The following is a 57671-nucleotide window of genomic DNA, read 5'->3' as shown; positions in this document are numbered from 1 at the left end:
AATCCATGATGAGTCAGGGAATTAATTATGTTACTGAAGAATTTTATTGATCTGTTTTTAGACTCGGCGCCTTGGTTGTTATTGGGCCTGATCCTGGCTGGGCTATTAAAAGTATTCGTACCAATGGTGTGGATGCAAAAGCAGCTCGGCGGTCACGGTGTTAAAACGGTAGTGAAGGCGGCGCTGCTCGGTGCACCATTACCTTTGTGTTCGTGTGGCGTGATTCCTGCGGCGGTAGGGTTACGCCGTTCTGGTGCCTCTAAAGCAGCAACGACCTCCTTTTTAGTGTCGACTCCAGAAACGGGCGTCGATTCAATCGCCGTTTCCTACGTGTTACTCGGCCCCTTTATGGCGATCGTCAGACCGATTGCAGCGATTACCAGTGCGATTGTGGCTGGCTTACTTGTTGGGCGTGATGACGATGATGGCAAGCCTGCGGTTAAATCCGCGTCCAAGCCAGCAAGCGAAGTGCCAGTGGCGGCCTGCTGTGCGTCGAAATCGGCGACTCAGCCCCAAGCTGTTAAAGCTGAACCGGTTAAAAGCTGTTGCTCATCAACTAAAGAGTCCACTTTAGCGCCTATTAACGCGGCTTCATCCTGCTGCAGCACTGAAAATCCAGCTGATAGTGAACAGAAGACTGAGCCTAAGAGTGCGATCAAAATGACGCCTATGGCTGCTGCGCCTAGCTTAATGACGGCTCATGGCGGTAGTGTTGCGAATGACGGCGTGATAAAAGCTGAGAAAACAGCTTCATGCTGCGCCAGTAAAACAGCGGAATCTGTACTCGCTACCCCTGAAAAAATCCTTGTGGTAAAAAAGGGCGCCTGTTGCGGCACTTCCAACAAGGCCGAGTCTGGAACACATGATCACAGTGCTCATGCTCCTCAAGCACAAGGTGAAGCGGATAGCTGCTGCGCCTCGACTCAAGATATGGCGACTGAGTTAAAGTCGCAATCTGTATTAAGCCGCGTCGGTATTGGTCTTAAATATGCGGCAACGGATTTAGTGCGTGACACTACCTTGTGGCTGCTGGTGGGTTTATTCTTCGCAGCACTGGTGCAAACCTATGTCCCTGCAGACTTTTTAGCACAATGGGGCAACGGTATCTTAGCCATGTTAGTCATGGTGTTGGTCTCTGTGCCTATGTATATCTGCGCGACGGCATCGACACCGATTGCTGCCGGACTATTGCTGGCGGGTGTGTCACCGGGCGCCGTTTTAGTGTTTATGATGGCGGGCCCTGCGACTAATATCGCAACCTTAGGTGTGGTGGCTAAAGAGTTAGGCAAACGTGCGTTGTGGGGATACCTAGGCGGCGTGATTGGCGTGGCCTTAGTTGCGGGCATATTGGTCAATTATCTGGTGGATAGTTTTGGCTTTGTGGTGATGCCGCAGATTGGTGAGCAGCACCAAATGTTACCTCAGTGGTTAGTGGCAACCTCTGGCATAGTGCTGGCGTTGCTGATGGCGAAAGTGGTGTTTGAGAAGATCCCAAGAAGCTGGTTACGTCGCAGCGATTGCTGTTCTTAATCGGCTCATATTCCGCTCAGTAATTATCGCGCGAATAACGAAAAATCCCAGTGTTAGGGCTAACACTGGGATTTTTTATTGTCGATTTATGCTTTTGCTCGAGCTAAACCTAAGCTTAGTTGCCTTTTTTCACATCAATAAAGGGCAGAGTGCCTGTCGGCAGCATAGTTGTCGGTAGTTTACCGTCCCACTTTTCCGCTTTAGTTAATTCAACTAAGTTTTGATTTTGCGCTAGTGCTTCGGCGCGGCTTTTAATTGCAGAGGCTTCTGCATCACCTTTAATGCGAATACTTTCGGCTTCAGCCTTAGCGCGGGCTAATTGCGAGTCGGCCTGTGCTTGCGCTTGGGTGACGGCGATTTGCGCGCTGACGCGTTCTTTTTCTAGATTCTGCAGTTGAGTTTGCACTTCTACTTCGGCGCGCATTCTGTCTTCGACGGATTTTTCATAGGCGTTGGAAAAGTCGATATTCTCAATCTGCACTGAGTTGATTTCTACCGGACCTTTGATCGAGTTAGTGATCGCGCTGGTCACATCGATACCGAACTTGATCCGCTCTTGTACCACAGAAATCGCCGTGTATTTACCGAAGATATTTTCGACCTGAGTCGGCACTTGTCTGTCGAGCAAACGCGTGACCATGGCATCGATACTCTTGAAGTTGGCATAGACTTCTTCGACGCGGTCTGGCGGTACGCTAAATGTCACCGATGCGTTAAGTGTCGCAGGTTGTTGATCGCGGCTATAGGCTTGCAGTGAGGTATAACTGGTGGTGTGTGTTTGGGTCGAAATCTTCACCACAGTGTCTATCAGTGGGATTTTAAAACCCAGCCCAGGTTCTGCGGTACCGATAACTTTACCGTTGCGCAGCAGTACGCCACGTTCACCTTGGTCAACTGTATACCAACTGCCAAATAAGGAAATAAAGAGGATTAACAGAATAACAATGGGGATAATTTTGCTGAGGCCAATTGAGCTCGGCAGATTGAATTCATTTTTAATCATTTAGCTTCCTTTGCTGATGTCATAGTAATGAGCTTGAGGGTGAATCGGATTGTTTATCTTGGGACAAGACTATTAACGCGAAATGTATCTTAATGGTTAACAACTGACAATGACAAGGCAGAAGTGTTGCTTATTTGTGATTTGAATATCATAAACCATCCTTACAGTGTAAATCTTATTGCGAATTATTATCACCAAGGCTAGAGTCCCAAAATTAAAATTCTTCCATTGCTTTCATGTGCTTATCTTTTTACATGATGTACAGCAAGCATAGGCAAATGGACTCGAATGCTAACGCTTTGTAGTGAGAGGATAACATCCCGTGTTGCAACTTATATTCCTGTTGTCGACGCTTCTGGCCTGCTTGTTATTTTATTTAACGAATAAGCAGCAAAAACTATTTGCAAGCTCCCTTCCTAAGCGGCCTTGGCGGTTACTCGCTTACGGTGTTGCCTTTGTCAGTCTTATCGGTTGGCTTAGCCTCTTTACCCTTAGCGCCGCAATTTTTATTTGGTTAGCCCTGTTGATGTTATTGATGGGGTTAGTGCCTTTTATCTCACTTTTCGGTCGGAAATAACTCATGGCACGTTTAGCTGAACAGGATAAATTGCAACCCGACTGGTGGACTAAGTCACTGGCTGGATTGATTTTAGGATTTACTTTAGCACTTGGATTGGTGGGGTTATTTGCCTGGTTTGGCCCAGGCGGCATCGATGCCGACACTAAAGTGCAGTTCAACATGTGGCTGATTACGCCTATCTGGTTATTGATTTTAAGTTTTAGCTTTCTGTTTAAAACCGGACTCAGGGCAATCGGCTACTTGGGCTTGTTTAACGTTTTGACTTATATAGTGTTATATACCTTTAGGTGACAAGGATGAAAGTTCGCAGTGATGTGTTACGTGTGTATCAGTCTATCCATATTTGGACTGGTATCATCGCCGGAATCGTATTGTTTATCGGCTTTTATGCCGGCTCGCTCACTATGTTTAAGGGGGCGATTGACGCTTGGTCAATGCCGCCAGCCCTGACCTTGCCTCAAGTGCCCGCTGAGAAACTGGATGAATTAGTCGCGCAAGTGTTAGCGCAGGATGATAAGGCCAAAACCGGTTTTAGTTTGCACTTAAATGATGAGCATCAATCGCCGATGACTTGGTATCAGCAGGGCTCGGAACGTGAACTCAGCATGAGTCACCAGCTTTGGCATGCCAGCCTTGACGAGCAGGGGCAATTAGTCACCCAACTAAGTACACCAAGCGAGTTGGCTGAGTTGATTGACCAATTACATCGTACCGCGGGGATTGCCGGCGAAGTCGGTCACGATCAAGCGGGTGCCTATGTGTTGGGGATAGCCGCCGTTTTATACTTCTTGGCATTGGTTTCTGGGGTGATTTTTTTACTGCCAACGTTAACCAAAAGCTTTTTCGCCCTGCGTAAAGATAAAGGTGAGAGTCGTTTCTGGCTCGATGCCCATAATTTAGTGGGCATTACCAGCCTGCCATTTCATCTAGTGATATGTGTAACTGTGATTGTGTTTGCTTTCCATGATCAGCTTTACGATGGGCTTAAGCATATGGTTTATGGTGAAAAACCATTATTTGCTCAATCGGCACCGGACAAAACGCCCTATACACTAGCCGATTTGCCAAAGGTCACCACTGTGTTAGCCAAGGTGCAGCAAATCGCCCCCGATTATCAAGTGAATGAAATGACCTTTATGAACTTGAATAATCCCCGTGCTACTCTGCGCTTGGGGTTATATAACCCCAATGGTTTTATGCGTGGACCCGTTACCGATTTCTTATACCTGCATCCTTATAGTCTTAAGGTGACCAATAGCACGATTGATCAAAGCGACAAGGGGATTTGGGCCAGAACCGTTGCGGTATTCTTTGGATTACACTTTGGCAGTTATGGGGGCGATCTCGGGCGCTGGGTGTATTTCTTTTTAGGCTTGAGCGGTGCTTTTTTATTTTACAGTGGCAACTTGCTGTGGCTGGAAAAACGCCGTAAAAAGCAGGCGAGCGAGCAAACCCGTGCTTGCCGATTAATGGCCAGCGCCACAGTGGGGATTTGCTTAGGCTCGGTTGCCGCCTTAACGATAAGTATGTTGTTGGGTAAATGGTTATATGTGCATGTGAGCAATATTAACCACGTCTATTTGTGGCTGTATTATCTGGTGTTTGGCTTGCTGGTGGTTTACGCCTTTTGGCGTGGTGCTGCTAAGGCGGCGCTGCTGATTTTGCCTTTGTGCGCCTTGGCTACATTGGCGATGCCAATCACGTCTTTAGTTGCGTTAATCGTGCCAAGTTTAGGCTTATGGGCGCCTTATTCTGTGGCAACGTTAGGCGTCGATCTGGTGGCGTTAGCCTTTAGTGGAGTGTTCTTTTATGCTTACAGGCTGACTCGCCATCGGGTGTTTAATGGGCCGCAGGACAGTGTCTGGGCCATTCCCGCCACAGTGCCTGTGGCAGAATTAACCCAGCAAACATCATAATAACAATGGGCGCCGTTATCGGCGCCCATTGTTATTCACAGGGTGTAGAGACTTAGCATTAACGGCTCAGGACTAAGCCTTCGCTGTGGGTAGGCGGGCTTTGCTTCGGGCGAGTAAGTGCGCACTTAGATAGCAAACCGTGACTAAAAAGCTTGCTGCTAAGTAGAGCGGTAAGCCATGTTCTACATCATCAAAACGACTGGCGGCAACCGGACCAATAACCGAACCCACAGAATAACTGAGCAACATAATCTGAGTGGCGGAGACGATTTGGCTGCTGGGTAAATGATCGCACGCCAGACTGATGGCGATGGGATAAAGAGCAAAGGCGCAGGCCCCGAGTAACACAAAACCTAACCATAATCCTACAAGCGATGTTTGTATCAGTAATAACAACGCCGCCGCACCCACTAAGCAAAAAGCGGTCATCAACACACTCTTTTCAACACGCGGGGATAAATAGCTCACTAAGGGCTGAACTATCATGCCGCCCATAATGATCAGCGCCATAAATTGCCCCGTCTGCTGGGCAAAACCCATGTCTTGCGACACATACACAGGCAATAAACCGTAGATGGGACCGAGTAATAATCCTGAGACTAAACAGCCAGCAATGGCAGGTTTACTTAAGGTTTTAAGGTCGGAAAGAGCAATAGCGTGTTGTTCACTGGACCGCGGTTGGCCACGTTTAACTAACAGTGCGGGTAAGCTGGCCGCTGCCAACAAACCTATTACTACCAAGTAGGGTAAATTACCCGTGGTGCCTAAATAATCTACGGCAAGTTGCCCAATGGCAGTGCCACCGTAGAGGGCGGTCATATATAAACCTAAACGTTTTGCCCGTTGTTTTTGGGTATCGGCCATAAGTAACCAAGACTCGACCACCACAAAAATCCCTGCAACAGCCAAGCCTGCAATCAGGCGTGATACTAACCAAACACTGCTCTGTGGCAGCAAAACCATTACCACAACGCTGCACAGTAAGATATTTAAGAACAGAATAAAGGCCTTACTGTGACCTATGCGGCTGACAATCGGTGCAATACAAGGTGCGCCCAGTAATAAGCCGAGGTAGAAAATACTCGCCAGCCAAGGTGCAAGATCAAGGCTCAAATCAAAGTAAGTGAGCGAGAGTGGGATCAAACTCATCAAGTAGCCTGACGCTAAAGCAAATAGACTGAGTCCTGCCACAGGCACAAACAGCCCTGGCTTTTGATTAGATTGAGCTGACAGCATATTTTCCACAAGCGGTACCAAAATAGGTAAAAAATAAACAGGAGGCGAGAATACGGGCGCGACTCTAGGTTGGATTGCTCGCGGGGTAAAGTGAGTTAGATTGACTGAGATGGTGAATAATATTTGTGTTTATTATTCATAGGGATATTGAGTTGTAAATGTTATTTATTTGAGTAGGATTCTAGGGTTGTTTTCGGCTTTGATGGTTTGAAACATTTTTAATTTCTACACAGTTTCGCATCAAACAAATGATGGAACTACTAGGAGACGTTATCGATCACTTGCTGGAGTGAAGTGGCAAGCGCCTGCACAAATTCTACAGGGAAGCTAATCAGATGTCCTTTCGCATTATCAGATAAATTTACAAGGTTAAATCTTCTTTCCATCACCATGCCATTTAAGTTTTTAGGTATGTAAACCAGCATGTTAAATGCGAAAAATGAAAGTTATTCGTGAAATATAAAACTGAGTTGATGCCAGCTGCAATTTTGTCATTGGGATGTTCGTTTACGTTATCGCTTTAAGTTGCAGTCACCTTGAGGGGGGCAAAGAGTGGTAAATACATTCATGGGTGTTTTATAGGCAAAAACTGTGGTTACAGGATTGAATTAGCGTTAACCACTTTATTTAAGGTTAAATTCAGTGTTTGTCACTTAGTATTAAAGTGAAACCTGATCCACGTCACAGTTTTAAACACTTATTCAATTACAGCTTTATCAAGCTTTTGCGTGATTTTTGCTCGTTTGAAAGTTTTGCACATGGCTTTAGATCAGAAATGGGTGATTTTTATCTCACTTAAGGTTTTTCTGGGCTTTTAGTCGGCAGAATGTGTGGTTGCTAAGTGGCAAAATTACAAAATAAACCGCTTTGCCAAGTGTGATCTATGCCCTAAATTTGCGTCAAAATAAAATGGTATTAAGGTTGTAACCATGTCATCAACAGATTCAAGCACTGTTCCACCTCAAAAAGCGCCCGTCAGCGAGGGGCTCGATAAAAAGAAAATGCTGATCCTAGCGGCGGATATTGTGCTGTTATTCGCACTCTATTACGGCTTACCCTTCGAACAAGGGGTGAACACGGGTCTGGCGATTCTGGTTTTCGCTGGCATTCTTTGGTTGACCGAAGCGATCCACATTAGTATCACCGCGATCCTCGTGCCTATACTCGCGGTATTCTTTGGGGTGTTTGAAACCAAAGAAGCGATGAGTAGCTTTGCCAATCCTATCATCTATTTATTCTTCGGTGGCTTCGTACTCGCAGCGGCTTTGCACCATCAAAAGATTGATACCTTAATAGCGCAAAAGCTACTTTTGGCCTCTAAGGGCAAACTCAGTATCGCTTGCTTTATGCTGTTTGGGGTGACGGCATTGCTCTCTATGTGGATCAGTAATACCGCCACAACGGCGATGATGTTGCCATTGGCTCTCGGGATTTTGCAGCAACTAGACCGCGAAAAATACCACAGTACTTATGTGTTTTTACTGCTCGGGATTGCCTATTCGGCCAACATAGGCGGTATCGGTACTTTAGTGGGTAGCCCACCTAATGCGATTGCTGCGGCGCAAGTTGGCTTGAGTTTTAGTGATTGGCTCAAGTTTGGTATTCCGACCGTCATCCTCATGTTGCCGTTAATGTTGATCGCCTTGTATTGGTATTTTAAGCCGGATCTTTCAGCCAAGTTCGATGTGCAAGTTGAAGCGCAGCAGTTGACGTTCCAAGGTAAGTTCACCCTGCTTATCTTCCTCGCGACAGTATGTTGTTGGATTTTCAGTGTGCCATTAGCCAAAGCATTAGGTGGCATCACTCAGTTTGATACCATAGTGGCGTTAGGCGCAGTTGTTTTGCTCGCAGGCTTAGGCTTAGTCGGCTGGAAAAAGATTGAATCAACCACAGATTGGGGTGTGCTGATATTGTTTGGTGGTGGTTTAACGCTAAGCGCAGTGTTGAAAAGCACAGGCACCAGTGTGTTTTTAGCCCACTGGATGACAGATATTTTCGGCAGCACGCACATGTCATTGTTTGTGTTTGCTGTGATTGCCTTTGTGGTGATGCTAACAGAATTTGCCAGTAACACCGCCAGTGCCGCACTGTTAGTGCCTGTATTTGCGGCAATTGCCGAGGCATTAGGCGTATCGCCTGTGATGTTATCTGTGCTGATTGGTATTGCCGCGTCCTGCGCCTTTATGCTGCCAGTGGCGACGCCGCCCAATGCGATCGTTTATGGTTCAGGCCATATCAAACAATCGGAAATGGTGCGGGTCGGTATGATCATCAACTTTATCAGCATGATAGTGCTAGGCATTATCGCCCATGTTTTTTGGGATGTCTGATATCGGTAGATTGAGATTTTAGTAAACAAAATACCCAGCGAGTCTGGGTATTTTTATGGGCGCGAAATAGTTACCTGCGGTTAACTATGGTTTTTTAACCATTGATTTAGGGCTGACTGAGGTAAAGCCCCCGCTTGCTGCGCGAGTATTTTCCCTTGCTTGAAAATCATAAGAGTGGGAATCGAGCGAATATTAAACTGCGCCGCGAGGGCTTGCTGTTCTTCAGTGTTGATTTTACCGAAGCGAAATTGCGGCTCCCACGTCTTAGCCGCCGCGGAAAACACCGGAGCAAAGCTTTTGCATGGACCACACCAGCTAGCCCAAAAATCAACGACTAGGGGGAGATCAGATTTATTGGCATGGTTGGCAAAGTTCGCGCTTGTGAGTTCAATCGGCGCAGCCGTAAAGACATTGAGCTTACATTTACCGCAAGTAGGTTGCTGGGTTAAACGCTCATCGGGAACACGGTTTAACGTATCGCAATGGGGGCAGGCAATAATCATGGCTAAGCTCCAAAATAAAACGTCGATATTATTACTATATTGGGCTAAAGGACGGTTATTTAAAGGGGGAGTGATAATGTTATCGCCCATGATGACCTTATTCTCAAGGATTAAGCAGTGCACCGAGCGGCAGAAATATTGCAATAGCGCCGACAAGCGTGGTCGTCGGTGATAAAATCTGGCATAAGTTACATATCACGCCCTAAGTGCGAAAAGAAAAGAGAGTGAAGAAATGACCGAATTAGAAGTAATCGATCTGCAAGTGGGCGAAGGAAAAGAAGCGGTAAAAGGCGCGCTGATCACTACCCAATACCGCGGCTTTTTGCAGGATGGTACCCAATTTGATTCATCCTATGACCGTGGTCAGGCATTTCAATGTGTGATTGGCACTGGCCGAGTGATTAAAGGTTGGGATCAAGGCATTATGGGCATGAAAGTCGGCGGTAAGCGTAAGTTGTTAGTGCCAGCTCATTTGGCCTATGGCGAGCGCCAAGTGGGTGCGCATATTAAACCCAATTCTGATCTCACCTTTGAAATCGAATTGCTTGAAGTGTTGACCCGAGACTAATTAAGGAAAAATATTTTTCGTGGCATCGGATACGGCAGCAGAACACATCAAACAACTTCAGGCTGAAATCGCTCAGCTAAAACGCGAAAACGCGAATTTAACGGCGTTGAATCGTCGTGCCGAAGAAAAACTGTTTGCCGCCCTCGACGGTAATGGTTTGTGCCTGTGGGAACAGCATATCCCAAGCGGGAATTTAACCATTTTCAATATGCGCTGGGGTGAACTATTAGGTTTCAGTCGTGAAGAACTGGCGGCTCATATCGATAGTTGGAAAAGTAAATTACACCCAGAAGATAAAGAGTGGGTGATCAAAGCCTTTGAAGATCATGTCAGTGGTAAGGCCGATTATTATCAAGTGGTACACCGAATGCTACACAAAGATGGCAGCATCACTTGGGTGTCGGATCGTGGCCGTATCGTCGAGCGTCTACCCGATGGCACGCCACTGCGGATGATGGGCAGTCATATCGATATCACCCAAGAAAAACGCTACGAACTTGATTTGTCACTCCTAGCTCACAGCGATCCCCTCACCAATTTGATGAATCGCCAAGCCATAGCCAAGGCATTCGATGAATCTTTGCAACTGGGTATCCATGGGGCATTACTCTTTATCGATCTGGATGGTTTTAAATCCTTAAATGATCATTACGGCCATAAGTTTGGCGACAGTTTGCTGATGCATGTGGCGCATACTTTAGTGTCTCACTCGGGTGAGCAAGCGAAGATCGCTCGGCTAGGTGGTGATGAATTTGTGATTTTACTGCCATCCTCCGAGACAGAATCTTTAGCTATGCTCGCCCAGTCCTTACTCGATGTGTATAGACAAAAATTTCTACTAGAAGGCTGTGAAGTGGAAATTGGTTTGAGCATTGGTATTGATATTTTTGGCGATGGCGATAGTTTCGCCGAAAGTTGCGATCGCGCCGATGCCGCCATGTACCGAGTGAAACACCAAGGAAAAAATGGCTATTGTTTTTACCTGCAAGTTAATGATTTATAGGAATCAACCCGCCTGTTGCTTACTCGCTTAGCGAATATCAATAGGCGCGACATTTGCCTGTTCACAACCCCAAAGCTCAACTGCTGCATCTTGCCTGTTTGGCGCGCCAATCCAATGGCTCATCCTTTGGCATTGAACCTCGCCAGAATGTTGCGCAAAACAAATATCAAAATCTCCCGCTTCGGGTGTCCGGCCTAAACGTAATTTAGGCAGAATTGGGAGCTTGGGCCGATAATGCCAACTGCCATTTTTAAGATAGGCATCATCTGGGATGTCCATGCCCGCGCCCGTGCCTTTCACTCTCGCCTCGGTTAACACTAAGCCCTGGGGCGTAATGTTATAGTCCTCCTCCCAGCGGATTTTCTCTATGCTGTGGTTCCATGACAGGGTGAAGTGGTCTGTGGGCACGTGCGCCCACAGGGTACCTGCTAGGCCTAAACACAGGCCTAACATAGCTTTACCTTAGACTTATTAACGACGTTGAATTTCAAGGGGTTATCCTTGCTCTGCCAGACGTTTGAGTTTGCGCGCGCGCCAACTGTGCTGCAGGATAAACAACAGCGCGAGTCCAAAGCCGATTTCATCACTCAATGGCGTCGCAAGGATCAAACTTGCCCCCGCGAGGAAGCCGATAACGCGTTCCCACCAGTAGAGTTTTTGTAATAGATATCCGGTAAAGATCACCCCCCAAATACCAATACCGACCGTTGCCTTCAGCACCACAAAGCCCGTCGCTAATAAGCTGTCACCTTGGAGCATCAAGGCTGGATCGTAAACCGCCATAAAGGGGATGACAAAGCCAGCTATGGCGATCCGAATCGCCCACAGACTGATCTTAAGCCCAGATTCCTTCGCAATCGGGGCTGCGGCAAAGCAGGCCAAGGCAACGGGCGGCGTGAGATCGGCCATGATGCCGAAATAGAACACAAACATGTGCGACACAATTAGCGGCACACCTAGGTCGAGTAATGCGGGTGCGGCTATTGAGCTGGTAATAATGTAGTTAGGAATCGTCGGGATCCCCATACCGAGCACTAGGCAAGTGATCATAGTCAACACGAGTGACAAGAACAGATTGTCTTGGCCAACGGCGAGAATGTAGCTCGCGAAGGTCGAGGCAATTCCTGTGAGCGACACTATGCCGATAATCACGCCCACTAAGGCGCAGGCAATACCCACAGGCACAGCATGACGCGCGCCTTCAACCAGTGCGTGTAAGCAAATTGTGAGGGTCTCTTTGCCGCCCTTAATAAACCAACAAATGGCGACTAGCAGGGCGATAACCCCAAACACGACTCCAATTCCGAGTTGGAAGAAGCCAGCGCACAACACCCCAAGGGCAATCCAAAAGGCAATCCGCATCGCCATTGAAGACAACCGCAGGACGATGGCCGAGCCTAAGATCACTATCGAGGTGAGGGCTAAACCAACCATGCCAGAGAACAGCGGCGTTCTGCCTGAAAACAGCAAGTAGACCAAAATAAACAAGGGGATAAGCAGATACCAGCGTTCTTTAATCGCCGCCCAAGGATCGGGACATTGATCTTTGGGTAGGCCACAAAGATTGGCGCGTTTGGCTTCTAAGTGCACCATCCAAAATACTGAGCAAAAATAAAGTAGTGCGGGGATCAATGCCGCTTTAGCGATTTCGATAAAGGGCACGTTAATGGTTTCGGCCATGATAAAGGCCACCGCGCCCATGATCGGCGGCATGATCTGGCTGCCCATACTCGATGTCGCTTCCACGCCACCGGCGAAGGCTGAGCGATAGCCAAATCGTTTCATCAATGGAATCGTAAATTGGCCTGTGGTGACAACGTTTGCCACTCCTGAGCCGGTAATCGTACCCATTAACGCCGATGACACCACAGCGACTTTCGCTGGTCCGCCGAGCTTGTGGCCGAACAATCCCATGGCAAAGTCGGTAAATAAACGGATCATCCCAGCTTGTTCTAGAAAAGAGCCGAAAAGAATAAACAGGAAGATATACGTCGCCGACACATAGGTTGGTGTGCCGTATAAGCCTTCGGTGCCGAAGGCGAGTTGGTTGATGATTTGATCGAAGCCATAGCCGCGGTGCATCAGATCGCCGGGTAGGTATTGACCCAATAAGCCATAGGCCAAAAAGATGCCGCAGATGATAGGCAGTGCCCAGCCCATAACTCGGCGCGCCGCTTCAAATACTAGTACGATCAAAGTGATACCTATCACCATGTCCGCATCGGTCAGCTCGCCAGAACGTTGAATTAAGTCGGCTTCAAAATACCACTGATAAGCCGCGGTAACCATGCCAGCTAGACCGAGTAGCCAAGCGAGTGGCTGCCAAGGTTGTGATTTACCTCTGGCGGGATAACTCAAAAACACCACGAGCAGCAAAAAGCCAATATGGGTTGCACGCAGTACTTGCGTCGACACGGGATGAAAAGCGGCAGTGATGATTTGAAAAATAGAAAAAATTAAGGCGGTATAGAACAGTGCCTTGGGCCAATCGCCAGTATTGGCGCTGAGACCTTGTTGGGGATCACTCATATTATGCCTCACAGCATTAGACTACAGAGGGCGATATATATCCAAACTACCTCAACGAGTTTTAGATCCGCTTCAATTCAAGGCGCATCAATGACTGAATTTTACCGTTTGAGGCTGTTTGGATATAAAAAGATGCCGTTATTCAACGGCATCGCGATCGCTTAGTTTGGAATAGGGTGCACAGATATCAGCAAAACTTAGAGTGCGCCAACTTCTTTGTAATAACGTTCTGCACCTGGGTGAAGCGGTATCGGCAGATTTTTCGTCGCTTTCTCTAAACTGATAGCTTTAGCGGCCGAATGCGCGTTACCGAGACGGTCTAAGTGCTCGAACATGAGCTTAGTCATTTGATAGGCTAAATCGTCCGACACGCCGCTTTGCGTCACCAGCAGATTTTGAATGGCAACGGTAGAAACGTCAGTAGTTTGGCCTTCATAGGTCGATGCTGGGATCACACCGTGTTGATAGGCAGGATTGTTAATCTTAGCGATCACATCTTCTGGAATTTCAACAAAGTTAATCGCCATAGTTGCCGCTAAGTCGCGGATCGCGGCCATGCCCAGACCAGACGATTGCAAGGTCGCGTCTAACTGACGATTTTTGATGAGTTCTACGGATTCCGCATAAGGTAAAAACTCGACTTTACCCATGTCTTCGTAGCTTAAGCCCGCGGCTTTGAAAATCGCTCTAGCATTGAGTTCGGTACCCGATTTAGGTGCACCGACAGAGATACGTTTCCCTTTTAAATCGGCCAAGGTTTTAATACCAGATTCTTTATTGGCAACTATTTGAATGTAGTTAGGGTAAGCAGAGGCGAGCACACGGATTTTATCCAATGGTGTTTTAAAGCCCGCATCAATATCGCCTTGGTAAGCGGCTGCGACTGAGTCACCTAGCGCGAGCGCTAATTCGCCACGACCCGCTTGCAGTAGATTGAGGTTTTCTACCGAGGCTTTGGTCGCTTGAACTGAAGTTTTAGAGCCTTCGATTCCAGTGCCATAGAGTTGCGATAGGGCAACACCAATAGGGTAATACACGCCACTGGTACCGCCAGTGAGAATATTGATAAAAGCGGGAGCTGCAGCCATAGCGGCAGCGCTGAGAGTTAATGTTACTGCAGCGCCGACGGCAACAAAACGTTTTTTGATTTTCATGATGAAATATCCTTATTTTTTATATTGTTATGTAGGGTCTTTTGAGCTGGATATGCTTGAGTTAGCCTAATATAACTACATAAAATCTGAAAAAGGTCAATTAGGCTATAGTCGATAGCTGCTACTTTTGCATCACAAAACGAAGATTTTAGGCGGTTTTGAACAAGGTTATGGTGTGAGAAAAATATGATGGTTTAAGGAAAACGGACAATAAAAAGGGCTAACTTGAGGTTAACCCTATTTGTGCGATCTGGGAGGAGTCCCAAACGACAGGACACTATTTAGTGTTATCTAAGAAACCTTTTGCTGCATTTTTTGCATGTTTTGCTGCTCTTTTTTCTTTAGCAGACATCAGCGGTTGTTTCTTCGATTCTTTACGGTTTTTTTGCTCTTTACTCATATAAAACTCCATGTACTCTTTGGTTATTCATCAGGCTAATCATGCAAGCCGTACTTAATTGAACCTGTTCCATGATGTCCTGATTGAAGCGAAATTTTTATCTCGAATTACAACATTTTAAAATTACAAATATTTAAAATCATTGATAATTATCTGTGAATTGATTTGCCTCAATGAGCGATTACAGCAAAATAATCTTATCACCGAATTCCGTACCATGATCCATCGTTCACTTAGAATAATTAACGCTAATGCTAGTGTTAACCTGTATAAGAAATATGCGATCTATCACACAGCTTTCGAATATGTGATCTAATTATGGATTGCCTAGCGTCGAGTCGATTTACCTAACATCCCGCCTAATATGCCGCGCAAAATTTGTTTGCCTAATTGGCTGCCGACAGTGCGTGCCGCTTGCTTGGACAAGGTCTCAGCTAAACCTTGGCGGCGTTTATTACCAAAAATAAGTTCACTGAACCAACCTTGTTCTTCGGCTTTTTGACCCGTTTGGCCATCATTTGCTGCATCACTTGCTGTGGATGTGGGGTTGCTGGTGGCAGCGCCACTACGCCTTTGGTTAAGGCGTTCGTAGGCCGATTCACGGTTGATGGAATGATCGTATTTGCCACCAATCGGGCTTTGGGCACGGACTTGTTGTAACTCCTCATTCGCGGCGGGTCCCATGCGGCAACGCGGCGGTGCGATGAGTGCGCGCTCGACCATAGTCGGCACGCCTTTGTCGGCTAGCATAGACACTAAAGCCTCGCCTACGCCGAGCTGGGAAATAACCTCACTGACAACCAGTTTGGGGTTAGGCACAAAGGTTTCGGCGGCGGTTTTGACCGCCTTTTGATCCCTTGGCGTGTAAGCTCGCAGGGCATGTTGAATGCGATTACCCAATTGTCCGAGAATTTCGCTCGGCACATCATCAGGAAATTGCGAGCAAAAATAAACGCCTACGCCTTTTGAGCGAATAAGGCGCATGATCTGTTCGACACGTTTTAATAAACTCGGTGGACAACCTTCAAAGAGTAAATGGGCTTCATCGATAAAAAACACTAGCTTAGGTTTTTCGGGATCGCCGACTTCGGGCAAATTCTCGAATAATTCTGACAGTAGCCAGAGTAAAAAACTTGAATATAAACGGGGAGTTAAAATCAGTTTGTTCGCTGCTAATAAATTGATAATGCCGCGCCCTTGTAAATTAGTGCGCATTAAATCTTCAAGCTGTAACGCGGGTTCACCAAAAAAGTCTTTGCCGCCATCGCGTTCTAGTCCTAGCACAGCTCGCTGAATCGCTGCGAGGGATTGGGCGCTGATCAAACCGTATTTGGCGGAGATTTCTTTGCGCTCCTCAGCAACTAAAGCCAGCATGGCCCGCAGATCATCTAAGTCGAGCAACAATAACCCTTGGTCGTCCGCCAGTTGAAACACTATGTCTAAGATGCCACTTTGGGTGTCATTTAATTCTAAAATTCGACTGAGTAAGGTTGGGCCCATTTCGCTGATGGTGGTACGCAGCGGGTGGCCTTGAACGCCCGCTAAATCCCATAACACTACAGGGTTGGCTTCGTTGTGATAATCCTCAATGCCAATTTGCGCCGCCCTTTGTAACAGCTTTTCACTTGGCGTCCCCGCCATCGCAAGACCTGAGATATCGCCTTTAACATCTGTGATGAACACTGGTACGCCTTGGCGTGAGAAACCTTCGGCTAGGCTCATTAGCGACACGGTTTTACCTGTTCCTGTGGCGCCGGCAATTAATCCATGGCGATTGGCATACTTAAGATTTAAGTGAACCTGCTGATCACCTTTCCCAATCAATAGAGTATTCAAGGGCATTCCTTATATTAACTTTAGCGCCTGTAAATGGATTGCAGCTCCATATTTAAGTCGCTGTAGCGCGTCGTTTAAGAGTATGAAAATTCACCATTGAGTGTTGGCCTTGGTATTATTTCTGTCAATGTTAGTGTTATACAGCAAAGAGCAAAATTGTTAATGTCATTGTGGTTAAACGTGTCATTATTGTTGTACTAATTAGAGCGCTTTAAAGATGAAAATATTATTGATTATGTTAGCCTTATTATCTTCACTGTTGATGTCTGGCTGTGCCGAATTAGCATGTTCTGCCAGAACCGATGTCGATCCCTATGAGCCCATGCTAGATAAACAGCGCTGCGTTTCCGAGGCGGATAGAAATCTCGACGAGTACCAAAAGGCAAAAGCAGCGGAAGAAAAACAACGGCTGAAAACGGCCATAGAGCAAGCCACTCAAAAATAGTTAATTTAGAAAGGATATCTATGAAAGGTGCGGGCGGAACACAGGGCGGGATGGGACAATTTTTTATGGGTCTTGCCATGATGTGTGGCGGATTCTATTTATTGTTCAATGCAATACAAGTGAGCTCTAGTTTTGGACTCGGCTATGGCTTATATCGAGTTAACGCCTTTGGGCAAGGCATGTCGATCACCACAGGCATGGTGATGCTACCGTTTATTATCGGCATTGTGATGGTGTTTTTTGACGCTAAGAGTAAGTTAGCTTGGCTGCTGAGTTTAGGTTCGCTAACGGCCTTGATTGTGGGGGTTATCAGCTCGATTCAATTCCACTTTAAATCCATGTCGGCCTTTGAACTGATCGTAATCCTCGTTTTGGCCTTTGGTGGTTTAGGATTGTTTTTACGCTCACTGAAAGACGCGCCCACAAGCGATACTCAAGTGAAATAACCACTAGACTCTTAATCTCTAGACTCTTAATCACTAGACGCTAGAGTGCAAATACGAAATAGAGCTGTGCATCTAAGCGGCTCAAATAGCGATGTAACGAACGGTTTAACGAGAGTTTTAACTACTGAGTGAAGGAATGCGATGCGCTGGCGTGACACTGACAGAAGCTCCAATATCGAAGATAGACGCGGCCAGCAAATGGCATCGGCGGGTGTGCCGAGTGCCTTGTTACTCAGGTTCTTGCCCTTTTTGCTGAGAACTAAACTTGGCCGCGTGGTGTTGTTCATCGGCGGCATTTATATTGCTTTTCAGTATTTTACCGGTGGTCTGTTACTCGGCCCCAGCACTCAAGCTAATCTTAGCCAATCCCAATCTAGCGCAACAACAGCGGTACAGGATGAGAATGTCCAGTTTGTGGCGGCCATTTTAGGTACCACAGAAACCGTTTGGGGCCAGTTACTAAAAGGGCAATATCGAGAGCCTAAGTTAGTGCTTTATCGCAATATGACCTCCACTGGCTGCGGTATGGGACAGGCGCAGTCTGGGCCTTTCTATTGCCCCGCCGATAGCAAGGTATATATCGATCTTAGCTTTCTCGATGAGCTTAAAACCTTAGGCGCGCCCGGCGATTTTGCCTTTGCCTATGTGATTGCCCACGAAGTAGGCCACCATGTGCAAAATCTACTGGGCACTAGCGCTAAGGTGCGCCAAGCCCAGCAATCTGGCAGTAAAGTGCAGGCGAATCAATTGAGTGTTGCACTCGAATTACAGGCGGATTGTTACGCGGGTATTTGGGGGCATTATGTTAATCAACAACTTAACTTACTTGAAGCAGGCGATTTAGCGGAAGGCATTGCCGCCGCCAGTGCAGTGGGTGACGATCGTCTGCAAAAGATGGCGGGTCGCGCCGTACAGCCCGATGCTTTTACCCATGGCAGTTCGGCGCAGCGGGTGAAATGGTTTAAGACAGGGTTTGATTCGGGTAATCTCGCCAGTTGTAATACCTTTGCTACAAAGTGATTTTATTTGATATCTCAAATGCATACCGAATATAAGTGCAAGGATAACTGAGTGGCCTTTAACGATACCTTTAGATTGAGCAGCCACGCGGTTATCACTAATGCGCAGGGACAAGTGCTATTGCTTAAGGCCAATTACGGTAACTTTGCTTGGGGTTTGCCCGGTGGCGCACTCGAGCCCGGTGAAACGATTCACGAGGCCTTGGTGCGCGAATGCCAAGAGGAATTGGGGTTAAGTGTGCGGGTTAACTATTTGAGCGGCGTGTATTATCACAGCGCCTATCAATCCCAAGCCTTTATTTTTCGTTGTGAACTGCTATTGCCTGATGGGCCTGATGTGGCAAAAAATGTGGCAGAAGACGAGTCTCTGCCAATCCAATTAAGCCACGAACATTCAGAGTTTGCCTTCCACGATATCGACACCCTCAGCGCGGTGCAGCAGCAAAGAATTAAAGATTGCCTCAATTTCAACGGGGTTGTCATGAGCGCAAAGTTTTAATGCTTTGCCAGTAAACCGCCGGCCGTTAATCGGCTTGGGTTTGCGCGAGTAAGGTTTCTAAGCAGTGTTCCTTTATCCCGTAATAGGCTTTAATGTCAGCTATTTGCGCGAGGATTGCGGCGCTGTCTTTCTGATTCTGTTGTGGCTTTTTAACGGCCAAAATCATCTTATTCTTATTGGTATGTTCTAGGCTGATAAATTCAAACACCTTAGTCGCATAACCATTGGCTTCCAAAAATAGCGCACGTAATGAATCCGTCACCATTTCAGCCTGTTGGCCCATGTGCACCCCATATTGCAGCATAGGTTTAAACAATTCTGGGCTGTGCATCTGCGGGCGAATTTGTTTATGGCAGCAAGGCGAACACATGATGATGTCGGCATTGGCGCGAATGCCATAATGAATCGCATAGTCAGTGGCGATATCGCAGGCGTGCAGGGCGATCATCACATCGGTTTGCTTAGGCGCATGGGTTCTCACATCGCCGCAGACAAACGATAATCCTTGATGATCCAGCGTAGCAGCCGTTTCATTACATAAATCGGCCAAGGCTTGGCGTAATTCCACCCCAGTCACCTGCGCATCATTGTGTAGGCTGTGACGCAGGTAGTCATGGATTGCAAAGGTGAGATAGCCTTTGCCTGAACCAAAATCGACCACATTGATCGGTTGGTCATTCTTGTGGGGTGAGGCTTCGAGTGCTTGACTGAAAACCTCAATAAATTTATTGATTTGTTTCCATTTACGCGACATCGCAGGGATAAGATTATGTTGGCTGTCCGTCACTCCTAGCTTGGTCAGGAAAGGCCGTTCGATATCCACAAAACGTTTTTTCTCACGGTCATGTTCTAATGGCGCCGCGACGGTTTGTTTAACGTTATGTGTGCTGATTTGGACTTTGCCTTTTTTGCTGATCTCAAGCTGAACTTCTGCCTCTGCCGTAGCTAAGTGGGCGCTCTTAAAATCGCTACCGAGTAACAGTTTTATGCTGGCTAAGCCTTCGTCATAACTCAGGTTTTTAGTGATGTGATTCGTCTGGTGTTGATACACAAACGACAGCATAGATTCATTTTGCAAACTGATCGGCCGAATCGTAATGCGCTGCAAGCTTTTATCTGCCCCTCGGTACTTACTCAACAATAGTTTGATCAGACTATTCTTCGCCAAGCTGTCAGCCAAAAGCTGGTAAAAATCATCAAAAGAATTAAGCGCTGAATGGGACATTATTGTTTCCGAAAAAGTAACCAAGAAAAACAGGGTGAGTATTCTAACCGCGATCCGCCGCTACCTAAAGTTATTCTCATTGAAAGGAGGGTTTGGGTCTAAAGCATTGCCCATGTCTGGCTATGTTATTGCCCCACATCTTCAAGCTAAATACTAAGCCGTAAAGGATAAAGGTGCTTTGGATAGTGAACCAAAGCGCTCCCGTATCGCGATTGTCCGTTTTTGCGAGAGTAAGCGATTAAACAACAGGGTGAGATAAAGCTAAAAAAAAGCGTCGGACTGCTTGCACTTACACAGTCCGACAAAGTGGAAGATCTATTTCGTTAAGGTTGAGTTGGTGTTAGCTCTACTTGCCAAAGGGAGAGGTTATTGGCGGTGTCAGTGATGCTGACTAATGCCCTTTGATTCCCTTGACAGGATTTGCCGAGCAAAGGACTAATGGTCATAGTTTGGGTGTTGCTGTAACTAAAGGTTGCTGTACCTGCGGTTGTTACTGAAAAATTGGTATTGATTTGAGTATTACTAGTCACCTCAGTTAAGTTCACATCACCTATGGTGTCGCCAATATCATTCTCTGCAAGATTTTGAACCAACATAGTGTAACGCGCGCCGCAACGATTATTACCGAAACTCGTTATACAGCGATTCTCAGTGTCGCTCGTGTATTCCAAGTCAAATTGCAGCGGTTTATTGACTATGTCAGCACTGATAAAGCCTGAAATATCTCGCACTGAGGTAATTCTACCTAGGCTTGTTCCTGCAGCCGAGCTTGGTTTATCCACAAGTTCTGAGACAAAGCCACCAATATAATCGAGTGAAAAAGTGCCGCCATCAGCACCATTTTCAACTGCGATCATTTCTCCCCAAGCAGTGGTCTTGATTGATGAAAATAGGTAGTTATCCGATGAATCAGCATCATAGAGTCCATTTGGGCCATCTGATTCGACTGTGGCAGTAAATTTATAGCCGCTAGCATCTTTGATATAACGGCCAAACTCACCAGACTGTGGCTGCGGTGATTTACCTTCGTAACTATCGGTATTTGCTGTATGGCTAATGGCATATTGTTGATTGGGCAGGAAAGTGACAAAACTTTCATTATCGGTTTCTGGATCCAGCACGTGCCAAGTACCAACCAGCGGATCGCTGCTATCTTCAATGCGTGTGAGGGTAATGTCTCCTTCAGTGTTATCGATAAAGCTCACCGTCAGTTTGTCTAAATTCACGGTCGCGTTATTGACTGTGCTTCCTTCATCATAAAATCCTCCAGAACCATCGGATTGCGCAATGATGCTGACACTAAAGCTGCCTGTTTGTGAATCCCAGGTGTAATGACCATATTCCACCGATGCAGCGCTTTGACCACCGTCACTTTCATGCTCGTGGATCATGATGTAGCTAGAATGATCTTTAAATGTCAGCACAGTCCGTTGGCCATCACCTTCGGTGAATAACCAGCTGCCTAAAAGTAAGTTTCGATTTGAACTGTCAAAGTGTGTTAATGCTTGAGTCTCGCTGGTTAACGTTAAGCCTGAGTTCTTGGTCGTAAAGGCTGCATTGATGTTGGCATCGAAATCAGCACTGGTGATATCGAGTACGGTATCGGCTAACAGTTCGTGGCTTGTTGCCCTCACTTGAATCCCATTTTCAACATCACAATCCTTATCTAAGGTTTGTAATAGCTGCAGGATATTAACTTTGGTGACTTGGTTACCTGCGGCAATTTCTGTGGGTGTGATCAAGTTTGCTGCCGCCGTTGCAGGAAACATTATCGCACCCACGGAGAAGGTGACATGCTCACCTTTAAGGTATTGATATTCACCGATATCACTCGTGATTCCTGCTTCTTTGGTTTCGGTTTGGTAGTTAATGCCCGCGACTGGGCTGTCCCTCAGTATTCCGGTTAGCTCAGCATTGGGGTTATCTTCGCAGGTGACTAAAGTGGCGACCGCTGTTGTCGCATTTAAAGTGCCACTGCCATTAGTTACGCTGCAAGTTTGTGCCGCAGGTTGAGTGTTAACAGTAATCGCAAAGCTAATGCCTTCGTCTTGCATGGTGGGAAATGTAAAGGCCTTATCTGTGCCATCACTTTGAATCGACAGTGTTTCTACTGCTTGACCATTTTTTTGTAATTCGAGCTTAACTGTGTCAGAAAGCCCTTTCACATTGCCTTTGATAGCAAGCTGTGGAGTCGGGGGCGGTGTCGGTGTCACTTCATCGTCGTCATTGTCGTCACCACCACAGGCAGTCAGTATTAGTCCTGCGAGTAGCGGAATAGCAAGGAGGTAGGTCGGCTTCATTATATCAATTCCTTTTATGAAACTTAGGTAGACGTATTGAGTTACGGAGCTAAATCCACAGGCGCTTTCATTGCTTTACTGCGGTTTATGCTGAGCAATCGATATACCGAAGGCATAGAACAGTTATCGATAGAAAAAGGTATATAACGGCTATCTTAAATCTGTCTTTGAAATCTATTGATTAAATTTGAATGTTATAATTATCAATTAGTTACTCGATAGCTTTAGATGATGACTAATCTGCTGAGTGCAGGGCTAGTGTGGGGACGACTCTAAATCAAAGGAGTCAATAAGCGGGGTCAAGTGTTGATATAAATCTTCTGCTTCGACGGCAATGTCATTGGCGCCATGTTCGCGGGCTTTTTGCCTTAACGCCTCAGAGGGCATAATGGTATATAAGTAAATGGGGGTTGGTATGCCAAGTTCCCTGATCATCCGTATCATTTTTAGGCCCGCCAAAGGATCGGCTTCCCGTCCCATATCGGTAATAATGGCATCGTAGCGATAGAGACCTAGTAGCGTGAGGGCATCTTGGGTTGTTTGTGTGGTGTACACCCCAATCTGTCGTTCTTCGAGGTATTGCCGTTCAGTTTGATTATTCTCAGGATGGTCATCCACCCAAAGGATCCTTGCTTTGACATTATTGGGTTCTGCTAACACTAAGGGATTGGCACGCTGAGTTTGCTGGTGGCTTGCTACTGCAAGTGTTATCGCAACAGACGCGATAAATAGCCACAGATAACGCAAGTAAACTCGTTTGTAGCTTGGCTGGGTTTGATTTGGGCTTTGTTGCCGATCACTATCGGATTGCGGTGTTTTACTAGAATCGAGATTGACTGTCGGGGTGTCGGTATTCAGGGGCGTTGTTGTTTGTGCATTATCGTTCTGTGAATTGAGGATGGCGGCAATATCATGGGATAAGCGGTAACCTCTTCCGTGGAGTGTTTGGATTATCGGAATTTCTAATCCTGCTGAAGCGAACAATTTACGAGTATCTGAAATTAGCCTAGCTACTGACCAACTGCTCACGACTGTGTTAGGCCAAATTTTTTCGAGTAAAAATGCTTGGTCACAGTGTGCCGGATAGGCTTCAATCAAGAGACTAATCAGTAGGATAACGCGTTCATCACAGTTAATGCGTTCACTATTGCAGTGCAGAGTGCGGTTTTGAACATCCAGCATAAACGTTCGAAAAGTGTAATGCATTCATGTCCTTTTGCGTTTCTAAGTCTAAGTCAGCTTAGAGTTGTTCTAAATGTTAATTATTTGTTGTGTCCTAATTCAAGCGAAACTTAGCTGTTTAGTCAACTTGATTTGTGCTCATGGGGTGGGGAAAGCTCGAATAAAAATCTGGCTACCCAGCTCATTTTCGCGAGCTCAACCGCATTTTGACGGTCTGAAACCGCACCTAATTTGTTCTTTAGGTAGCAAAATTTAACAATGGGTGTCTTGATAAACTGCTATTTTCTTTTTGATTAACTTGCCTGCTTTATCGACACCAACAGCATGAAAAACAGACTTTGCGATATCTAAACCAATTGTAGTAATCTTCATAAGTGGCCCCGTCCTCTTTCTGATGAGTTTTAGCGACTACATCGTGGCCCATTGTGAGGCCGATTAAAAGTGGATGGGTCCATTCCATTATCCATGCCTCGATCACGCAACGAACGCAAATGCCCTGCGGCAACTCCGAGGGGATGGCGTATTCCTTTGATTGTTGAGTTGTCTGTTGGTCACTAAAAGCATTAAATAGTTGTGGATGTCTTGTTTCATCCTTAATTACTACTTTCGGCATCTGTTCACAGAGTTGCCTAAACGTTCAATTGACGACGATATGTCTGATCTCATGACGTGGAATGTTGATCTGAGTAACATTGAGTAAGGCTTCACTGGTTAATTAACCGCTTACATTATATTCGTTCTTCATCGTATCTTGCCCTAAATAATTCTAGATTTTCAGCATCGTATGAGATGTAGCGATCAACCAATGATTCTAATGGGGTATTCGGATCATGAAATACTGAAGCCAATCCATTTGGAACAATGAAATCTTCAGGTAGTTCACGTTCACGTAACAGAACGACCCGATCAGATATGGACTTATGATAATAGAGCATATCTCCGATTTCGATAGGAATAAATTCACAGTTATCCACTGGATTGTATATTGACATATGAGCTATCAAAAAGAATATAGATACCGAAGTCTTCAAGTACTCGTGGAAGGTTATCCCCTTCGGCAATATAAAAACATCAATAGCAGATCTATCAAATAACAATTGCTGATAATCTCGATTAGTGTTTTTCTGAAAACCTACTATTTCCTTTGCATCGAGGAAAAATGTAGCGATTGGAAAAGCAAATTGTTCACTTTTACAAACAACGCCTTTATGTCTAAATTGTTTTGTTCCACTTTTCGAGTGAAACTTAACGACGGGATTACTAATTTGATTATCTTTATAAGAATAAAAGCCATGCCATGAGACATAAGTCACATTCGAAAATAGGTGTCTATCCAACTTAATGTTAATTAACCCATCAATATGATCTTTTGGGGAACACTCTATTATGACATCAGATTCACCATAAATAGGAGATTGCCTTTTAGGTGAGTTTTGTACTTTTATTGCTAATAAAACTGTTCCACTTTTTGATTTTAAGTAAAACTTGTTACTCATCCTAGCCTCCTTTACGAAGAATATAACGTCTTAGTATTTATGCGCTGCGCTGTTTGCAGGGCATAAATCTAAGGCAACCGCATGAGTGATTACTTTTTAAACGCTACGTTTAACTTGCAAGCAAAAGAACAAGCAACCATCCTAGCTATGGATATTTAACGAACTAGGCCTGTCTGCTAAATGCTCTAATTCTATTTAATAAACGTTCGCGATCTTGCTCCGGGCATAAATCGCCGCTGCCACATCCATGTCAATTGGAATAAATGATGCTATAGGAATTTGCTTTTTTGCGGTAGCGGTTTTTTATACAGTTTGATGGGTAATCACTTGATATCGTTTTAGCTTTATCATTCTTTGCTGGCTGGCAGAGATACTCAAAGGTTAATAGGATTAAGCACTGTCATGGAGGTGACCGTTGGCGGCATGGATGCCGTCGTCGAGCCCTCAGGGATGAGTTAATGGCGAGTCACTGGAATGACAGTGCTTAATCAATTTAGTCATTACAACATAAGTGCAAATCAAGGTGTGGCTCTTGTCTTGAGGATCAAGCGCGCAGTCGAGTTTTCTTCTGTTATAATGCCTCCTCGATTTTTTGGAGGCGAGAATGGACGTATCTTCTTTACTAGACGGCCTGAATGATAAGCAGCGCGAGGCTGTCGCGGCACCGCAATCTAGCATGTTAGTGTTGGCGGGCGCGGGCAGTGGTAAAACTCGGGTGTTGACCCACCGCATTGCGTGGCTGATGCAGGTTGAACAGCAGAGTCCTTACTCGATTCTTGCGGTGACATTTACCAATAAAGCTGCGGCTGAGATGCGCGAGCGAGTTGAAAAAGTCGCTGGCACTAATATGGGCCGCATGTGGATTGGCACGTTCCACGGCTTGGCGCATCGCTTGTTACGCACTCACTTCCAAGATGCGGGTTTACCGCAAAGCTTCCAAATCCTCGATTCTGACGATCAAGTGCGCTTGATCAAACGTATTCTTAAAAGCTTGAATTTGGATGAGAAACAATATCCTCCACGCCAAGCTCAGGGTTATATCAATGGTAAAAAAGACCAAGGATTACGCCCTAAACATATCGATGCGGGCGGTTTTCCGCTTGAGCAGAATCTGCTAAAAATCTATCAGGTCTACCAAGAGTCTTGCGACCGCGCGGGTTTAGTCGATTTTGCCGAAATCCTATTACGTGCCCATGAGTTATGGCTCAATAAGCCGCACTTGTTGGCCCATTATCAAGACAGATTTAAGCATATTTTGGTGGACGAGTTCCAAGATACCAACGCGATCCAATATGCGTGGATCCGCGTGCTTGCCGGTCAAACTGCCAATGTGATGATAGTGGGTGATGACGACCAATCGATTTACGGTTGGCGCGGTGCTCAGGTTGAAAACCTACACCGATTCTTAAAAGATTTCCCGAGTGCGACCACGATTCGCCTCGAGCAAAACTATCGCTCGAAGGGCAATATCCTTAAAGCGTCCAACGCCTTAATCGCCAATAACCCAGAACGTATGGGCAAAGAGTTGTGGACGGATGAAGCCGATGGCGATCCGATTTCGCTCTATTGCGCCTTTAATGAAATGGACGAGGCGCGCTTTATAGTCGGCCGGATTAATGATTGGCACGAAAAGGGCGGCAACCTCAGCGATTGTGCGATTTTATATCGTTCTAACGCTCAGTCGCGGGTATTGGAAGAAGCCTTATTACACAAAGGTTTAGCCTATCGAATCTACGGTGGTTTACGCTTCTTCGAACGCCAAGAAATTAAAGATGCCATGGGTTACCTGCGGTTGATTAATAACAAAGACGACGATGCGGCGTTCGAGCGTGTGGTGAATACGCCGCCCCGTGGCATTGGCGATCGCACTTTGGATATTTTGCGCTCCACTGCGCGCCAGCATGAGTTAACCCTGTGGCAGGCGAGTGTGCGTTTGCTCGACGAGAAAGTGCTCGCGGGCCGCGCAGCAAATTCTGTGCGTGGTTTCATGGACTTAATCATGACGATGCGTGAAGACACCCAAGATATGGTGCTGTATCGCATGGCCGATACAGTGATCCAAGCTTCGGGTCTTAAGGCCATGTATGAGGCCGAAAAGGGCGAAAAAGCCCACGCTAGAATCGAAAACTTAGAAGAATTAGTCACAGCGGCACGTACTTTTGAGCTACCAGAAGAGCTGGAGGACATGGGCGAACTTAACGGTTTCCTGTCCCACGCGGCGCTCGAAGCGGGCGAAGGCCAAGCCGATGCCTTTACCGATGCGGTGCAGCTAATGACGCTGCATTCTGCCAAAGGGCTAGAGTTCACTATGGTGTTCATGGCGGGGGTCGAAGAAGGGATCTTCCCGAGTAAAATGGCGCTCGAAGAGGGCGATAGACTCGATGAAGAACGCCGCCTCTGCTATGTGGGCATGACCCGCGCCATGGAAAAACTCTATATTACCTATGCGGAATCGCGCCGCATTTATGGCCGCGAAGATTACGCGAGGCCATCGCGTTTTATCAAAGAGATCCCACCGCAATATGTGGATGAAATTCGCCTCAAGGCGCAGGTTTCAACCCCGATGGCGAATAATCGTTTTAGCACCCAAAAGTCGGCAGCCACAAACGATACGGGTTTCAACGTCGGCCAACGAGTCAATCACCCTAAATTTGGTGAAGGCAAGGTGACCAACTTTGAGGGCAGCGGCGCCCAAGGGCGAGTACAAGTGAGCTTTACTGACTTTGGCAGCAAGTGGTTAGTCGTGGCTTACGCTCGTTTAGAAGCACTGTGATGACTGCCATCATCGCGATAAATGTCAGCTTTTTGTGACACGTTTTTAGGGCGCAAATTCGCATCGGGAGAAGCATGGGTATATGATGCTAAGCCTGAAAACGAGTGGAAACTTGAGGGTATTGGGAGTACCTAGTTAATGAATTTAAAGCAAAAGTGGGATGTGTATTCCCGTCTTACTCGAATCGACCGCCCCATAGGTACGCTATTATTGCTGTGGCCATGTTTGATGGCGCTAATGTTAGCTGCGGGTGGTATGCCGGATCTTAAGGTCTTGGTTATCTTTATTATTGGCGTAGTGATCATGCGTGCCTGTGGCTGCATTATTAACGACTATGCCGATCGCGATCTCGATTCTTTTGTGGAACGCACTCGAACACGCCCACTGGCCAGTGGTGAAATCAGCACCAAAGAAGCGCTGATACTGTTCGTCATTTTAGGTTTATCCGCTTTTGGTTTAGTCTTATTACTCAATGGATTAGTCGTTAAATTATCCGTTGTCGGTATTATCCTCACGATTATTTATCCTTTCACTAAACGCATCACCAACATGCCGCAGATGTTTTTAGGCATAGTGTGGAGTTGGTCTATCCCTATGGCTTACGCCGCACAAACGGGTGAAGTGCCGATGGAGGCTTGGTGGTTATTTGCCGCCAATTGGTGTTGGACAGTCGCCTACGATACCATGTACGCCATGGTCGATAGGGACGATGATCTCAAAGTAGGCATTAAATCTACTGCGATTTTGTTTGGTAAATATGATCGCCAAATCATAGGTTTATTTCAGCTTGCCGCCTTGGCTTGCTTTATCGCCGCAGGTTGGAGCGCCGACCGTGGTTTACTGTATGGTTTAGGCATACTGACTTTTGTTGGCTTTAGCACGTACCAACAAATGCTGATCTTTGGTCGCGAGCGAGCCCCTTGTTTTAAAGCCTTCCTCAATAATAACTGGGCAGGTTTAGCCTTATTTGTTGGGCTGGGTGCGGATTATTTGATTTAAGGGGGATTGAGCCGTTAGTTTGAACATCGACTTTGCTTTTTGGCCTCTCGCTCTGAGAGGCCTTCATATAGACTCCAATCTCTATCCCCCTGAATACGTAGGTTTACATTTTAAGTCCGATAATTGACTAGAGCTTACTGGTTTTTGCTGCCGTGTTTAGCCTATAGTGCTGAGTCCTAAGTGTTAAGTTTATATTGGCATCTATGACTAACATCATGCTTAAGTAACAAGGAGTCGTTATGTTTATTCCGCCAGGATTTGCACGGGTTAGCCCGTACATGATTATCAACAATGCCGATAGTTTAGTGGCCTTTATGCAAAAAGCCTTTGATGCTAAAGCGCTACATATTTCCCATCGATTGGATGGCAAAATAGCCAATGCGCAGATGCAAATCGGCGACTGCCTATTTATGTTAAGCGAGGCGAGTGAAGCGTTTCCGCCAATGCCTGCATCCTACTATTTGTATGTGGAAGATGCCGATAAATCGGTGGCTCAGGCGCTCGCGGCTGAGGGCGAATTAATCATGGATGTGGCGGATAAACCCTATGGCGATCGCCAAGGTGGAGTGCGGGATCCCGTGGGTAATTTGTGGTGGATATCCCAGCGTTTAGCCGCAGGGCCATATCAGGATTGATCGTCAAGTGATAACCAGTCAAAGGAGGTGAGGTATGCCGTGCCAGTTAACCCGATTATTTGGAATCGAATTACCAATTATTCAAGCGCCTATGGCGGGTGTGCAGGACAGTGCTTTAACGATAGCCGTGTCTCAAGCGGGTGGGCTTGGCTCCTTGCCCTGTGCCATGTTATCCCTCGAAGCCTTAGGTGCCGCCCTGACACAGATCCGTGCCCAAACGACTAAGCCCATCAATGTAAACTTCTTTTGTCATTACGAACCCGAACCGCAAGCGGCGAAACAAGCTGCATGGCTCAAGCAACTCGCGCCTTATTTTGCTGAGTTGGGTGTCCATACTGATAGCCAAGCTGCGGGAGCACAACGCGCACCTTACACGAGTGCTCAGGCTGAAGTGTTAGCCAAATTCAAACCTGAGGTGGTGAGTTTTCACTTTGGTTTACCCAATGAAGACTTGTTGCTGGAGATAAAGTCTTGGGGTTCTAAGATCATCTCGACGGCGACCACAGTGGAAGAAGCGCTCTGGTTAGAAGCGCGTGGCGTAGATGCCATTATTGCGCAGGGTTTAGAAGCGGGCGGCCATAGGGGACATTTTTTATCCGATGATTTAACCGAGCAGCTCGGCACTTTTAGTTTATTGCCGCAAATCATCGCTGCCGTGGATATTCCTGTTATTGCAGCGGGTGGCATAGTCGATGCCAAAACCGTGCGTGCCGCTATGGCGATGGGCGCTTCGGCGGTGCAAGTGGGGACGGCCTATTTACTTTGTCCTGAATGCACCACCAGTGATATTCACCGTGCCGCCCTGCAAAGTGAGGCGGCGCAACATACGGCTCTGACTAACTTATTTTCCGGTCGCCCTGCCCGTGGCATAGTGAACCGTTTTATGGCCGAGATGGGGCCGATAAATGAGGCTGTGCCAGATTTCCCCTTGGCATCCTCGGCAGTTGCAGGCTTAAGAGCTGCGGCCGAGCGACAAGGGTTTGGTGATTTTAGTCCGCTCTGGTGCGGCCAAAATGCAACCGGCTGTCAGGCGATTCCTGCCGCAGAGCTCACTAAGCAATTGGCGCTAGGCTTGATAGTTTAAAATATTGTATTGATAGACTATTAATACTGACTTTTCTGCTCACTAAGGCTTACATTTTTCATGGCCGCAAATCACTGGCCCTATAGTGCGGATGCGAGTGGTCTATCAATTTAAGGAAAACACTATGTTGTTGCGTCAAATCATTGTTATGTGCCTTGCCGTCGTGAGTTTTGCTACGTTTGCGGGCGACAAAGCCTATCAAAATATTGCACTTAAAACCTATCCCGAACAGCAGCAAGTGACCTTAGGCAGTGTTGCGGGTGACAAGCCGATATACCTAAAGTTTTGGGCAACTTGGTGTCAGCCCTGTATGGAACAAATGCCGCATTTTGAAGCCCTGCAGAAGAAGTATCAGGACAAGATTAATATCGTCGCACTGAACATCAATATTAATGAAGAGCAGCCTAAGATCGCTGACGTTATCGCGCGTTTCGGGCTCACTATGCCAGTGTGGTTGGATAATGAAGGTGAGTTGGGTGTGGCTTTAGGCTTGGTCGGCACGCCCTATAGTGTATTGATCAATCGTGCGGGTGATGTGGTTTACACTAGCCACGAGTCAGACGCTAATTTAGATAAGTTTATCGATATGTTGGCGAATGGCCAAGAGTTGACCGCGCAGACAACTGAAGCGCCCAGTGCCGCGCAAACGGCTAAGTTACTCAAGCCTTGGGAACAAGGTGAGCATCTACTCTTTTTCACTGCAACCTGGTGCGATTGGTACTTGGCCGAGAGCCGCCCAGAAATGTCGAAAGAGTGTATTGCCGTGCAAAAAAGCTTAAATAATCTCGCGCAAAAAGTGCCGAATAAAGCGTGGCACGGTGTGGTCAATCACCTGTGGACAGACGATAAAGCGCTCGAAGATTTTAAGCAGCTTTATCAGACTAAAATCGATTTTAGTATCGATGAGTTAGGCGTGTTATTTAATCATTTTAAAATCCGCAATATTCCGACGTTACTTTGGGTTAAGGACGGGAAAGTCGTTCAGCGCATTACCGATTTTAGCCAGCCAGAGCAACTCGTTAAGCAGCTCTCGGCGCAATAAGCTCATTTCAACTGTTAGGCTTTTGATAGAATGCCGAGTGTTTTCCATCTTATCGTTGGATTGTATTGTGGGGAGTGTTAGCACTATGACGCCGATTTTCAGTAATGCCGCGATTGGTCGTAGTTTGTTGATTTTGCTCTTATGTGCTGGCGTGTTCTTTTTTATCGACTTTTTAGTGCCTGCCTTAGCCGCCTTGATTGTGTGTTTTTCGAGTTGGCCTCTTTATCAAAAACTATTGGCAAAATGCGGTGGTCGCTCGGCGTTAGCGGCAACTATTGCCCTGTGTTGTATTGTGCTCGGGCTGATTATCCCGCTGGTGTTTGTATTTTCCTATGCGTTACAAGAAATTAGAACTTGGGTTGATTGGTTGGTGTTTACTAACCAACACGGTTCGCCCGTGCCCTTGTGGATCAAAGATTTGCCTTGGATGGGTGAGTGGTTAACCCTGCAATGGCAGCAATTTATCGGTGAACCCCACGAGCTAGGTAAAATCATCAGTGCCATCAGTGGTCAGAACCTGAGTGGCATTTCCCGCTGGGTACTGCAATTGGGCTGGAATACTTTAGGGTTGTTATTGACCTTGCTCTTTATGCTTATTACGTTGTTTTTCCTCTATAAAGATGGCGAGCAAGTGGCCAAACAGCTGGATATTGTCGGCGAGCGAGTATTGCCCGCCCGCTGGCATAGCTTCTCCCGTGTGGTGCCTGCTACGGTCAGTTCGACTGTGATTGGCATGACGCTTATCGCGATCGGTGAGGGCATAGTGCTGGGGATCGCCTATTGGATAGCGGGTGTGCCTTCGGCCGTGGCTTTTGGGGTGTTAACTGCCTTTATGGCCTTGGTTCCCGGCGGCGCGCCAACCATGTTTACCTTGATTTCACTCTATCTTGTCGGCACTGGCGATATGACGGCGGGCGTCGGCTTATTCCTTTGGGGCAGCATAGAGCTGTTTATTGTCGATAAAACCTTAAGGCCTAATCTTGTCGGTGGGCCGATTAAATTGCCTTTCTTACCGACTTTTTTCGGTCTGATCGGCGGCGTGAAAACCATGGGATTTGTCGGTTTGTTTGTTGGCCCCGTGTTGATGGCCTTGCTGGTGGCGATTTGGCGGGAATGGTTAAGGGAAGAACCTGAAATAATACAAAGTGATAAATAGGCGGGAGCTAAAAGTTAAGGTTTAGTCTACCCTAAGGCATTTTTGCGCTCATCGGTGTAAAACCACCAAGGTTTAGCATCTTCGCCCGCCATAAAACGGGTGATGGAGATAAACACATCGAGCATGCAGGGGTCGTGTCTTTTTCCGGTCAAACGATTGAGTGCTTGATACAGGTCGTAGGGATTTTGCCCCAGCAGTTGCTCAGGTTTATCTATGCCGAGCAAACGTAAATCCGCCGCACAGGCTTTGCCAATATTCGGCAAATCAGTTAATTGCTTCACCTCGGCACGCACTACTTTCGCAGGATTCATTTTTATCCCTAAGCAAATGAAATATAAAATCTAGGCTAGTTTGCCGCCTTTACCTTCCTTGGTAAAGGCGGCAAAAGCTTAGAGTTTACTGATATCGACGTTCAAGCTGTCTAAGTGTTTTAGAATTTCAGGGTTCACATTAGTATCGACACGCCCGCCTAAATGCTCAGCAAAAAACTGTTCAGTGGCGACAATCGATGCCAGCTTGTTGGCGCGTTTACTGAATCCATGTCCTTCGTCTTTTGCCAGCACGTACTTAACGGGTAACGATTTTTGGTACATTTTTTTCGCAATATTATCTGATTCAACTTGAGTCACTCGCGGATCATTCGCTCCTTGGATAAGCATCAGCGGTGCTTTTATGTTATCGACAAAATTAATTGGGGAGCGGTTCTCCATATCTTGTTTTTGTTCAGGAATTAACGGGTCTCCCACTGATTCAAACCATTGACCTAAATAGGGGCGCCAGTAATCGGGGAAAGACGCCATTAGCGTGACTAAGCTTGACGGCCCCACATAGGCGATCACAGCTTGGTAAAGATCTGGGGTAAAAGTCGCGCCGGATAAAGCCGCATAACCACCGTAAGATGCGCCAAAGATCCCCAAGCGATTTTTATCCGCAATCCCTTGTTCAACCAAGTAATTTGCACCATCAGTTAGGTCATCTTGCATACTGCCAGTGCCCCAATTGTTATTGCCTAAGTTGAGGAAGTGTTTGCCAAATCCTGTCGATGCGCGAAAGTTTGGCTGTAACACGGCATAACCACGGTTGGCATAGAACTGAGCAATCGCATGGAAGTAACCAGAGTCTAGCGCCCAGTAGTCCCGAGCCCAAGGGCCGCCATGGGGCAGAATGATGGTGGGTAAATTGTGCTGGTTTCCCTTTGGTAATGTCAAATAAGCCTGAATTTTTACACCATCCCTTGCGGTATAGACTAGGGATTGTCTGGGTGATAGCAGTTCTGGTTGTATGCTTGGAGGAATATCTGCGAGTAAGTGGATATCACCATTAATGACATTGTATTGGTAATCTAAGCTCGATGCCCTATCGCTCGCGACGTTGATCTGCCAGAGATTATTTTTCTCGTTACGTTCGGTAATGGTTATTTCAACATCTTGATTAAAATGCCTATTGATCACATCCCAGTGCTGAGCAAACTCAGTATCAAGTGGATATGTTCTTAAGCGACCGCCGTAATAGGAAATGGCTAAAGGTTCACCAGCATCGTTAAACAATACCTGATAAACATCCGCTTCATCGTTAGGATCTTTGTGCAAGGTTTCATATTTTCCCGTCATAAGATCAACTTTGAGCAGTTGTTGTTTATCCCGCTCACCGATGTTGGCACTGATATAGGCGAGTTTTTTCGCATCGTTTACTTTTAAGATATCAATGCTTTCCCCCTTAGCTGTGTGGATTATTTTACGCCAAGTGCCATCAATGAGTGTGTAGAGGCTATAGCTGTTATCTAGATTAGTGCTACTGCCTATAACGGGATGCCCTTGTTTATTAAACTTCATTTGCACCAAGTTTAAGTTGTTTTCAAAAATAGGCGTTAGCTTGCCATCATGGGTGTTGAGCCAATAGATATCCATCCGACTCGGTTCATCGTGGTTCGCCATCACAACCAGCTGCTCAGGGTTATCCTTGGGCTGTTCCATGACGCTGTATTTCACCTTGTCATTGTGCGTCAGTTGCTGCTCTTTTGGCTCTATTTTGCCTTGGGGAGTTTCAAAGCTGAGTTTAAAAATTTGGGTGTTTTCATTTCCCCCTTTATCTTTCATAAAAAAGAGTTCGTTACTGTTTGATGACCATTCAAATTCTTTAATAGGTTCAATGGACTGCGTTAAGAGTGTCGCACTTGCAAGATCGCTTTTATCCGCCATTACATAAATATTGCTCGCACCTTGGTATTCCTTTGTGAAGGCTAACCATTTACCGTCGGCGGACATTTTTAAATGGTGAATATTTTGCTCATTGAAAAAATCTTCGATGGGAATGAGCGGCACTTGGGCTTGCTGGCTGTTAAGCCTATCCGTATTGGCTTTTTGCTCTGTGGTTGAGGTTGAACAGCTTGCGAGTAGCATAGCGGCAATAGCAGCACTGCATAACTGGCTTGTGAAGGAGGATAATCGCATTGTTGTAACCTTGAGTTGTTAGAAGTGACATCATGTTAATACGAAAATTAATTATCGTAAAACAATAAAATTATATTTCTTTGCAATATATTTTACTGAACGAGTATACTAGCCAAGGTTAAAGAGCACTGGGATTGGATTAAATTTAGGATTGAGTGATGAATAAAAACATAGAAAAGTTAATAAAAATCAGTGCATTTTTCCGGTGGGTGATTTTGTTGGCCGCTACGATTGTGGTGGTGTATCTGGGTTATAGCTACTTAGTCCATGATGAGATACGTTTTGGATCGAATAATGGATTGTTCCAAGCGCTATGGGTATCGCCTGATGCGAGTCAAACCCTGTTGCTGTTAATGTTAAGTCCATTGTTTATCACGTTTTTACTGGGTGTTTATTGGCTGCAAAAATTATTAGCCTACTATCAAGACGGCTTGTTTTTTAGCGACGAAAGTATGCATTGTTATCTGTGGTTGGTTTGGCTTAAGGTTGCCGCCTTAGTGATAGAGATACTGCAAACCTTAGGCGTAGGTTACTATCACAAGTCGCTTTTTGAGGATACCCGTATCGACTTGGCGCTCGATTTTGGCAATATCACCACGATTTTATTGATGTTGCTGATTGTTTATTTGCTTAAAGCTGCCCGAGATTTTGAGGCAGAAAACAAAGAGTTTGTGTAATTTTGGACATTATCGTTAATTTAGACGTCATGATGGCGATACGGAAGGTGAGTTCTAAGGAGCTTGCCAAAGCGGTTGGCATTACCGAAGCGAATTTATCCCTGCTAAAACGTGGCAAGGTGAAAGGCGTGCGTTTTGAAACACTGGCGAGTATTTGTGAGTACCTGTCGTGCCAGCCTGGGGATATTTTAGAATATCGTAAGAGTGATACATCGGACTGAGTTCTGCCGTTTTAGCCTTGTTCAACACATCCTAGGACGCACTTAGTTAAGTGCTATCCTAGGCTTGCCGTGGTTAGGCTTTAACCAGTGTAGTCAGATCCGCTGGGCGATAGTAAACCGATTTTAGTACCTTACCTTGGCGAACCACTTTACCTGCCATTTCCACATCTTTAGCGCATTTCGCTATGATGAAATCACCTTGCTGACTACCGACAATTTCAACACCTTGCTCGGCATAAAAAGCAATTGTCTCAGCAAGTTCCTGCTCATTACGGCACACTTTACTCATATTGCTCGAGTGGACTTCATCCCAGCAGCTAATAAAGTCGATTTCACGGTTTTGAGCCACGCAAAGCAACAAGTCAATCAGGTAACTGATTTCGAGTCTGTCCGTCATTGCTTGCGCGCCTAAGTGCACTAAACGCCCCATTAATACATACACAGAATCCACAATGGCATCGGCCTGCTCGATACGGCTATCGGCTTCGGCAAGTTCAGTTAACTCTTCAATAATCAGCGAAGTATGTAGCGTGTCGGCCTTGTCATCTAAGGAGTCAACATCATTAACGGGCAAGTCGAAGGTGCTGCGAAACTCACTGATATCTCGATATAAGTGGTCATAAATAGGTTGAGTTAAGCGGGTGAGTTTCATCTGATTTGCCTCGAAATAAAGAGTTTGGCGGCAATTTTAAAGAAATGCGTCGCAGAATACAAAGTTCAGGCTGCCTCGGTAGACTGGCTCAAAATGTTTGCATTAACTTTTTATCATAAAAAGTGGCTTTGTTTTACTTCTTCATTCAGTGCCAGTTACACTGCAAAACCTAATCATCACAAGATAAATACAATAATAAAAGAAAGAGGAGTCATTCATGTCGGACCGTCTAATTCCCGTGCTGTTACTGTCTACTTCAGTACTGACGGGGCTCACTGCTTGCAGTGATAACACCACAGAAAACACAGTTAAAACCAGCGAAAACGCACCAAAAAGCCAAGACGTAGCTGCTCAAATGCCGATTGGCATTAATGTCGCGGCTATGACGCCAACGGTAAAACCAGGGGATGATTTTTATACCTACGCCAATGGCGAATGGATGAAAACAACGATGATCCCAGCCGATCGCTCCAGCACTGGCGCTTTCCTCGTTGCCTTTGAAGCGACCGAAAAGCATAAAACCAGTTTGATTGCCGATCTGGTGAAAGCGCAACATGCGGTGGGGAGCGACGAAGCGCGTATCGCCGATTTCTACAAGGCTTACACAGATACCGCCGCTATTGATGCCGCAGGAATGAAACCTGCTGAGGCGGATATCGCCCGTTATGAGGCCATTGCGAGCAAGCAAGATTTATCCGCAGCATTAGGTGAAAACCTGCGCGCCGATGTTGACCCTCTCAACGCGACCGATTTCCATACCGAAAACCTGTTTGGGATCTTCGTCACCCAAGGTTTAGCCACGCCGGGCGAAGTTTTGCCTTACTTTTTGCAGGGCGGTTTAGGCTTACCCGAGCGCGAATACTATCTGTCTGCCGATCCTAAAATGGCCGACATTCGCAGCGCTTACCGTGCTTATATTGAAACCTTGCTCAAAGATGCGGGCGTGAGCGATGCCGCAGCCCGTGCCGATCGTATTTTCGCCCTTGAGAGCAAGATCGCTGCCGCTCACGCTAGCCGTGAAGATAGCGAAGATTTCGCTAAGTCTTCGGGCGTGTGGAGCCGTGCTGACTTTGATGCTAAAGCACCGGGCATCGACTGGACTGCTTTCCTCGCGGCGGCGCAACTGGGCAATCAGCCCAAATTTGCAGCCTACCATGCGACGGCAATTACAGGACTTTCTGCGCTGGTGGCCTCTGAGCCTTTAGAAGCTTGGAAAGATTGGCTCGTGTTCCACCAGATCAACAGCCACGCCGATGTGTTGCCATCGACTATAGACAACGCTTCGTTTGCCTTTAATGGCACTAAACTTTCTGGCACGCCAGAGCAGCGTAGCCGCGATAAACGTGCCTTAGCGGCACTCGATCAATACTTAGGTGATGCCGTAGGCCATGCCTATGCCGAGCAATATTTCCCTGCTTCGGCCAAGGCTGAAGTCAGCACTATGGTGGATAACATAGTGGCGGCTTTTGGTCAGCGAGTGGAAAAACTCGATTGGATGGACCCTTCCACTAAGAAAGAAGCCCTAGCAAAAGTAGCGACTATGGCGGTGGGCGTGGGTTATCCCGACAAATGGCGCAATTACGACAGCTATGCTGTAACGGCGACCAATGCCTACGCGAATGCCATCAATGGTGAAAAAGTAGAGTACAGCCATCAGCTCGCCAAGATTGGTAAACCAATGGATAAAGGCGAGTGGTGGATGACGCCGCAAGTGGTGAATGCGGTGAACTTGCCGGTGCAGAATGCGCTGAACTTCCCTGCGGGTATTTTACAGCCGCCATTCTTCGATGCTAAAGCCGATGCGGCGTACAACTATGGTGCGATTGGTGCTGTGATTGGCCATGAAATCAGCCATAGCTTTGATAACAATGGTGCGGCATTCGACTCGACTGGCGCTATGCGTAACTGGTGGACGCCAGCTGACTTTGCCCAGTTTGCTAAGCAAGGCGATGCCTTAGCTCAGCAGTTTGATACCTATGCGCCTTTCCCAGATTTACACGTGAATGGCAAGTTGACCTTAGGTGAAAACATTGCCGACGTGGCGGGTTTAGCCGCGGCACTCGATGCGTACCATGCCTCGCTTAACGGTAAAGAAGCCCCAGTGATTGAAGGCTTTACGGGCGATCAACGCTTCTTTATCGGCTTTGCGCAAACCTGGGCCACTAAGATGCGTGACGAAGCCCTGCGTGCTCGGGTAGCAACCGATGGACATGCCCCAGGCATGTATCGCGCACTGACTGTGCGTAACTTAGATGCTTGGTATACTGCATTCGATGTTAAGCCTGGCGATAAGCTGTATTTGGCTCCAGAAGATCGCGTTAAGATCTGGTAAAGCCTGTCTGATTAACAACGGTAAATAAGGGGAACGTTAGATTCCCCTTATGCGTTTGGAGATCCTCTGAACACTCTGTTTGGCGGAAAGATTAAGCCTTGTAAGATGATATTTATTATTGTGATTAAGGGATGAAGTATGGCTGCTGATAACCGCTATTTTTACGAACCGAGCAAAGGCCATGGCCTTGCACACGATCCTTTAAATGCGATTGTGGGGCCTCGACCGATCGGCTGGATTTCATCACGCAATGCCGAGGGGCAACGCAATCTCGCACCTTACAGCTTTTTCAATTGTTTCAACTACAAACCGCCCATCATCGGCTTTGCCAGCACAGGTTGGAAAGACAGTGTCGCCAATATCGTCGAAACAGGGGAGTTTGTGTGGAACCTCACCACCCGCGGCTTAGCCGAGCAGATGAATCAAACCTCCGCCATGCTGCCACGCGGTCAAGATGAGTTTAGCTTTGCCGGACTCACGGCTAAAGCAGGCACCATTGTTAAGGCAGACTTAGTGGCTGAAAGCCCAGTGAACTTCGAATGCAAATTGTCCCAATGTATTCAACTCACCGCCGCCAATGGCGACAAGATTGATACTTGGTTGGTGTTAGGTGAAGTGGTGGCCGTGCATATTGCCAAGCATTTACTCAATGCCGAGGGGATTTATCAAACCGCCCTCGCCGAGCCCGTATTACGTGCCGGCGGCCCATCGGCCTACTATGGGATCTGTGAAGATCTGCGTTTTGATCTACATAGACCACAAGTGTAAGGGGCTGCTCAGTCGCCGCAGGGCTTTGGGTGTTTAACCCTGAGTTGGTTTATGGTTGTGGTGTTAAAGGTTTATACATTAGTAATTAAAAGCTAAATCAACGTCGTGGGGCTGCACCCCACACCCGACCAAGGAGGACTGCTCGTCCTATCCTCCTTGCTAATGTTTTCACAAGCAGCCATGACGCCCCTAGCGAAGTTACATGCATTAGTTAGTGGTCTCATACTCCTATAAAAATCGCCTAACGGCTCAGATGGGACATCCCTGTCCCCCCGAGCCTGCGCCATCATCCATGATGTCGCCACGGCCCCACTCAAACAACTAAGAGCTATCTGCGTATTTCGACAACTTCGCAGGGGAAGGTGAACTCCTGAGATTTCGGTGTTAGCGGCTAATCTCAAAAGAGTTCTACCTGTCCTATCATTTTCCCCTGCGGCAACTCCGAGGGGATGGTGAATTTCTGGTGTATTGGTGTTGGCTGCGATTGACTGAAAAAGATATGCATGTCCTATCTTTGAAAAAGCCTTCGGTGAGCAGAGTATTGTCTTGACTCACCGGGAGCGTCCATATATGGCCAGATTTTTCCCGAAAACACGCGATTTAAGCTGGGTGGCCAGATTTTTCCCTGCGGCAACTCCGAGGGATGGTGAATTTCTGGTGTATTGATGTTGGCTGCGATTGACTGAAAAAGATATGCATGTTCTATCTTTGGTTCTTTAATAATACTACATCCCCCCTCTTAGTTTCTTCCCAAAAAATACGGATATATGGCTTATTTGAAGGATAAATATAACCTTGATACTTTCCATTTATTGACTTGCAGTTTGACTTACGGATACTCCCAGGGTTTTCTATTTCATCAAAATTACGGTGATATCTTTTTTTAAATATGTAGCCCAAATTTCCACATGTTGAATTTCCATAATCTACATTATAAGTTCCGTCAAAATTATTTTTATCAAATGCATTTTGGGCATTAGAATGCTGAGATTTAGAAAGTAACCCACCTAAAAACAAGAGTAGGAATAAAGATCCAATAACTGCAAAAGTATTAATAACTATTTTCATAAATCAAATCCATTTCGGGATAGTCTTATTTAATTTTATTTATCGCTTCTAAAATCGACGTGATCTGATATTTAGGCACCTTGATCACTTTCTTTTGTTGTCCGTATACTTGAACCTCAAAACCCTCTACATTCTTCTCAACATAGCCCAAAGGAACAGAAACCCCTACCGTTTCATAAACTTGGCAGCCTAAGACTCCACCGCAATTTCTAACATCAGTATCAATTCGAACGAGCGCTCTTTTGTTACCATCGTCGCTGATTGCTCTATCGAAATGAGCCCAATCAAGAAGCATTATTTCAGTATAGATTTGAATTTCTTTCGGCTTCTTAGATAGACCGCTATCGGTCCAAGCACGAAGCATCAGCGAATCTTGATATTCAGTACTAATGGTAGCCGTCTTAGCAAATTTATCGACGTCGATTTTTACCTTTGGCGCATATGGTTTTACATTGTCTGGACCATAGACATATTTAAAATCTTCTACAGTAAATTTTGTTTTATCTATTTTTTCAAATATTCCAGCACTCTCGCCTGTTATGTAATCATAATTAATATGACCGCTGAACCAATAAGTATGACAAGACTCAGTAATAACAGCACTTTTTATATTTGAATCAAACTCAACCGGAACGCCGTCAATAGTAATTACTTTTTTATATGGGTTTTGCGACTTAAACTCTTTTGGTGCTAATGTTCCAGTAAACTTAAACTTGAGGCCACTCAATGGTAAATAATCAGCATCTGTATATTTGTAATTTGAAGAGTCAGAAACAACATTGAAATAGAGCTTTAAATACTTATCTTTACCAATATATGAAAATTCTGGCCCAGCAATAGCAGCGTATACCTCCGCACTACACTGGCTGTCATCTATCTTTGTTACTAATGACGAGCTAGTTTTTGTTTTATTAATTACGCTTTTATTTGCTGTTCCAGTTACCTGACACCCTGTAAGCACAAATACTAATACTAATACTAAAAATTTATTTATCATTTTAATTATTTTTAAACTTATACTATTTAGCATTGTAATAAAATTTATCTCTTCAAATTCTTCTCTATAGTAGAAGCACATAATGCTCTTTTATCTAACAACGTCAGCCAAAAGCACCTGACTAAAAATTATGTATCTTACGTTTTTGTAACCAAAAAATTAACTGCTTAGTCTGCATTTTTTTTCTTGTTTATGGCATCAATAATGCCAGCAGCAATAACAAACAAAGTGCCATTTAAGAATACCAGTAAGCCAACAGTTTCATGAATCGAGCTTTTTGAACCAGAGAAAACAATATATCCAAATAAGTAAAGCAAAACACCAACAATAAAGAAAATGATTTGCATAATAAATCTCCTTATAAATCCATATTTAAAATATAGCGCTACCAACACGTGCAGCTTTAAATTGTGGACAAGCCATAACGAAAAACTATCACAGTACACATAAGCATTTTCTTCATTAGACTACTATAAAGTGTGCATAATTAATCACTTGCAATAAAAGGAACTTAACAGCTTTTTGTTCAATACACCATACGAAAAATGTATATGCGCATTTTTAAAACCGTTCACCTAATCGCTACAACGTATAAGTCATCAAATTTTAAATAAAAAAGATAGGACAGGCAAAGCTCTTTTGGGATAAACAGCCGACACCGAGATTACAGTTGTTCACCTTCCCCTGCGAAGTTGCTGAAGGGCGTTGAAGAAAATAGCGTGACGCAGACAGGACGTCTGCGTAGCTTTCGGGGGGAAGGGACACCCCATCGGAAGCGTTAGCTATTTTCGAATAAGCACGAAGCCACTAACTAATGCATGTAACTTCGCTAGGGGTGGCAAGGGAGTTCCAAGAGGGGATTGCTGTTGATCCCCTCTTGGTCGGGTGTGGGTTGAAGACCCACGACTTTAATCTTTTGCTTAAGCAACAAATAACCTTTGGATAAGCAAATTTACTTAGTGGGTGTATCCACAAAAAGTGAAATACGGCGTAACGTAAAAATAAAACCCCAGTAAAAACTGGGGTTTATTATTTAAGCCTATGCTGGCAAAGGTTAGCCAGCCAAGCATACAAATTATCGCGTTATTTGATAAACGCGAACGCATCACCGTAGAGATGTGCTTCTTCTACACCAATCTCGCGGAAGATTTCCCGTGCTGCACCCACCATGTCGAAACGGCCGGCGATATAGATGTCGTAGCCATTTAAGCTGACAAAATCTTGTTTGATTTGCGCTAACAGATTAGCGGTTTTACCTTGCCAATTGGCTGGCGCTTCTTCGATGACTGGGACGAAGTGCAACCAAGGGTGAGCGTCGTGCCACTCGCGGGCAATGGTTTCAAAATACATGGCATCTTGGGTGCGACAACCCCAATACAGCATAGTTTCAACCTGTTGGCCGAGGGCGATTTGGTGCTCGATGATACTTTTAATGTAAGAGAAACCTGTACCGCCGGCGATTAACAGGCGAGGGCGAATGCTCTCGTGACGCAGGTGGGCTTCGCCGCCTGGGGCTTCGATGTCGATAGTGCTGCCATCAAGGGCGCAGGCTTTCAGGCGCTCGACCACTTGCATTGGGTAGCTTTCACTTACAGCGGCGCCAATGTGTAATTCGATCAGCTCGGCGTTTGGCGCTGATGCGATAGAGAAGGGGCGTTTATCTTTTTCACCCATGACAACACATAAGTATTGCCCCGCTTGGAAATCGAAGGCGGTTTCAGGCCTTAACAATACTTGATATACGGCATCGTTAAATGGGTTAACTTTCTCTATCTTACAACGTATGGTTTTCATCAAACTTCCTTTGCACCTTTCTTCAACAGTATGTGTCTAGGTGTCGCTTTAGAGGCCTGTTATTGGCCTATTCTCTTGGCTTAAGCCGATACTTGAGTAATGGCTTAAGCTGAATTATAGGGTTGGGCTGTCGTCTATGCCTAACTCATCCCAGATTGAGTCGATCTTTTGTTTTACTTTTGGATCCATCACGATTGGCGTGCCCCATTCGCGGTTGGTTTCACCTTCCCACTTATTGGTGGCATCGAGTCCCATTTTTGAGCCTAAGCCCGCAACGGGTGAAGCAAAATCGAGGTAGTCGATCGGGGTGTTTTCGATCATCACAGTATCGCGTTTAGGGTCCATTCGGGTGGTGATCGCCCAGATCACATCCTGCCAGTCACGGCAGTTCACATCTTCATCCACTATGACAATAAACTTAGTGTACATAAATTGGCGCAGGAAAGACCACGCGCCCATCATCACCCGTTTGGCGTGTCCCGGATATTGTTTACGAATAGAGATCACTGCCATGCGGTACGAACAACCCTCAGGCGGCAGATAAAAATCAACGATCTCAGGATATTGCTTACGTAAAATCGGCACAAACACTTCGTTTAATGCGACCCCCAGCATGGCGGGCTCATCCGGTGGACGGCCAGTGTAAGTGCTGTGGTAGATGGCATCTTTACGGTGAGTGATGTGGGTAACGGTAAATACTGGAAACTTATCGGTTTCGTTGTAGTAACCCGTGTGATCGCCGTAGGGGCCTTCTTCCGCTAGTTCCTCAGGATCGATATAACCTTCGAGGATGATTTCACTGGTGGCGGGCACTTCTAAGTCACAGCTTAATGCCTTACAGACTTCGGTACGTTCACCGCGCAGTAAACCGGCAAAAGCGTATTCGCTCATGGAATCGGGGACTGGGGTGACGGCACCTAAAATGGTCACAGGATCGGCGCCGAGTGCGACCACAACCGGATAACGCTCACCGGGGAATTGTTGTTTAAAATCAGCAAAATCTAACGCGCCACCACGGTGGGATAACCAGCGCATGATCAGCTTGTTTTTACCCAGTAATTGTTGGCGATAAATGCCTAAATTCTGACGACTCTTGCGCGGGCCTTTGGTGATGGTTAAGCCCCAGGTCACCAGTGGCGCGACATCGCCCGGCCAGCAATGCTGAATAGGCAATTTAGTTAAATCGACCTCATCGCCGGTTTTGATGATTTGTTGGCAAGGCGGATTACGCACTGTCTTTGGCGGCATATTCAAGGCTTGCTTGAACATAGGGATCTTAGCGATCGCGTCTTTAAAACCCCGAGGTGGCTCAGGTTCTTTTAAAAAGGCTAACAGTTCGCCTACTTCGCGCAGGGCTAATGGGTCGTCTTTGCCGAGTGCCATAGCCACACGTTTTGGCGTACCAAACAGGTTTACCAACACGGGCATGTGATGATCTTTGGGATTTTCAAATAATAGCGCAGGGCCTTGAGCGCGTAATACGCGATCGGCGATCTCTGTCATTTCTAAATGAGGATCAACTGGGTAGCTAATGCGTTTGAGTTCGCCATTGGCTTCTAAGTGATCAATAAAGCTGCGTAAATCCTTAAAACTCATGTGGAAATAGCCTCTGCGGTGAAAATCCGTGTGGCGCGCACTATAGCATTTTTCTGTTTTAGGGTTAACCAATTCAGTGATCTTCAAGCTTAGGAAGCGTAAAATGGTTACCAGTAAGTCGCGATAGATCTCGCTTACGCCCTTTATTTCGAGGTTTATATGAATATTCCTGTATGGTTTGCTCAAGAAAAGTGTGTTCAAAGTCAATCACATGGCGCGCATAAGCGGTCGCTAAAGTGCTTGGTTTTATCGCTTGCCGTGGGGATCTCACTTTTGGGGGCGCTCAGTGTGCCGACTGTGGCGGTGGCCGGAAATAGAGGCTATTCGGATCAAGACGAACGCCACGGTCATCGTGATAGCCACAGTCGTGGCGACAGTCATTACAACAATCGTTATGACAATTATTACGACAACCGCCATGTGCGCAAAGATAATCGCCATTATCGTCCCTATTATCGACCTTATTACCGTCCCTATTACCCTTGGGGTTTAGGACTGGGTTTAGGGCTCGCTACGGGGTGGGGATCGGGTTGGAATGTCGGTTATGGTGTGAACACCCATTGGAACAATGATTGGGGTTGGAATACGTCGCGTGACGCCTACGCTCGAAATTACTGGAACTCGCCCTATTCGGGCATAGGTTTGTCGATTCCTATGCGCTACGACGATGAACCTGTGGCCATTTCTGCACCTGTACGGGTAACAACCAGTATGCAGTATTCTGCGAGTGAAGGCCGTATGGTGTCGAGCATGCCTGTAAATATGGCCGGACAAACGACAGGGCAACTGGTATCGCAAACTAGTAATGCTGCAAGCAAAACAGCTTCGATTCCCCGTCCACGGGCGGCGCACAGTGTGCCTAGCTTACCGAGCAATGCTAGGGTTGTGCAGCAGGATGGTCGTACACTTTACGAGTGGCAAGGCACGCTTTACGCCTACGACTGGAACAGTCAAACCTATCAAGAACAGTTAGTCAGATAGATTTACATTACGTAAATGACTGAGAAATTGGAGCCCCTTAGTGGGCTCCAATTTATTTATCATCTTTTATTATCTTTTTATTAGTTATTTATCAGCTAGTTGTCGTTTTATAGCATAGCGGAGAAAACGTTTGAAAACCGTTCAATATCAGGTTCAAAATCCATCTGTCCAAAATCAGCATAAGGGCGCCAGTACATTATGGGTGTTACTTGCCTTAGCACTCGGAACATTCGCTTTAGGCACCACAGAATTTGCTTCCATGACCTTAGTGCCTTATATCGCGAGTGATTTAGGGGTAGAGGTTGCCCATGTGAGTTATGCCATTAGTGCCTATGCGCTGGGGGTTGTGGTCGGTTCGCCAATTATCATGGTGCTGGCCGTTAGGGTCAGGCGGCGAACACTCTTGATTGCCTTAGCCGGGTTAATGGCGGTGGCCAATGGCTTAAGTGCGTTAGCGCCATCATTGAATTGGTTAATCTTTTTTCGTTTTCTCAGCGGCTTGCCCCACGGCGCTTATTTTGGTGTGGCTATGTTGCTCGCTGCCTCTTTAGTGCCACCAGAAATGAAGGCCCGCGCCGTATCGCGGGTGATTATTGGCCTTACACTGGCGACGATTATCGGTGTGCCGTTTGCCACTTGGATGGGGCAAACTGTAGGCTGGCGCTCAGGGATTGGCATAGTGGCGATTCTGGCGACCATTACGGCTGTGATGGTGTATTTTTTAGCGCCCAATCAAGCCGTGGCCGCTGATGCGAGCCCCAAAAAAGAGCTACAAACCCTTAAAAATCGTGAAGTCTGGCTGACGCTCGGTATCGCGGCCATTGGCTTTGGCGGTATCTTCTGCGTGTATACCTATCTGGCTGAAACCTTAATCCAAGTGACACAAGTCGAGCCGTTTAAGATCCCAATCATGATGGCAGTATTTGGTATTGGCGCAACATTGGGCACCTTAGTTTGCGGCTGGGCGGCGGATAAGTCGGCCTTAGCTGCGGCGTTTTGGTCGTTAGTGTTAAGCACTCTGGTATTAGCGATTTACCCGAGTTTGACCGGACATTATTGGGCGCTGATGCCCGTAGTATTCTTTGTCGGTTGTGGATTAGGGCTTGCCACTATTGTGCAAGCCAGATTGATGGATGTGGCACCCAATGGACAGGCCATGACAGGTGCGTTAGTGCAATGCGCCTTTAATCTTGCCAATGCAATTGGCCCTTGGGTGGGCAGTTTAGTGATCCTGTCTGGACAAGGGATTGCCGCAACGGGTTATGCGGCGTCTTTTTTGTCATTAGGAGGACTTGTGATGTGGTGGCTGACCCACAGGGAGAGTCGCCGCACGGTGAGTTTAAACACAGCCAACTGCGCCGACTAGCAAGTGGAACACTCAGGTTCGAGGTGCAGTTATCCTGCTTCTCGAACCTGTTTTGTGCGTAATCTGCTAACCTCAGTTTTGGCTAGAGCTAGGCTCTTTGTATGGTGATATCGGCGATATAACCATGCTCTGTGGCAACCAAGGCTTGTTTGAGCATGCCCGCCGCTTCATCGGCGGACATAAAGCTTGAGGTATCTAAAGCCTTACCGCTACTGGGCCAAAAGCCTGTGTCCATGCCACCGGGATACACGGCAATCAACTTCATTGGGCTTTGTTTAAGCTCTAATCGCACCGACTCGATAAATCCCCGCACCGCCCATTTTGCCGCGCAGTAAGTGGATTCTCCCGCCTTGGCGGCTAGTGCTGCGGTGGACATGACCACAACCACAGTGACCGCTTGATCTTTATAGCGTTTCACTAATTCCCGCACTAACAAAATCGTCGAGGTGACATTGTTATTGAGCAGGCTTTGGATATCGCTCGCCCCTTGGGTTTCAATTGCACCAAAGTAGCCGCTGCCCGCGCAATGGATCACGGTTTTAGGAGCTTGCGTTAGGCCATCGAACAGGGCTTCGAGACTCGATTCACTGGCGAGATCGGCGGTGATAGCAGCGATCGTTTTGTTGGAGAAGGGCGTTAATGCATTGGCGACGGTTTGCAGGCGCTCGGCATGGCGACCTGTGAGTGTTAGCGGTTCATTTTCTTTGGCGTAGAGCGATGCTAGCGCTGCGCCTAAACCACTACTGGCGCCGGTAATTAATATCATAGTGACCTCGGTTAATGCTGCCTTTGCTTGAAAACCGCAGCTTAAACTCAAGTGCGCTTCAATTCATGATAAGGCGAGCGGTTAGATTAAGGTAAATAGTGGTTGATCGAATGCCACTTCATCGCCGTCTTTGGCCCAAATAGCGCTGATCACGCCATCGCGCTCGGCTTGGATGGGATTCATCATTCTCATCGCTTCGATAATGCAGATCACTTCACCTTGGCTCACTCGTTGACCGACTTTAACCAGCGGCACCTCATCGAGTTCTGCCGCCGCGTAAAAAGTGCCGACCATAGGCGAGACTTGCACAAAACCTTCTGTACTTGGCGAAATGCCTGTTTGTTTTGCCTGTTCACTCAAAGGCGCGACTCTTGCTCTGGGTAGTGTTTGCTGTGATTGCATATTGGCTGGCATAGGGCTGTAGCGGGTGATGCGAATTGATTCTTCACCTTCTGTGATCGCCAGTTCTGCTATGTCAGATTCTTGTACTAACTCAATGAGTTTTTTAATTTTACGAAGATCCATTGCCATTTATCTGCCCTTGCAAAGCACGCTATTGAATGGGATTACTGTGGCTGGTTGAGCCGCTTAATGGCCGCCGCCAGCGCAAACTCATAACCCTGTGAACCGAAACCGCAAATCACGCCTATTGCCTTATCGGAAAAATAGGAATGGTGGCGAAAGGCTTCACGGGCGTGCACATTGGATAAATGTACTTCAAAAAAAGGAATTGCCACGCCAAGCAAGGCATCACGCAGGGCGACGCTGGTATGGGTAAAGGCGGCGGGATTGATAATAATCATCTGGGCATCGGTTGCATGAATCGCATTGATTAGCTCAAATTCGGCGTTGGACTGAATATGTTCGAGCTCAACTCCCGCCAATTTTGCCTGCTGGTTTAACTCCGCCACTATGTCGGCTAAGGTTTGATGACCGTAAACGCTGGGCTCGCGGCGGCCTAAGAGGTTGAGATTGGGGCCATTGACGAGCAAAATTTTGTGACTCATTGCGCTTTCCTTTACGACATGCCTTGGGATTAATGCTGGGATTAAAGTTGGAAAAATTTATTTCAGTTTTCTACATAGGCCACTAACTTAACCTGTTCAAATCGATTTTGCATTATCCGTTAGTCGATTGTGTGCGAGCTGAGCATGTACGAGCTGATTATACCTTTGACATCTTGTGCCATTGTTGGATGGGTTCAATTGCGGTTATTTCTCTGGTACCGAGTTAGCAATTGCCTAAGTTGACTGTCATTTGAGTTAATTGTCACCTAAGTTAATAGTCACTCTTCTGTTGACGCATGGCCTTAGTGGCACCTTTTTGTTTCTTGGTTTCTAATCGCCGCGTTTGGCTGCCTTTGGTGGCGCGGGTAGGAATGCGTTTTTTCTGCACTTCACCGACGCTGGCGACTAAGGCGATAAATTGCTCCAACGCCGTTTGGCGGTTGGCATCTTGGCTGCGGCTCGCTTGGCATTTAATGATGATTTTGCCGCTTTTAGTGATGCGGTGATCGGCCTTGTTGAGCAAGCGTTCTTGGTAATACTCGGGTAATGATGAGCTTTTAATATCGAAAATTAGCTGCGCAGCGGTGGACACTTTATTTAAGTGCTGACCGCCTGCGCCACTCGAACGGATAAATTGCCACTCGATTTCATTTTCCTGAAGTTCCACACGGTTTGAGATTTTTATCATGGCAAACTTAGGCATTTTTCAGCATGGATTGAGAAGCCATCAATAATCACTTATGGCTTTTCAATAGATTTGTTATCATCGGGCGCATTCTTTGCCATTGCATTGGTCAAGGCCATTGCTTGCAAAAGTGTTCTCGATTCGGAGTGCCTCTATGTTATGCCAAATCCCCGATATTGCTAAGGGTGTTATCAGTCTTTTTGCCAGTGGCCGACTATCCTCCACCGATTATCGGACCCGTTTACAGCCGGCGATTAAGAGTTATCGTAAGGATTGGGGCCAAGTTTGCCTGTATATTGAGGCCGATGTGTTACTCGAGGGCTGGGAATTTGAGTCACTCACAGGTAGTGGTGAAGTCCAATTACCTAATTTTGAAGCCTTAGTATTTGTGGGCGGACCTGATTGGGTGGGAAATGCGGTGCGCTTACTTGGTCCTTTTATGCAGGGCGAAGTGGCATGGTTTCCCCTAGAGCAGAAAACCAAAGCGATTGCTTGGATCACTAAGCGTTCGAATATCTAATGGTCTAATGTAGACCGTATTTACAAGGAATGAAGTATGTCTTTATTTAAATCGCGCGCTTTTTCTAAGCAAAATGTTTCAAAAATCAGTGCCATTGCGTTGGTGCTGGCGTTTACCGCTGGATTGAGTGCCTGCTCGCCAGAAGTCGGTAGTGATGCTTGGTGTAAGCAGATGAAAGAGAAGCCATCTGGCGATTGGACTGCCAATGAAGCCGCTGATTATGCTAAGCACTGCGTATTTAAATAAGTGTTGCGTGTTTAAATAAGCACTGAGTATTTAAGTCAGCGTTAGCCTTTAGAGATCACAGCTTGAAAGACTTTGCTTGCGAGCTGTGAACTTATGTTTATCATACGGGTCAGATGTTCCGTTATCCGTTATCCGTTATCCGTTATTTGCTATAGGTGATATTTGAATTCTACCGCTAAGCCATTTTTTACTCGAATGGTGACCTTACTGATAGCCATTATCGTGCTGCAATTTGCTGGCGCGAATTTGGGGGCGCATCAGTTACATGCTGGCAATGGCGCGGAAGAAGCCGACAATCATCCCCATCTGCAATTTAGCGCCCAAGTGACCACTTTGGCCCAATGTGTCGATTGCGTTTGTCCAAGCGAGCAAGCCCTAGGTTTTGCTGACTATACGGGTGTCACGAGTCATCATGCGGGTGAAAACCAAAGCAACGAATTGCATTCCCACTTAGTGAAAACCACAGAATTACAGGATTTTGACCTGTGCCTCGATTGCCAATGCCATGGCGGTCATGTAGCGCTGTTATCTCCTGGGCTAAGCCAACCTGTGCAAGCCTTGGAAAGCGTTTTCCTCGCTGCTAATTTAGCCTATTTCCCGCCTGATAATTTGCCTAAGTACCGTCCTCCAATAGCTTAATTCCCCACTATCCAGCTTATTCCTCGGTCTAAGGATCTTGATTCATTCTATTGAATCTCAATCTATTTCGCCGCGCGATAAGCCATGTATTTTCATCCCCAAAAATGCGCGTTAACTGATGCTCGGCAGCCCTGGTTGTTGTATCAGCCATTGGCCTTTAGCCATACGGTGTGTTGGTTATGCATAGCTTAAGTTACGCATAGTTTTAGCTATGTTTACTTGGCGGGATGATTCGAACGGCGCTTATTTGCCATGCCCAAACGATAGGATTGCTTTGCATTGAGCTATTTCACATGAAGCTCGAATCTAGCAGTCTCGCTTTGGGCGCAAAGTCAGCCGATCCACATTCGATATTGTTAGGATTTGCGATGAACAAAACGACTCTCGCCCGTACCTTGGCTTGCCTGTTTCGATCGGGCTTGTTGAGCTGCGGATTAGTATTGGCCGCCGGATTGTTAGCCTTTGCCCTCGCGGCAGAAAATGACACTCTTGAAGTCTTTCTTGAAACCAATCCCTTGGAAACCAAAGACATTAAAACCCAAGCCCCTGAAGCCGAGGTGTTTAAGGCTAAATCACTGGGGTTGCCCGCCAAAGAAACCGACACACCATATGTCGCTTTAGGCCAATGGTTGCCCGCGTTACTCACACAGTTCAATCAGTTACCTGAAGTGCAGGCGCAGCTTACACGACAGCAACAAGCAGAGCTTGCCATTCAGGCGGCGGATCGCGCCGTGTATAACCCTGAGCTTGGGCTTAACTATCAAAATGCCGACACAGATTCCTACAGTTTAGGTCTGAGTCAAACCCTCGATTGGGCTGATAAGCGCGGCGTGGCGACAAAACGTGCCGAGCTTGAAGCCCAAATCCTGTTAGCGGACATAGGTTTAGAGCGTAACCAAATGTTGGCCGAACGCTTACTGGCATTGGCAGAACAGGCGCAAAGCCGTAAGGCGCTGACCTTTGCTGAGCAGCAATTAAGGTTCACTAAGGCGCAGCTCAGTATTGCCAAGCAGCGGTTGGCGGCGGGGGATTTATCCAACGTTGAGCTGCAATTGATGCAACTCGAGTTAGCAACTAACACCGCCGATTACGCCTTAGCTGAGCAGGCGGCCTTAGTGGCCGACGGCAAAGTGATTGAGTTACTTGGAAATAATAATTTTGCCTTTAGCGAGTTTATTAAGGAGATCCATGTCTTCGTGACTCAGGCTAAGCAAGCACCAGCAACCGAGTTGAGCCCCTTAACATCCACTTTGCCGGCTCTGGCGAGTGCCTATCAGCAAGTGCTGCTGGCGCGAGTCAATGCCATGCAAGTCAAGGCCGATACGTCAGCAGACCCGACCATTAGTCTAGCCGCCGAAAAGGAAGGTACGGACAATAAACTTGGGGTTGGTGTGTCGATTCCCCTGCAAGTTCGCAATAACTACAGTGAGTTACAAGCCGTGGCCGATAAGGGCATCGCTATCGCGGAGCAAGGCTATCTTGCCCGTGAGCGAGTACTTACCGCCAAGCAGAAACAATTCCTCTATGCGTTACCGCGTTTGCTTGAGCGTTACCAAGACTGGCGCGAGTTAGTACAAGTGTCAGGTGCTAAAGCGGCTAAATCCTTAAGCCAGCAATGGCAGGCGGGGGATGTGAGTACCAGCGAGTACTTACAGAGTCGTCGGCAGTTAGCCGCCAGTTATTTGGTGGGCTTAAACCTAGAAACGGCTATCTATCAGAGCTGGTTGACGTGGATGGGCGAAAGCGGCCAGCTTATGCCTTTTTTGGATGGTAGCGCTGAACAGATCAGCCAAGCACCTCCGCACATGCCCAATGCCGCCGCGCGCTCAGTAAACCCATGAGGTCACAATAATGAATTTAAATACTCACTACGAAAATGTCCTTCAACTGGATGCTGTAACAACGCCTGAAAAGCGTCGATTTAACCTATCAAAAATCGCGCTCGCATTATTCGTGCTGAGCACGTTGGTATTTAGCGCTCAGCCTGTATTGGCTGGCGGTGATCACGCACCCGCGGCTAAGGAAAGCAGTGATTCGGTAACGCAAACGGCGCCGACGGATGAACACGGCGAACAGGCGCTGAAATTGACCGAAACGCAGCAAGCTTTGGCGGGGATTAGCTTATTACCTTTGTCGAGCGATAGCTTGAATATCACCAATTTGAATTTGGATATCAGGGCGACGGCGACCTTAGTGGTGGATCGCGATCGCACCGCGACCCTTGCGCCGCAGCTCGATGTGCGAGTGTTGGCGCGCCACGTAGTGCCGGGACAAGAAGTCAAAAAAGGTGAGCCTTTACTGACCTTGGGCGGCTCAGCCGTTGCGCAGGCGCAGGCGGACTACATCAATGCTGCTGCTGAATGGAGCCGAGTTAAGCGCATGAGTGAAGGTGCGGTTAGCGTTAGTCGGCGGATGCAGGCTCAGGTGGATGCCGAACTTAAACGGGCGATTTTAGAGGCGATTAAGATGACGCCAACACAAATTCGTGCACTGGAATCGACGCCCGAAGCCATAGGCAGTTATCAACTTTTAGCGCCAATTGATGGCCGAGTGCAGCAAGATATCGCCATGTTAGGCCAAGTGTTTAGTGCGGGCACACCGTTAATGCAGCTGACCGACGAGTCTTATTTATGGGTGGAAGCACAGTTAACCCCAACCCAAACCGCACATATCACTGTCGGTGGTCCGGCCTTAGTGCAAGTGGGGGATAAAACCTTGGCGGGCAAGATCATAGGTCGCTCCCATGAACTCGACAGTGTAACGCGCACCGAGCAAGTGCTGGTGAGTATGCCCAATCCTGACCATGTACTGCATGCGGGGCAATTTGCTGAATTGTACTTTGCTGGCTCTACTACCGATCCAAACGGCAGTGGCATAGTGCTGCCCGATGCGGCGTTGACCCGCAGCGGCGATGGCGATTGGCAGATTTTTATTCAAGATGAGGATGGCTTCGAGTCCATTGAGGTAGAAGTGGTGCAGCGTCAGCGCGGTTTGAGTCTAGTACGTGGACCTGAGCTTGAAAAAGCCCAACAGGCACAGCTCAAGGTCGTGGTGGCTGGCGCGTTCTTCTTGGCATCTGAGCTGGCGAAAGCGGGCTTTGATATTCACGCCCACTAATATGAGCGCCCTCATTTTGGAGATTTTTTATGTTGCAAAAATTAATCGAAGCCGCGATTAAAAACCGGCTGTTAGTGGTATTGGCTCTACTCGCCGTGATTGTGGGCTGCGTGGCCATGCTGCCAAAATTGAATCTCGACGCCTTTCCCGATGTGACTAACGTGCAAGTGACCATCAATACTGCGGCCGAAGGCTTAGCCGCAGAAGAGGTGGAAAAACTTATCAGTTATCCGGTGGAGTCGGCCATGTACGCCTTGCCAGCGGTGACAGAGGTACGTTCCTTGTCGCGCACCGGCTTGTCGATCGTGACTGTGGTATTTGCCGAAGGGACGGATATTTATTTCGCCCGCCAGCAAGTGTTTGAGCAGTTACAGGCGGCGCGGGAGATGATCCCAAGCGGTGTCGGTGTGCCGGAAATCGGCCCGAATACTTCGGGATTAGGGCAGATTTATCAGTACATTCTGCGCGCCGAACCTAGCTCAGGTATCGATGCCGCCGAGCTGCGCAGTTTGAACGATTACCTGGTAAAACTCATCATGATGCCCGTTGGCGGCGTGACTGAAGTCTTGTCTTTTGGTGGCGATGTGCGCCAATACCAAGTGCAGGTCGACCCGAATAAACTGCGCGCCTATGGCTTGTCGATGGCGCAAGTTACCGAGGCATTAGAGAGCAATAACCGCAACGCTGGCGGTTGGTTTATGGACCAAGGCCAAGAGCAACTTGTGGTACGCGGTTACGGCATGTTGCCCGCAGGAGTACAAGGCTTAGCGGCGATCGCGCAGATCCCTCTTACGGAGGATAAAGGCACACCCGTGCGGGTGGGCGATATCGCTCAGGTGGATTTTGGCAGTGAAATCCGTGTCGGCGCTGTGACTATGACTCGCCGCGATGAATCTGGCAAAGTACAAAACCTCGGCGAAGTGGTGGCGGGGGTCGTGCTCAAACGCATGGGGGCAAACACTAAGGCGACGATTGACGATATCGGCGCGCGGGTGAGTCTTATCGAACAGGCATTGCCCGATGGCGTGTCCTTTGAGGTGTTTTACGATCAAGCCGAACTGGTCGATAAGGCCGTGACCACAGTGCGTGATGCGTTGTTAATGGCCTTTGTGTTTATCGTAGTGATCTTGGCGCTGTTCCTCGTGAATATCCGTGCGACCTTGCTGGTGCTGCTGTCTATTCCTGTGTCTATCGGGCTCGCACTTATGGTGATGTCCTATTATGGCTTGTCGGCAAACCTGATGTCGCTCGGCGGTTTAGCCGTGGCGATTGGTATGTTAGTCGACGGTTCTGTGGTGATGGTAGAGAATATTTTCAAACATTTAACTCAACCAGACCGCCGCCACTTAGCCCAGGCGAGAAGCCGCGCCGATGGTGAAATAGACCCATATCATAGCGATGAGGACGGTGGTCTGCAGGCCAGTATGGCTGTGCGTATCATGCTCGCGGCGAAAGAGGTTTGCAGCCCAATCTTCTTCGCGACCGCCATTATCATAGTGGTGTTTGCGCCGCTATTTGCGCTGGAAGGGGTTGAGGGCAAGCTGTTCCAACCTATGGCGGTCAGTATCATTTTGGCTATGATATCAGCGCTGCTGGTGGCGCTGATTGCCGTGCCAGCCCTTGCTGTGTATCTGTTTAAGCGCGGTGTGGTACTCAAACAAAGTGTGGTCTTAGCGCCGCTGGATGCCGCTTATCGCAAGTTACTGGCGGCAACACTTGCTAGGCCAAAGGTGGTGATGCTCAGTGCCTTATTGATGTTTGCTTTGAGTTTATTGTTGCTGCCAAGGCTGGGTACTGAATTTGTGCCCGAGTTGGAAGAAGGCACGATTAACCTCAGGGTCACGCTGGCGCCAACCGCGAGTTTAGGCACGTCTTTGGCGGTTGCGCCCAAGCTTGAAGCTATCTTGCTGGAGTTTCCCGAGGTGGAATATGCCCTGAGCCGCATTGGTGCGCCTGAGCTTGGTGGCGATCCAGAGCCTGTGAGTAATATCGAGGTCTATATTGGGCTTAAGCCGATATCTGAATGGCAATCGGCAAGCTCGCGCTTAGAGTTGCAACGCCTGATGGAGGAAAAACTCAGTGTGTTCCCCGGCCTCTTGCTGACTTTCTCGCAGCCGATTGCGACTCGGGTCGATGAATTGCTCTCGGGGGTAAAAGCCCAGTTAGCGATCAAAATCTTCGGCCCTGATTTAGCCGTGTTATCGGAGAAAGGCCAAGCGCTCAGCGATCTTGTCGCGAAAATCCCCGGCGCCGTGGATGTGTCATTAGAGCAAGTTAGTGGAGAAGCGCAATTGGTCGTGCGGCCCAAACGCGAGTTATTGGCGCGTTACGGCATTAGTGTCGATCAAGTGATGAGCCTTGTCAGCCAAAGCATTGGCGGCGCGAGTGCAGGGCAAGTGATCGATGGCAATGCCAGATACGACATCAATGTGCGCCTCGCGGCCGAGTTTCGCCAAAGCCCTGATGCGATTAAAGACTTGTTACTCAGTGGCACGAATGGCGCCACTGTGCGCTTAGGCGAAGTCGCCAGCGTTGAAGTGGAAATGGCGCCGCCGAATATTCGCCGTGACGACGTGCAGCGCCGAGTGGTGGTGCAGGCCAACGTAGCGGGGCGCGATATGGGCTCTGTGGTGAAAGACATTTATGCTTTAGTGCCACAGGCGGATTTACCCGCGGGATATACAGTGATCATTGGCGGCCAGTATGAGAATCAGCAGCGAGCGCAGCAAAAGCTGATGCTAGTGGTGCCGATTTCTATCGCCTTGATTGCCTTGCTGTTGTACTTCTCCTTTGGGTCATTCAAGCAAGTGTTACTCATCATGGCGAATGTGCCCTTAGCCTTGATTGGCGGCATAGTAGCCCTGTATGTCAGTGGCACTTATTTATCTGTGCCTAGCTCA

54 protein-coding genes and 1 pseudogene (2 of these 55 cut by a window edge) are annotated in these 57671 nt (G+C 47.1%); 30 read left to right on the top strand and 25 right to left on the bottom strand.

Annotated elements, in window-relative coordinates:
• A protein-coding gene (gene zntR, locus AYJ58_RS00575) for a Zn(2+)-responsive transcriptional regulator (RefSeq protein WP_106648301.1) crosses the window boundary here: on the top strand, positions 1 to 25 show its final stretch. It extends 506 nt beyond the left edge of the window; the window shows 25 of its 531 coding nt (coding positions 507-531); the start codon falls outside the window, past its left edge; the stop codon is at positions 23 to 25.
• Between the two features lie 2 nt (positions 26 to 27).
• Positions 28 to 1530 (top strand): SO_0444 family Cu/Zn efflux transporter, encoded by a 1503-nt coding sequence (locus AYJ58_RS00570; protein WP_106648300.1) that lies wholly within the window; start codon positions 28 to 30, stop codon positions 1528 to 1530.
• A 115-nt stretch (positions 1531 to 1645) separates the two neighbouring features.
• Here the strand turns inward: AYJ58_RS00570 and AYJ58_RS00565 are convergent, their stop codons facing one another.
• Positions 1646 to 2533, bottom strand: a complete 888-nt coding sequence (locus AYJ58_RS00565) for a prohibitin family protein (protein WP_063884205.1) — start codon at positions 2531 to 2533, stop codon at positions 1646 to 1648.
• Positions 2534 to 2855: 322 nt separating this feature from the next.
• On the opposite strand from AYJ58_RS00565, the gene AYJ58_RS00560 reads away from it, so the two are divergent.
• Genes AYJ58_RS00560 through AYJ58_RS00550 form a run of 3 tightly spaced genes read left to right on the top strand, consistent with a single transcriptional unit; the run spans position 2856 to position 5029 of the window.
• Positions 2856 to 3110, top strand: coding sequence for a hypothetical protein (locus tag AYJ58_RS00560; RefSeq protein WP_106648299.1), 255 nt, complete (start codon positions 2856 to 2858; stop codon positions 3108 to 3110).
• 3 nt (positions 3111 to 3113) lie between these two features.
• Positions 3114 to 3404 (top strand): hypothetical protein, encoded by a 291-nt coding sequence (locus AYJ58_RS00555; protein ID WP_106648298.1) that lies wholly within the window; start codon positions 3114 to 3116, stop codon positions 3402 to 3404.
• Positions 3405 to 3409: 5 nt separating this feature from the next.
• Complete coding sequence (locus AYJ58_RS00550) at positions 3410 to 5029, top strand: PepSY-associated TM helix domain-containing protein (RefSeq protein ID WP_106648297.1); 1620 nt, start codon at positions 3410 to 3412, stop codon at positions 5027 to 5029.
• A 72-nt stretch (positions 5030 to 5101) separates the two neighbouring features.
• Here AYJ58_RS00550 and AYJ58_RS00545 read toward each other — a convergent pair whose 3' ends face one another.
• A complete protein-coding gene (locus tag AYJ58_RS00545; RefSeq protein ID WP_106648296.1) occupies positions 5102 to 6265 on the bottom strand; it encodes an MFS transporter in 1164 nt (387 codons plus the stop codon).
• A gap of 929 nt (positions 6266 to 7194) precedes the next feature.
• Here AYJ58_RS00545 and AYJ58_RS00530 point away from each other — a divergent pair.
• Complete coding sequence (locus tag AYJ58_RS00530) at positions 7195 to 8595, top strand: DASS family sodium-coupled anion symporter (protein WP_106648295.1); 1401 nt, start codon at positions 7195 to 7197, stop codon at positions 8593 to 8595.
• An 80-nt stretch (positions 8596 to 8675) separates the two neighbouring features.
• On the opposite strand, the gene trxC is transcribed toward AYJ58_RS00530, so the two are convergent.
• Complete coding sequence (gene trxC, locus AYJ58_RS00525; RefSeq protein ID WP_106651712.1) at positions 8676 to 9098, bottom strand: thioredoxin TrxC; 423 nt, start codon at positions 9096 to 9098, stop codon at positions 8676 to 8678.
• A 232-nt stretch (positions 9099 to 9330) separates the two neighbouring features.
• Between trxC and AYJ58_RS00520 the strand changes: the two genes are divergently transcribed.
• Both AYJ58_RS00520 and AYJ58_RS00515 read left to right on the top strand, forming a co-directional pair.
• Positions 9331 to 9666 carry an FKBP-type peptidyl-prolyl cis-trans isomerase gene (locus tag AYJ58_RS00520; protein ID WP_011845636.1) on the top strand — a complete coding sequence of 112 codons (336 nt, stop codon included), beginning with the start codon at positions 9331 to 9333 and terminating at the stop codon, positions 9664 to 9666.
• A gap of 19 nt (positions 9667 to 9685) precedes the next feature.
• A complete protein-coding gene (locus AYJ58_RS00515) occupies positions 9686 to 10669 on the top strand; it encodes a sensor domain-containing diguanylate cyclase (RefSeq protein WP_106648294.1) in 984 nt (327 codons plus the stop codon).
• Between the two features lie 27 nt (positions 10670 to 10696).
• Here the strand turns inward: AYJ58_RS00515 and AYJ58_RS00510 are convergent, their stop codons facing one another.
• The 5 genes from AYJ58_RS00510 to AYJ58_RS00490 all read right to left on the bottom strand — a co-directional run bounded on the left by AYJ58_RS00510 (position 10697) and on the right by AYJ58_RS00490 (position 16588).
• Complete coding sequence (locus tag AYJ58_RS00510) at positions 10697 to 11122, bottom strand: DUF1850 domain-containing protein (protein WP_106648293.1); 426 nt, start codon at positions 11120 to 11122, stop codon at positions 10697 to 10699.
• A 42-nt stretch (positions 11123 to 11164) separates the two neighbouring features.
• Positions 11165 to 13198 carry a TRAP transporter permease gene (locus tag AYJ58_RS00505; protein ID WP_106648292.1) on the bottom strand — a complete coding sequence of 678 codons (2034 nt, stop codon included), beginning with the start codon at positions 13196 to 13198 and terminating at the stop codon, positions 11165 to 11167.
• 197 nt (positions 13199 to 13395) lie between these two features.
• Positions 13396 to 14352: a TAXI family TRAP transporter solute-binding subunit gene (locus AYJ58_RS00500; protein ID WP_106648291.1), complete on the bottom strand. Its 957-nt coding sequence runs from the start codon at positions 14350 to 14352 to the stop codon at positions 13396 to 13398.
• Between the two features lie 277 nt (positions 14353 to 14629).
• Positions 14630 to 14752 (bottom strand): hypothetical protein, encoded by a 123-nt coding sequence (locus AYJ58_RS22100; RefSeq protein ID WP_106648290.1) that lies wholly within the window; start codon positions 14750 to 14752, stop codon positions 14630 to 14632.
• A gap of 327 nt (positions 14753 to 15079) precedes the next feature.
• Positions 15080 to 16588, bottom strand: coding sequence for a helicase HerA-like domain-containing protein (locus tag AYJ58_RS00490; protein ID WP_106648289.1), 1509 nt, complete (start codon positions 16586 to 16588; stop codon positions 15080 to 15082).
• A 217-nt stretch (positions 16589 to 16805) separates the two neighbouring features.
• Here AYJ58_RS00490 and AYJ58_RS00485 point away from each other — a divergent pair, with 217 nt between their 5' ends.
• From AYJ58_RS00485 to AYJ58_RS00470, 4 genes are all read left to right on the top strand, one after another.
• Complete coding sequence (locus AYJ58_RS00485) at positions 16806 to 17033, top strand: hypothetical protein (RefSeq protein WP_106648288.1); 228 nt, start codon at positions 16806 to 16808, stop codon at positions 17031 to 17033.
• 20 nt (positions 17034 to 17053) lie between these two features.
• Complete coding sequence (locus AYJ58_RS00480) at positions 17054 to 17479, top strand: hypothetical protein (RefSeq protein WP_106648287.1); 426 nt, start codon at positions 17054 to 17056, stop codon at positions 17477 to 17479.
• A 141-nt stretch (positions 17480 to 17620) separates the two neighbouring features.
• The gene (gene ypfJ, locus AYJ58_RS00475; RefSeq protein WP_106648286.1) at positions 17621 to 18499 is read left to right on the top strand and encodes a KPN_02809 family neutral zinc metallopeptidase; all 879 of its coding nucleotides are present in this window, start codon (positions 17621 to 17623) and stop codon (positions 18497 to 18499) included.
• Between the two features lie 51 nt (positions 18500 to 18550).
• Complete coding sequence (locus AYJ58_RS00470) at positions 18551 to 18997, top strand: NUDIX hydrolase (protein ID WP_105250367.1); 447 nt, start codon at positions 18551 to 18553, stop codon at positions 18995 to 18997.
• A gap of 25 nt (positions 18998 to 19022) precedes the next feature.
• On the opposite strand, the gene AYJ58_RS00465 is transcribed toward AYJ58_RS00470, so the two are convergent.
• From AYJ58_RS00465 to AYJ58_RS00450, 5 genes and pseudogenes are all read right to left on the bottom strand, one after another.
• Entirely contained in the window at positions 19023 to 20222 is a 1200-nt protein-coding gene (locus AYJ58_RS00465; protein WP_106648285.1) for a class I SAM-dependent methyltransferase, read from the bottom strand.
• A gap of 323 nt (positions 20223 to 20545) precedes the next feature.
• On the bottom strand, positions 20546 to 22522 hold the full coding sequence (locus AYJ58_RS00460; protein WP_106648284.1) for a hypothetical protein: 1977 nt from the start codon (positions 22520 to 22522) through the stop codon (positions 20546 to 20548).
• Between the two features lie 255 nt (positions 22523 to 22777).
• Positions 22778 to 23728, bottom strand: coding sequence for a response regulator (locus AYJ58_RS00455; protein ID WP_106648283.1), 951 nt, complete (start codon positions 23726 to 23728; stop codon positions 22778 to 22780).
• A gap of 240 nt (positions 23729 to 23968) precedes the next feature.
• A pseudogene (locus AYJ58_RS22175) lies at positions 23969 to 24076 on the bottom strand (IS110 family transposase); the annotation flags it as partial.
• A 356-nt stretch (positions 24077 to 24432) separates the two neighbouring features.
• Positions 24433 to 25200: a hypothetical protein gene (locus AYJ58_RS00450; protein ID WP_106648282.1), complete on the bottom strand. Its 768-nt coding sequence runs from the start codon at positions 25198 to 25200 to the stop codon at positions 24433 to 24435.
• 604 nt (positions 25201 to 25804) lie between these two features.
• Between AYJ58_RS00450 and uvrD the strand changes: the two genes are divergently transcribed.
• The 6 genes from uvrD to AYJ58_RS00420 all read left to right on the top strand — a co-directional run bounded on the left by uvrD (position 25805) and on the right by AYJ58_RS00420 (position 32889).
• Entirely contained in the window at positions 25805 to 27973 is a 2169-nt protein-coding gene (uvrD, locus tag AYJ58_RS00445; protein WP_106648281.1) for a DNA helicase II, read from the top strand.
• A 138-nt stretch (positions 27974 to 28111) separates the two neighbouring features.
• Positions 28112 to 28972, top strand: coding sequence for a 4-hydroxybenzoate octaprenyltransferase (gene ubiA, locus AYJ58_RS00440; protein WP_106648280.1), 861 nt, complete (start codon positions 28112 to 28114; stop codon positions 28970 to 28972).
• 239 nt (positions 28973 to 29211) lie between these two features.
• Positions 29212 to 29607 (top strand): VOC family protein, encoded by a 396-nt coding sequence (locus AYJ58_RS00435; RefSeq protein WP_106648279.1) that lies wholly within the window; start codon positions 29212 to 29214, stop codon positions 29605 to 29607.
• 34 nt (positions 29608 to 29641) lie between these two features.
• Positions 29642 to 30691, top strand: a complete 1050-nt coding sequence (locus tag AYJ58_RS00430; protein WP_106648278.1) for an NAD(P)H-dependent flavin oxidoreductase — start codon at positions 29642 to 29644, stop codon at positions 30689 to 30691.
• Positions 30692 to 30815: 124 nt separating this feature from the next.
• Positions 30816 to 31733, top strand: a complete 918-nt coding sequence (locus AYJ58_RS00425; RefSeq protein WP_106648277.1) for a TlpA family protein disulfide reductase — start codon at positions 30816 to 30818, stop codon at positions 31731 to 31733.
• Positions 31734 to 31818: 85 nt separating this feature from the next.
• Positions 31819 to 32889 carry an AI-2E family transporter gene (locus AYJ58_RS00420; RefSeq protein WP_106648276.1) on the top strand — a complete coding sequence of 357 codons (1071 nt, stop codon included), beginning with the start codon at positions 31819 to 31821 and terminating at the stop codon, positions 32887 to 32889.
• Positions 32890 to 32915: 26 nt separating this feature from the next.
• Here the strand turns inward: AYJ58_RS00420 and AYJ58_RS00415 are convergent, their stop codons facing one another.
• Positions 32916 to 33200 carry a helix-hairpin-helix domain-containing protein gene (locus AYJ58_RS00415; protein ID WP_106648275.1) on the bottom strand — a complete coding sequence of 95 codons (285 nt, stop codon included), beginning with the start codon at positions 33198 to 33200 and terminating at the stop codon, positions 32916 to 32918.
• A gap of 78 nt (positions 33201 to 33278) precedes the next feature.
• The gene (locus AYJ58_RS00410; protein ID WP_106648274.1) at positions 33279 to 35339 is read right to left on the bottom strand and encodes a S9 family peptidase; all 2061 of its coding nucleotides are present in this window, start codon (positions 35337 to 35339) and stop codon (positions 33279 to 33281) included.
• A gap of 158 nt (positions 35340 to 35497) precedes the next feature.
• On the opposite strand from AYJ58_RS00410, the gene AYJ58_RS00405 reads away from it, so the two are divergent.
• Both AYJ58_RS00405 and AYJ58_RS00400 read left to right on the top strand, forming a co-directional pair.
• Entirely contained in the window at positions 35498 to 36016 is a 519-nt protein-coding gene (locus tag AYJ58_RS00405) for a DUF2975 domain-containing protein (protein ID WP_063883683.1), read from the top strand.
• Positions 36017 to 36018: 2 nt separating this feature from the next.
• Positions 36019 to 36237 (top strand): helix-turn-helix domain-containing protein, encoded by a 219-nt coding sequence (locus AYJ58_RS00400; RefSeq protein WP_063883682.1) that lies wholly within the window; start codon positions 36019 to 36021, stop codon positions 36235 to 36237.
• 73 nt (positions 36238 to 36310) lie between these two features.
• On the opposite strand, the gene AYJ58_RS00395 is transcribed toward AYJ58_RS00400, so the two are convergent.
• The gene (locus tag AYJ58_RS00395) at positions 36311 to 36889 is read right to left on the bottom strand and encodes a nucleoside triphosphate pyrophosphohydrolase family protein (protein WP_106648273.1); all 579 of its coding nucleotides are present in this window, start codon (positions 36887 to 36889) and stop codon (positions 36311 to 36313) included.
• A gap of 217 nt (positions 36890 to 37106) precedes the next feature.
• On the opposite strand from AYJ58_RS00395, the gene AYJ58_RS00390 reads away from it, so the two are divergent.
• Together AYJ58_RS00390 and AYJ58_RS00385 are read left to right on the top strand one after the other, a co-directional pair.
• On the top strand, positions 37107 to 39221 hold the full coding sequence (locus tag AYJ58_RS00390; protein ID WP_106648272.1) for a M13 family metallopeptidase: 2115 nt from the start codon (positions 37107 to 37109) through the stop codon (positions 39219 to 39221).
• A gap of 138 nt (positions 39222 to 39359) precedes the next feature.
• Positions 39360 to 39989 (top strand): flavin reductase family protein, encoded by a 630-nt coding sequence (locus AYJ58_RS00385; RefSeq protein ID WP_106648271.1) that lies wholly within the window; start codon positions 39360 to 39362, stop codon positions 39987 to 39989.
• A 702-nt stretch (positions 39990 to 40691) separates the two neighbouring features.
• Here the strand turns inward: AYJ58_RS00385 and AYJ58_RS00380 are convergent.
• The 5 genes from AYJ58_RS00380 to ubiD all read right to left on the bottom strand — a co-directional run bounded on the left by AYJ58_RS00380 (position 40692) and on the right by ubiD (position 45444).
• On the bottom strand, positions 40692 to 41057 hold the full coding sequence (locus AYJ58_RS00380) for a hypothetical protein (RefSeq protein ID WP_106648270.1): 366 nt from the start codon (positions 41055 to 41057) through the stop codon (positions 40692 to 40694).
• A gap of 25 nt (positions 41058 to 41082) precedes the next feature.
• A complete protein-coding gene (locus AYJ58_RS00375; protein WP_106648269.1) occupies positions 41083 to 42135 on the bottom strand; it encodes a hypothetical protein in 1053 nt (350 codons plus the stop codon).
• A gap of 86 nt (positions 42136 to 42221) precedes the next feature.
• A complete protein-coding gene (locus AYJ58_RS00370) occupies positions 42222 to 42401 on the bottom strand; it encodes a hypothetical protein (RefSeq protein WP_106648268.1) in 180 nt (59 codons plus the stop codon).
• Between the two features lie 736 nt (positions 42402 to 43137).
• Positions 43138 to 43848 (bottom strand): NAD(P)H-flavin reductase, encoded by a 711-nt coding sequence (fre, locus tag AYJ58_RS00365; protein WP_106648267.1) that lies wholly within the window; start codon positions 43846 to 43848, stop codon positions 43138 to 43140.
• Positions 43849 to 43962: 114 nt separating this feature from the next.
• Positions 43963 to 45444 carry a 4-hydroxy-3-polyprenylbenzoate decarboxylase gene (ubiD, locus tag AYJ58_RS00360; protein ID WP_106648266.1) on the bottom strand — a complete coding sequence of 494 codons (1482 nt, stop codon included), beginning with the start codon at positions 45442 to 45444 and terminating at the stop codon, positions 43963 to 43965.
• Positions 45445 to 45603: 159 nt separating this feature from the next.
• Here ubiD and AYJ58_RS00355 point away from each other — a divergent pair, with 159 nt between their 5' ends.
• On the top strand, positions 45604 to 46425 hold the full coding sequence (locus tag AYJ58_RS00355) for a hypothetical protein (RefSeq protein WP_106648265.1): 822 nt from the start codon (positions 45604 to 45606) through the stop codon (positions 46423 to 46425).
• A gap of 130 nt (positions 46426 to 46555) precedes the next feature.
• The gene (locus AYJ58_RS00350) at positions 46556 to 47791 is read left to right on the top strand and encodes an MFS transporter (RefSeq protein ID WP_106648264.1); all 1236 of its coding nucleotides are present in this window, start codon (positions 46556 to 46558) and stop codon (positions 47789 to 47791) included.
• 88 nt (positions 47792 to 47879) lie between these two features.
• Here AYJ58_RS00350 and AYJ58_RS00345 read toward each other — a convergent pair whose 3' ends face one another.
• From AYJ58_RS00345 to arfB, 4 genes are all read right to left on the bottom strand, one after another.
• Complete coding sequence (locus AYJ58_RS00345) at positions 47880 to 48557, bottom strand: SDR family NAD(P)-dependent oxidoreductase (protein ID WP_106651711.1); 678 nt, start codon at positions 48555 to 48557, stop codon at positions 47880 to 47882.
• A gap of 81 nt (positions 48558 to 48638) precedes the next feature.
• Entirely contained in the window at positions 48639 to 49088 is a 450-nt protein-coding gene (accB, locus tag AYJ58_RS00340; protein ID WP_106648263.1) for an acetyl-CoA carboxylase biotin carboxyl carrier protein, read from the bottom strand.
• Between the two features lie 35 nt (positions 49089 to 49123).
• A complete protein-coding gene (aroQ, locus tag AYJ58_RS00335; RefSeq protein WP_028759381.1) occupies positions 49124 to 49564 on the bottom strand; it encodes a type II 3-dehydroquinate dehydratase in 441 nt (146 codons plus the stop codon).
• 271 nt (positions 49565 to 49835) lie between these two features.
• Positions 49836 to 50267: an alternative ribosome rescue aminoacyl-tRNA hydrolase ArfB gene (arfB, locus tag AYJ58_RS00330; RefSeq protein WP_106648262.1), complete on the bottom strand. Its 432-nt coding sequence runs from the start codon at positions 50265 to 50267 to the stop codon at positions 49836 to 49838.
• A gap of 136 nt (positions 50268 to 50403) precedes the next feature.
• Between arfB and AYJ58_RS00325 the strand changes: the two genes are divergently transcribed.
• The 6 genes from AYJ58_RS00325 to AYJ58_RS00300 form a co-directional block, all read left to right on the top strand.
• Positions 50404 to 50769 (top strand): STAS/SEC14 domain-containing protein, encoded by a 366-nt coding sequence (locus AYJ58_RS00325; RefSeq protein WP_011845671.1) that lies wholly within the window; start codon positions 50404 to 50406, stop codon positions 50767 to 50769.
• A 36-nt stretch (positions 50770 to 50805) separates the two neighbouring features.
• The gene (locus AYJ58_RS00320; protein ID WP_106648261.1) at positions 50806 to 51015 is read left to right on the top strand and encodes a DUF3012 domain-containing protein; all 210 of its coding nucleotides are present in this window, start codon (positions 50806 to 50808) and stop codon (positions 51013 to 51015) included.
• A 195-nt stretch (positions 51016 to 51210) separates the two neighbouring features.
• Entirely contained in the window at positions 51211 to 51654 is a 444-nt protein-coding gene (locus AYJ58_RS00315; RefSeq protein WP_198555653.1) for a hypothetical protein, read from the top strand.
• Positions 51655 to 52022: 368 nt separating this feature from the next.
• Positions 52023 to 53495: a TolC family protein gene (locus AYJ58_RS00310; RefSeq protein WP_106651710.1), complete on the top strand. Its 1473-nt coding sequence runs from the start codon at positions 52023 to 52025 to the stop codon at positions 53493 to 53495.
• 10 nt (positions 53496 to 53505) lie between these two features.
• Complete coding sequence (locus AYJ58_RS00305; protein ID WP_106648259.1) at positions 53506 to 54771, top strand: efflux RND transporter periplasmic adaptor subunit; 1266 nt, start codon at positions 53506 to 53508, stop codon at positions 54769 to 54771.
• Positions 54772 to 54800: 29 nt separating this feature from the next.
• Positions 54801 to 57671 carry the 5' portion of an efflux RND transporter permease subunit gene (locus AYJ58_RS00300; protein WP_106648258.1) on the top strand. It continues 336 nt past the right edge of the window, so the window shows 2871 of its 3207 coding nt (coding positions 1-2871); it begins with the start codon at positions 54801 to 54803; the stop codon falls past the right edge of the window.

Origin of the sequence: Shewanella sp. Pdp11, assembly GCF_002838165.1 — a bacterium.
GTDB lineage: Bacteria > Pseudomonadota > Gammaproteobacteria > Enterobacterales > Shewanellaceae > Shewanella > Shewanella hafniensis.
The sequence above is the reverse complement of the archived record's forward strand: the minus strand, read 5'-3'. Positions and strand labels throughout refer to the sequence as shown.

What these genes read in the sequence shown, in the direction of transcription:
- AYJ58_RS00570 (WP_106648300.1), top strand. Translation starts at nt 28, where the DNA reads ATGTTACTGAAGAATTTTATTGATCTGTTTTTAGACTCGGCGCCTTGG.
- AYJ58_RS00565 (WP_063884205.1), bottom strand. Translation starts at nt 2,533, where the DNA reads ATGATTAAAAATGAATTCAATCTGCCGAGCTCAATTGGCCTCAGCAAA.
- AYJ58_RS00555 (WP_106648298.1), top strand. Translation starts at nt 3,114, where the DNA reads ATGGCACGTTTAGCTGAACAGGATAAATTGCAACCCGACTGGTGGACT.
- AYJ58_RS00550 (WP_106648297.1), top strand. Translation starts at nt 3,410, where the DNA reads ATGAAAGTTCGCAGTGATGTGTTACGTGTGTATCAGTCTATCCATATT.
- AYJ58_RS00545 (WP_106648296.1), bottom strand. Translation starts at nt 6,265, where the DNA reads ATGCTGTCAGCTCAATCTAATCAAAAGCCAGGGCTGTTTGTGCCTGTG.
- AYJ58_RS00530 (WP_106648295.1), top strand. Translation starts at nt 7,195, where the DNA reads ATGTCATCAACAGATTCAAGCACTGTTCCACCTCAAAAAGCGCCCGTC.
- trxC (WP_106651712.1), bottom strand. Translation starts at nt 9,098, where the DNA reads ATGATTATTGCCTGCCCCCATTGCGATACGTTAAACCGTGTTCCCGAT.
- AYJ58_RS00520 (WP_011845636.1), top strand. Translation starts at nt 9,331, where the DNA reads ATGACCGAATTAGAAGTAATCGATCTGCAAGTGGGCGAAGGAAAAGAA.
- AYJ58_RS00510 (WP_106648293.1), bottom strand. Translation starts at nt 11,122, where the DNA reads ATGTTAGGCCTGTGTTTAGGCCTAGCAGGTACCCTGTGGGCGCACGTG.
- AYJ58_RS00505 (WP_106648292.1), bottom strand. Translation starts at nt 13,198, where the DNA reads ATGAGTGATCCCCAACAAGGTCTCAGCGCCAATACTGGCGATTGGCCC.
- AYJ58_RS00500 (WP_106648291.1), bottom strand. Translation starts at nt 14,352, where the DNA reads ATGAAAATCAAAAAACGTTTTGTTGCCGTCGGCGCTGCAGTAACATTA.
- AYJ58_RS22100 (WP_106648290.1), bottom strand. Translation starts at nt 14,752, where the DNA reads ATGAGTAAAGAGCAAAAAAACCGTAAAGAATCGAAGAAACAACCGCTG.
- AYJ58_RS00485 (WP_106648288.1), top strand. Translation starts at nt 16,806, where the DNA reads ATGAAAATATTATTGATTATGTTAGCCTTATTATCTTCACTGTTGATG.
- AYJ58_RS00480 (WP_106648287.1), top strand. Translation starts at nt 17,054, where the DNA reads ATGAAAGGTGCGGGCGGAACACAGGGCGGGATGGGACAATTTTTTATG.
- ypfJ (WP_106648286.1), top strand. Translation starts at nt 17,621, where the DNA reads ATGCGCTGGCGTGACACTGACAGAAGCTCCAATATCGAAGATAGACGC.
- AYJ58_RS00465 (WP_106648285.1), bottom strand. Translation starts at nt 20,222, where the DNA reads ATGTCCCATTCAGCGCTTAATTCTTTTGATGATTTTTACCAGCTTTTG.
- AYJ58_RS00460 (WP_106648284.1), bottom strand. Translation starts at nt 22,522, where the DNA reads ATGAAGCCGACCTACCTCCTTGCTATTCCGCTACTCGCAGGACTAATA.
- AYJ58_RS00455 (WP_106648283.1), bottom strand. Translation starts at nt 23,728, where the DNA reads ATGCATTACACTTTTCGAACGTTTATGCTGGATGTTCAAAACCGCACT.
- AYJ58_RS00450 (WP_106648282.1), bottom strand. Translation starts at nt 25,200, where the DNA reads ATGAGTAACAAGTTTTACTTAAAATCAAAAAGTGGAACAGTTTTATTA.
- uvrD (WP_106648281.1), top strand. Translation starts at nt 25,805, where the DNA reads ATGGACGTATCTTCTTTACTAGACGGCCTGAATGATAAGCAGCGCGAG.
- ubiA (WP_106648280.1), top strand. Translation starts at nt 28,112, where the DNA reads ATGAATTTAAAGCAAAAGTGGGATGTGTATTCCCGTCTTACTCGAATC.
- AYJ58_RS00435 (WP_106648279.1), top strand. Translation starts at nt 29,212, where the DNA reads ATGTTTATTCCGCCAGGATTTGCACGGGTTAGCCCGTACATGATTATC.
- AYJ58_RS00430 (WP_106648278.1), top strand. Translation starts at nt 29,642, where the DNA reads ATGCCGTGCCAGTTAACCCGATTATTTGGAATCGAATTACCAATTATT.
- AYJ58_RS00425 (WP_106648277.1), top strand. Translation starts at nt 30,816, where the DNA reads ATGTTGTTGCGTCAAATCATTGTTATGTGCCTTGCCGTCGTGAGTTTT.
- AYJ58_RS00420 (WP_106648276.1), top strand. Translation starts at nt 31,819, where the DNA reads ATGACGCCGATTTTCAGTAATGCCGCGATTGGTCGTAGTTTGTTGATT.
- AYJ58_RS00415 (WP_106648275.1), bottom strand. Translation starts at nt 33,200, where the DNA reads ATGAATCCTGCGAAAGTAGTGCGTGCCGAGGTGAAGCAATTAACTGAT.
- AYJ58_RS00410 (WP_106648274.1), bottom strand. Translation starts at nt 35,339, where the DNA reads ATGCGATTATCCTCCTTCACAAGCCAGTTATGCAGTGCTGCTATTGCC.
- AYJ58_RS00405 (WP_063883683.1), top strand. Translation starts at nt 35,498, where the DNA reads ATGAATAAAAACATAGAAAAGTTAATAAAAATCAGTGCATTTTTCCGG.
- AYJ58_RS00395 (WP_106648273.1), bottom strand. Translation starts at nt 36,889, where the DNA reads ATGAAACTCACCCGCTTAACTCAACCTATTTATGACCACTTATATCGA.
- AYJ58_RS00390 (WP_106648272.1), top strand. Translation starts at nt 37,107, where the DNA reads ATGTCGGACCGTCTAATTCCCGTGCTGTTACTGTCTACTTCAGTACTG.
- AYJ58_RS00385 (WP_106648271.1), top strand. Translation starts at nt 39,360, where the DNA reads ATGGCTGCTGATAACCGCTATTTTTACGAACCGAGCAAAGGCCATGGC.
- AYJ58_RS00380 (WP_106648270.1), bottom strand. Translation starts at nt 41,057, where the DNA reads ATGAAAATAGTTATTAATACTTTTGCAGTTATTGGATCTTTATTCCTA.
- AYJ58_RS00375 (WP_106648269.1), bottom strand. Translation starts at nt 42,135, where the DNA reads ATGTGCTTCTACTATAGAGAAGAATTTGAAGAGATAAATTTTATTACA.
- AYJ58_RS00370 (WP_106648268.1), bottom strand. Translation starts at nt 42,401, where the DNA reads ATGCAAATCATTTTCTTTATTGTTGGTGTTTTGCTTTACTTATTTGGA.
- fre (WP_106648267.1), bottom strand. Translation starts at nt 43,848, where the DNA reads ATGAAAACCATACGTTGTAAGATAGAGAAAGTTAACCCATTTAACGAT.
- ubiD (WP_106648266.1), bottom strand. Translation starts at nt 45,444, where the DNA reads ATGAGTTTTAAGGATTTACGCAGCTTTATTGATCACTTAGAAGCCAAT.
- AYJ58_RS00355 (WP_106648265.1), top strand. Translation starts at nt 45,604, where the DNA reads ATGAATATTCCTGTATGGTTTGCTCAAGAAAAGTGTGTTCAAAGTCAA.
- AYJ58_RS00345 (WP_106651711.1), bottom strand. Translation starts at nt 48,557, where the DNA reads ATGATATTAATTACCGGCGCCAGTAGTGGTTTAGGCGCAGCGCTAGCA.
- accB (WP_106648263.1), bottom strand. Translation starts at nt 49,088, where the DNA reads ATGGCAATGGATCTTCGTAAAATTAAAAAACTCATTGAGTTAGTACAA.
- aroQ (WP_028759381.1), bottom strand. Translation starts at nt 49,564, where the DNA reads ATGAGTCACAAAATTTTGCTCGTCAATGGCCCCAATCTCAACCTCTTA.
- arfB (WP_106648262.1), bottom strand. Translation starts at nt 50,267, where the DNA reads ATGCCTAAGTTTGCCATGATAAAAATCTCAAACCGTGTGGAACTTCAG.
- AYJ58_RS00325 (WP_011845671.1), top strand. Translation starts at nt 50,404, where the DNA reads ATGTTATGCCAAATCCCCGATATTGCTAAGGGTGTTATCAGTCTTTTT.
- AYJ58_RS00320 (WP_106648261.1), top strand. Translation starts at nt 50,806, where the DNA reads ATGTCTTTATTTAAATCGCGCGCTTTTTCTAAGCAAAATGTTTCAAAA.
- AYJ58_RS00315 (WP_198555653.1), top strand. Translation starts at nt 51,211, where the DNA reads ATGGTGACCTTACTGATAGCCATTATCGTGCTGCAATTTGCTGGCGCG.
- AYJ58_RS00310 (WP_106651710.1), top strand. Translation starts at nt 52,023, where the DNA reads ATGAACAAAACGACTCTCGCCCGTACCTTGGCTTGCCTGTTTCGATCG.
- AYJ58_RS00305 (WP_106648259.1), top strand. Translation starts at nt 53,506, where the DNA reads ATGAATTTAAATACTCACTACGAAAATGTCCTTCAACTGGATGCTGTA.